The organism is Marinobacter arenosus, from assembly GCF_019264345.1.
In the GTDB taxonomy this organism is placed as follows: Bacteria; Pseudomonadota; Gammaproteobacteria; order Pseudomonadales; family Oleiphilaceae; genus Marinobacter; species Marinobacter arenosus.
In genome coordinates this window covers 1,830,980-1,887,167 of the sequence record NZ_JAHVAO010000001.1, presented here as the reverse complement: position 1 = coordinate 1,887,167, position 56,188 = coordinate 1,830,980, and the positions used below count along the sequence as shown (strand labels likewise).

The 56,188-nt window shown below is 62.2% G+C and carries 53 protein-coding genes and 2 riboswitches (2 of these 55 cut by a window edge); of the genes, 29 read left to right on the top strand and 24 right to left on the bottom strand.

Features of this window, described 5'->3' with window-relative positions; genetic code table 11:
* The 4 genes in view from hisI to ubiE are tightly spaced (at most 34 nt apart) and all read right to left on the bottom strand, a layout consistent with a single transcriptional unit that may run on beyond the window.
* Positions 1–250 carry the 5' portion of a phosphoribosyl-AMP cyclohydrolase gene (gene hisI, locus KXD86_RS08755; RefSeq protein WP_218635648.1) on the bottom strand. 167 nt of this gene lie to the left of the window's left edge, so 250 of the gene's 417 nt are visible here — the first part of the coding sequence; it begins with the start codon at positions 248–250; the stop codon falls past the left edge of the window.
* A 34-nt stretch (positions 251–284) separates the two neighbouring features.
* Entirely contained in the window at positions 285–1,928 is a 1,644-nt protein-coding gene (gene ubiB, locus KXD86_RS08750) for a ubiquinone biosynthesis regulatory protein kinase UbiB (protein WP_218635647.1), read from the bottom strand.
* The gene (locus KXD86_RS08745; RefSeq protein WP_218635646.1) at positions 1,925–2,566 is read right to left on the bottom strand and encodes a ubiquinone biosynthesis accessory factor UbiJ; all 642 of its coding nucleotides are present in this window, start codon (positions 2,564–2,566) and stop codon (positions 1,925–1,927) included. Before KXD86_RS08745 ends, ubiB begins: the two co-directional genes overlap by 4 nt.
* Positions 2,566–3,357 (bottom strand): bifunctional demethylmenaquinone methyltransferase/2-methoxy-6-polyprenyl-1,4-benzoquinol methylase UbiE, encoded by a 792-nt coding sequence (gene ubiE, locus KXD86_RS08740; protein ID WP_218635645.1) that lies wholly within the window; start codon positions 3,355–3,357, stop codon positions 2,566–2,568. Before ubiE ends, KXD86_RS08745 begins: the two co-directional genes overlap by 1 nt.
* A 125-nt stretch (positions 3,358–3,482) precedes the next feature.
* Here ubiE and KXD86_RS08735 point away from each other — a divergent pair, with 125 nt between their 5' ends.
* A complete protein-coding gene (locus tag KXD86_RS08735; RefSeq protein WP_218635644.1) occupies positions 3,483–3,761 on the top strand; it encodes a polyhydroxyalkanoic acid system family protein in 279 nt (92 codons plus the stop codon).
* A gap of 11 nt (positions 3,762–3,772) precedes the next feature.
* Here the strand turns inward: KXD86_RS08735 and KXD86_RS08730 are convergent, their stop codons facing one another.
* Positions 3,773–4,522, bottom strand: a complete 750-nt coding sequence (locus KXD86_RS08730) for a DUF8198 family protein (RefSeq protein ID WP_218635643.1) — start codon at positions 4,520–4,522, stop codon at positions 3,773–3,775.
* Between the two features lie 79 nt (positions 4,523–4,601).
* Entirely contained in the window at positions 4,602–5,525 is a 924-nt protein-coding gene (locus KXD86_RS08725) for an alpha/beta fold hydrolase (protein ID WP_218635642.1), read from the bottom strand.
* Positions 5,526–5,849: 324 nt separating this feature from the next.
* Between KXD86_RS08725 and KXD86_RS08720 the strand changes: the two genes are divergently transcribed.
* The 4 genes from KXD86_RS08720 (at position 5,850) to KXD86_RS08705 (ending at position 12,208) form a co-directional block, all read left to right on the top strand.
* Positions 5,850–7,253: a WS/DGAT domain-containing protein gene (locus KXD86_RS08720; RefSeq protein ID WP_218635641.1), complete on the top strand. Its 1,404-nt coding sequence runs from the start codon at positions 5,850–5,852 to the stop codon at positions 7,251–7,253.
* Positions 7,254–7,425: 172 nt separating this feature from the next.
* Positions 7,426–8,532: a porin gene (locus tag KXD86_RS08715; protein WP_218635640.1), complete on the top strand. Its 1,107-nt coding sequence runs from the start codon at positions 7,426–7,428 to the stop codon at positions 8,530–8,532.
* Positions 8,533–8,787: 255 nt separating this feature from the next.
* On the top strand, positions 8,788–9,957 hold the full coding sequence (nosP, locus tag KXD86_RS08710; RefSeq protein ID WP_376770953.1) for a nitric oxide-sensing protein NosP: 1,170 nt from the start codon (positions 8,788–8,790) through the stop codon (positions 9,955–9,957).
* Complete coding sequence (locus tag KXD86_RS08705; RefSeq protein WP_218636778.1) at positions 9,935–12,208, top strand: hybrid sensor histidine kinase/response regulator; 2,274 nt, start codon at positions 9,935–9,937, stop codon at positions 12,206–12,208. The genes nosP and KXD86_RS08705 overlap by 23 nt, the downstream gene beginning before the upstream one ends.
* Here the strand turns inward: KXD86_RS08705 and KXD86_RS08700 are convergent.
* Positions 12,186–12,863, bottom strand: a complete 678-nt coding sequence (locus KXD86_RS08700; RefSeq protein ID WP_228739507.1) for a response regulator transcription factor — start codon at positions 12,861–12,863, stop codon at positions 12,186–12,188. The two genes, KXD86_RS08705 and KXD86_RS08700, sit on opposite strands and share 23 nt — an antisense overlap.
* A 265-nt stretch (positions 12,864–13,128) precedes the next feature.
* Here KXD86_RS08700 and KXD86_RS08695 point away from each other — a divergent pair, with 265 nt between their 5' ends.
* Genes KXD86_RS08695 through KXD86_RS08685 form a run of 3 tightly spaced genes read left to right on the top strand, consistent with a single transcriptional unit; the run spans position 13,129 to position 15,573 of the window.
* Positions 13,129–14,121, top strand: a complete 993-nt coding sequence (locus KXD86_RS08695; protein ID WP_218635637.1) for an ABC transporter substrate-binding protein — start codon at positions 13,129–13,131, stop codon at positions 14,119–14,121.
* Entirely contained in the window at positions 14,118–14,909 is a 792-nt protein-coding gene (locus KXD86_RS08690) for an ABC transporter permease (protein WP_228739354.1), read from the top strand. Before KXD86_RS08695 ends, KXD86_RS08690 begins: the two co-directional genes overlap by 4 nt.
* Positions 14,902–15,573, top strand: coding sequence for an ABC transporter ATP-binding protein (locus tag KXD86_RS08685; RefSeq protein ID WP_218635636.1), 672 nt, complete (start codon positions 14,902–14,904; stop codon positions 15,571–15,573). Before KXD86_RS08690 ends, KXD86_RS08685 begins: the two co-directional genes overlap by 8 nt.
* A gap of 28 nt (positions 15,574–15,601) precedes the next feature.
* Here KXD86_RS08685 and pedC read toward each other — a convergent pair whose 3' ends face one another.
* From pedC to pedA1, 4 genes are read right to left on the bottom strand one after another with little or no spacing between them, the layout of a single operon-like run.
* The gene (pedC, locus tag KXD86_RS08680; protein WP_218635635.1) at positions 15,602–16,405 is read right to left on the bottom strand and encodes a lanthanide ABC transporter permease protein PedC; all 804 of its coding nucleotides are present in this window, start codon (positions 16,403–16,405) and stop codon (positions 15,602–15,604) included.
* Entirely contained in the window at positions 16,402–17,127 is a 726-nt protein-coding gene (gene pedB, locus KXD86_RS08675) for a lanthanide ABC transporter ATP-binding protein PedB/LutE (RefSeq protein ID WP_218635634.1), read from the bottom strand. The genes pedC and pedB overlap by 4 nt, the downstream gene beginning before the upstream one ends.
* Positions 17,124–18,098, bottom strand: coding sequence for a YVTN family beta-propeller repeat protein (locus KXD86_RS08670; protein WP_218635633.1), 975 nt, complete (start codon positions 18,096–18,098; stop codon positions 17,124–17,126). Before KXD86_RS08670 ends, pedB begins: the two co-directional genes overlap by 4 nt.
* 34 nt (positions 18,099–18,132) lie before the next feature.
* Entirely contained in the window at positions 18,133–19,269 is a 1,137-nt protein-coding gene (gene pedA1 / locus KXD86_RS08665) for a lanthanide ABC transporter ABC transporter substrate-binding protein PedA1 (RefSeq protein WP_512699705.1), read from the bottom strand.
* A 301-nt stretch (positions 19,270–19,570) separates the two neighbouring features.
* On the opposite strand from pedA1, the gene pedF reads away from it, so the two are divergent.
* The 3 genes from pedF to KXD86_RS08650 all read left to right on the top strand — a co-directional run bounded on the left by pedF (position 19,571) and on the right by KXD86_RS08650 (position 23,019).
* Complete coding sequence (gene pedF / locus KXD86_RS08660; protein WP_218635631.1) at positions 19,571–19,999, top strand: cytochrome c-550 PedF; 429 nt, start codon at positions 19,571–19,573, stop codon at positions 19,997–19,999.
* Between the two features lie 75 nt (positions 20,000–20,074).
* On the top strand, positions 20,075–21,043 hold the full coding sequence (locus KXD86_RS08655; protein WP_218635630.1) for a substrate-binding periplasmic protein: 969 nt from the start codon (positions 20,075–20,077) through the stop codon (positions 21,041–21,043).
* Positions 21,044–21,243: 200 nt separating this feature from the next.
* Positions 21,244–23,019, top strand: a complete 1,776-nt coding sequence (locus KXD86_RS08650; protein WP_218635629.1) for a PQQ-dependent methanol/ethanol family dehydrogenase — start codon at positions 21,244–21,246, stop codon at positions 23,017–23,019.
* A 61-nt stretch (positions 23,020–23,080) separates the two neighbouring features.
* Here KXD86_RS08650 and KXD86_RS08645 read toward each other — a convergent pair whose 3' ends face one another.
* From KXD86_RS08645 to KXD86_RS08635, 3 genes are all read right to left on the bottom strand, one after another.
* Positions 23,081–23,866, bottom strand: a complete 786-nt coding sequence (locus tag KXD86_RS08645) for an ABC transporter ATP-binding protein (protein ID WP_218635628.1) — start codon at positions 23,864–23,866, stop codon at positions 23,081–23,083.
* Positions 23,866–24,681 carry an ABC transporter permease gene (locus tag KXD86_RS08640; RefSeq protein WP_218635627.1) on the bottom strand — a complete coding sequence of 272 codons (816 nt, stop codon included), beginning with the start codon at positions 24,679–24,681 and terminating at the stop codon, positions 23,866–23,868. The genes KXD86_RS08645 and KXD86_RS08640 overlap by 1 nt, the downstream gene beginning before the upstream one ends.
* 65 nt (positions 24,682–24,746) lie before the next feature.
* A riboswitch (guanidine-I (ykkC/yxkD leader) is annotated at positions 24,747–24,860 on the bottom strand.
* Between the two features lie 197 nt (positions 24,861–25,057).
* Positions 25,058–26,089 (bottom strand): alpha/beta fold hydrolase, encoded by a 1,032-nt coding sequence (locus KXD86_RS08635; protein ID WP_218635626.1) that lies wholly within the window; start codon positions 26,087–26,089, stop codon positions 25,058–25,060.
* A gap of 159 nt (positions 26,090–26,248) precedes the next feature.
* On the opposite strand from KXD86_RS08635, the gene glnT reads away from it, so the two are divergent.
* Together glnT and KXD86_RS08625 are read left to right on the top strand one after the other, a co-directional pair.
* A complete protein-coding gene (glnT, locus tag KXD86_RS08630) occupies positions 26,249–27,607 on the top strand; it encodes a type III glutamate--ammonia ligase (RefSeq protein ID WP_218635625.1) in 1,359 nt (452 codons plus the stop codon).
* Between the two features lie 202 nt (positions 27,608–27,809).
* On the top strand, positions 27,810–28,679 hold the full coding sequence (locus tag KXD86_RS08625; protein ID WP_218635624.1) for a bile acid:sodium symporter family protein: 870 nt from the start codon (positions 27,810–27,812) through the stop codon (positions 28,677–28,679).
* Here KXD86_RS08625 and KXD86_RS08620 read toward each other — a convergent pair.
* The 5 genes from KXD86_RS08620 to KXD86_RS08600 all read right to left on the bottom strand — a co-directional run bounded on the left by KXD86_RS08620 (position 28,659) and on the right by KXD86_RS08600 (position 35,647).
* Positions 28,659–29,273: a TetR family transcriptional regulator gene (locus KXD86_RS08620; RefSeq protein WP_218635623.1), complete on the bottom strand. Its 615-nt coding sequence runs from the start codon at positions 29,271–29,273 to the stop codon at positions 28,659–28,661. The two genes, KXD86_RS08625 and KXD86_RS08620, sit on opposite strands and share 21 nt — an antisense overlap.
* 221 nt (positions 29,274–29,494) lie before the next feature.
* Positions 29,495–30,562, bottom strand: coding sequence for a putative urea ABC transporter substrate-binding protein (locus tag KXD86_RS08615; RefSeq protein ID WP_218635622.1), 1,068 nt, complete (start codon positions 30,560–30,562; stop codon positions 29,495–29,497).
* A gap of 56 nt (positions 30,563–30,618) precedes the next feature.
* The gene (gene uca / locus KXD86_RS08610; RefSeq protein WP_218635621.1) at positions 30,619–34,272 is read right to left on the bottom strand and encodes an urea carboxylase; all 3,654 of its coding nucleotides are present in this window, start codon (positions 34,270–34,272) and stop codon (positions 30,619–30,621) included.
* On the bottom strand, positions 34,263–34,901 hold the full coding sequence (locus tag KXD86_RS08605) for an urea amidolyase associated protein UAAP2 (RefSeq protein WP_218635620.1): 639 nt from the start codon (positions 34,899–34,901) through the stop codon (positions 34,263–34,265). The genes uca and KXD86_RS08605 overlap by 10 nt, the downstream gene beginning before the upstream one ends.
* A 17-nt stretch (positions 34,902–34,918) precedes the next feature.
* Entirely contained in the window at positions 34,919–35,647 is a 729-nt protein-coding gene (locus tag KXD86_RS08600) for an urea amidolyase associated protein UAAP1 (protein WP_218635619.1), read from the bottom strand.
* 60 nt (positions 35,648–35,707) lie between these two features.
* Positions 35,708–35,822: riboswitch (guanidine-I (ykkC/yxkD leader) on the bottom strand.
* Between the two features lie 333 nt (positions 35,823–36,155).
* Here KXD86_RS08600 and exaC point away from each other — a divergent pair.
* The 12 genes from exaC to KXD86_RS08540 all read left to right on the top strand — a co-directional run bounded on the left by exaC (position 36,156) and on the right by KXD86_RS08540 (position 48,407).
* Entirely contained in the window at positions 36,156–37,676 is a 1,521-nt protein-coding gene (gene exaC / locus KXD86_RS08595; RefSeq protein ID WP_218635618.1) for an acetaldehyde dehydrogenase ExaC, read from the top strand.
* A gap of 336 nt (positions 37,677–38,012) precedes the next feature.
* Positions 38,013–38,084, top strand: a complete 72-nt coding sequence (gene pqqA / locus KXD86_RS08590; protein ID WP_007153157.1) for a pyrroloquinoline quinone precursor peptide PqqA — start codon at positions 38,013–38,015, stop codon at positions 38,082–38,084.
* 55 nt (positions 38,085–38,139) lie between these two features.
* Positions 38,140–39,069: a pyrroloquinoline quinone biosynthesis protein PqqB gene (gene pqqB, locus KXD86_RS08585; RefSeq protein ID WP_218635617.1), complete on the top strand. Its 930-nt coding sequence runs from the start codon at positions 38,140–38,142 to the stop codon at positions 39,067–39,069.
* Positions 39,066–39,821, top strand: a complete 756-nt coding sequence (gene pqqC, locus KXD86_RS08580; protein ID WP_218635616.1) for a pyrroloquinoline-quinone synthase PqqC — start codon at positions 39,066–39,068, stop codon at positions 39,819–39,821. Before pqqB ends, pqqC begins: the two co-directional genes overlap by 4 nt.
* Positions 39,821–40,096 (top strand): pyrroloquinoline quinone biosynthesis peptide chaperone PqqD, encoded by a 276-nt coding sequence (pqqD, locus tag KXD86_RS08575; RefSeq protein WP_218635615.1) that lies wholly within the window; start codon positions 39,821–39,823, stop codon positions 40,094–40,096. The genes pqqC and pqqD overlap by 1 nt, the downstream gene beginning before the upstream one ends.
* A complete protein-coding gene (gene pqqE / locus KXD86_RS08570) occupies positions 40,093–41,241 on the top strand; it encodes a pyrroloquinoline quinone biosynthesis protein PqqE (protein WP_218635614.1) in 1,149 nt (382 codons plus the stop codon). Before pqqD ends, pqqE begins: the two co-directional genes overlap by 4 nt.
* Positions 41,207–43,129, top strand: a complete 1,923-nt coding sequence (locus tag KXD86_RS08565) for a S9 family peptidase (RefSeq protein WP_218635613.1) — start codon at positions 41,207–41,209, stop codon at positions 43,127–43,129. The genes pqqE and KXD86_RS08565 overlap by 35 nt, the downstream gene beginning before the upstream one ends.
* Before the next feature lie 43 nt (positions 43,130–43,172).
* Complete coding sequence (gene ercA / locus KXD86_RS08560; protein WP_218635612.1) at positions 43,173–44,336, top strand: alcohol dehydrogenase-like regulatory protein ErcA; 1,164 nt, start codon at positions 43,173–43,175, stop codon at positions 44,334–44,336.
* Complete coding sequence (locus KXD86_RS08555; RefSeq protein WP_218635611.1) at positions 44,320–46,074, top strand: PAS domain-containing hybrid sensor histidine kinase/response regulator; 1,755 nt, start codon at positions 44,320–44,322, stop codon at positions 46,072–46,074. The genes ercA and KXD86_RS08555 overlap by 17 nt, the downstream gene beginning before the upstream one ends.
* A 69-nt stretch (positions 46,075–46,143) precedes the next feature.
* The gene (locus tag KXD86_RS08550) at positions 46,144–46,425 is read left to right on the top strand and encodes a hypothetical protein (RefSeq protein ID WP_218635610.1); all 282 of its coding nucleotides are present in this window, start codon (positions 46,144–46,146) and stop codon (positions 46,423–46,425) included.
* Between the two features lie 66 nt (positions 46,426–46,491).
* Positions 46,492–47,868 (top strand): class II fumarate hydratase, encoded by a 1,377-nt coding sequence (locus KXD86_RS08545; protein ID WP_218635609.1) that lies wholly within the window; start codon positions 46,492–46,494, stop codon positions 47,866–47,868.
* A 56-nt stretch (positions 47,869–47,924) separates the two neighbouring features.
* Positions 47,925–48,407, top strand: a complete 483-nt coding sequence (locus KXD86_RS08540; RefSeq protein WP_218635608.1) for a CDP-archaeol synthase — start codon at positions 47,925–47,927, stop codon at positions 48,405–48,407.
* Positions 48,408–48,418: 11 nt separating this feature from the next.
* Here KXD86_RS08540 and KXD86_RS08535 read toward each other — a convergent pair whose 3' ends face one another.
* Positions 48,419–49,393, bottom strand: a complete 975-nt coding sequence (locus KXD86_RS08535) for a metallophosphoesterase (protein ID WP_218635607.1) — start codon at positions 49,391–49,393, stop codon at positions 48,419–48,421.
* Between the two features lie 219 nt (positions 49,394–49,612).
* On the opposite strand from KXD86_RS08535, the gene msrA reads away from it, so the two are divergent.
* Both msrA and msrB read left to right on the top strand, forming a co-directional pair.
* Positions 49,613–50,269, top strand: coding sequence for a peptide-methionine (S)-S-oxide reductase MsrA (msrA, locus tag KXD86_RS08530; protein ID WP_218636776.1), 657 nt, complete (start codon positions 49,613–49,615; stop codon positions 50,267–50,269).
* 11 nt (positions 50,270–50,280) lie between these two features.
* Positions 50,281–50,706, top strand: a complete 426-nt coding sequence (gene msrB, locus KXD86_RS08525) for a peptide-methionine (R)-S-oxide reductase MsrB (protein ID WP_218635606.1) — start codon at positions 50,281–50,283, stop codon at positions 50,704–50,706.
* A gap of 26 nt (positions 50,707–50,732) precedes the next feature.
* On the opposite strand, the gene sorU is transcribed toward msrB, so the two are convergent.
* Together sorU and sorT are read right to left on the bottom strand one after the other, a co-directional pair.
* Positions 50,733–51,137 carry a SorU family sulfite dehydrogenase c-type cytochrome subunit gene (gene sorU, locus KXD86_RS08520; protein ID WP_228739353.1) on the bottom strand — a complete coding sequence of 135 codons (405 nt, stop codon included), beginning with the start codon at positions 51,135–51,137 and terminating at the stop codon, positions 50,733–50,735.
* Positions 51,112–52,338 (bottom strand): SorT family sulfite dehydrogenase catalytic subunit, encoded by a 1,227-nt coding sequence (gene sorT / locus KXD86_RS08515; RefSeq protein ID WP_218635605.1) that lies wholly within the window; start codon positions 52,336–52,338, stop codon positions 51,112–51,114. Before sorT ends, sorU begins: the two co-directional genes overlap by 26 nt.
* Before the next feature lie 207 nt (positions 52,339–52,545).
* Between sorT and KXD86_RS08510 the strand changes: the two genes are divergently transcribed.
* Positions 52,546–53,310: a lysophospholipid acyltransferase family protein gene (locus KXD86_RS08510; RefSeq protein ID WP_218635604.1), complete on the top strand. Its 765-nt coding sequence runs from the start codon at positions 52,546–52,548 to the stop codon at positions 53,308–53,310.
* Positions 53,311–53,330: 20 nt separating this feature from the next.
* Here the strand turns inward: KXD86_RS08510 and KXD86_RS08505 are convergent, their stop codons facing one another.
* Positions 53,331–54,314 carry a calcium/sodium antiporter gene (locus tag KXD86_RS08505; RefSeq protein WP_218635603.1) on the bottom strand — a complete coding sequence of 328 codons (984 nt, stop codon included), beginning with the start codon at positions 54,312–54,314 and terminating at the stop codon, positions 53,331–53,333.
* Positions 54,315–54,323: 9 nt separating this feature from the next.
* Positions 54,324–55,574, bottom strand: coding sequence for a sodium:proton antiporter NhaD (nhaD, locus tag KXD86_RS08500; protein ID WP_218635602.1), 1,251 nt, complete (start codon positions 55,572–55,574; stop codon positions 54,324–54,326).
* Positions 55,575–55,903: 329 nt separating this feature from the next.
* On the opposite strand from nhaD, the gene mqo reads away from it, so the two are divergent.
* Positions 55,904–56,188, top strand: partial view of a malate dehydrogenase (quinone) gene (gene mqo / locus KXD86_RS08495; RefSeq protein WP_218635601.1) — the start only. 1,197 nt of this gene lie beyond the right edge of the window; 285 of the gene's 1,482 nt are visible here — the first part of the coding sequence; it begins with the start codon at positions 55,904–55,906; its stop codon lies off the right edge, out of view.

The following is a 56,188-nucleotide window of genomic DNA, read 5'->3' as shown; positions in this document are numbered from 1 at the left end:
GGATGTCCTTCACCACCTGCTGATGGCCGGAGGTTTCACCTTTACGCCAGAGTGTGCCGCGGGAGCGGGACCAGTACACCGCGTGGCCCTCTTCGGCCGTCAGGCGCAGGGACTCCCGGTTCATCCAGGCCATCATCAGGATGTCACCGGTGGCGGCATCCTGGGCAATGGCGGGCACCAGTCCATCGGCGGTCCAGCGGATGGCCTCCAGCCAGTCAGGGTTGTCGACGTTATCGGATGAATCTTTCATTTCTGTGAATCCTGAATGCGTTATCGGTTATCGGTTACCGGCTGCCGCGCAGCACCAGGCCGCCGGCTGCTGCCAGCAGGGCCCAGCTCCACAATGGCACACGCTCGACCCAGGCAAGGGCGTCCGGCTGGGTGCCGATCGCCGCGGCCGTAACCAGAATGATGACCACCAGCCCCCGGCGCCAGCGCCGGTCCGAGCGCACCTGCTGTTCCCGCAGCAGCTCCAGTGTAGCCTGATTCTGTTGCTCGGTGGGGCCGGCCTCGCGCAGTTGCAGCAGCGCGTCGTGCACCAGTTGCGGCATTTCGGGGGATTGTTCCAGCCAGGACGGCAGGTGCGTCTGCAGCGATTTGATCAGGCCGGACGGGCCAATGCGTCTGCGCATCCAGCTTTCCAGGAACGGTTGTGCCGTGCTCCACAGATCCAGTTCCGGGTACAGCTGGCGCCCCAGGCCTTCTACGTTCAGCAGGGTCTTCTGCAGCAGCACGAGTTGTGGCTGCACCTCCATGTTGAAACGGCGAGCCGTCTGGAACAGGCGGAGCAGGAAATGGCCGAAGGAGATGTCCTTCAGGGGTTTCTCGAAAATCGGCTCGCACACGGTACGGATGGCGGCCTCGAATTCGTTCACCCGGGTATCCGGCGGTACCCAGCCGGACTGGATGTGCAACTGGGCGACCTGCCGGTAGTCTCGCCGGAAGAAGGCCAGCAGGTTGCGGGCCAGGTAGCTCTGGTCGTCGGGGGCCAGGGTGCCCACGATGCCGAAGTCGATGGCGATGTACTTCGGATCGGCCGGGTTGGACACATCGACGAAAATATTGCCCGGATGCATGTCGGCGTGGAAAAAGCTGTCCCGGAACACCTGGGTAAAGAAGATCTCGACCCCCTTCTCGGCCAGCACCTTCATGTTGACGCCGGCAGCTTCCAGCGCGGGCACGTCGGCGATGGGGATGCCGTGAATGCGCTCCATGACCAGCACCGACTTGCGGGTGTAGTCCCAGTCGATGAAGGGAATGTAGATCAGGGACGACTCTTCGAAGTTGCGCCGCAGCTGGCTGGCGTTGGCGGCCTCCCGCTGCAGGTCCAGTTCGTCATGAATGGTGGAGTCATAGTCTGCCACCACTTCCACCGGGTGCAGGCGCTTGCCCTCGGACCAGTACCTCTCCAGCAGCCCCGCCATCAGGTACATGAGCGATAGGTCCTGCCGGATGACGCGCTCGATACCCGGACGCAACACCTTCACCACCACCTGCTGACCGTTGCGCAGGGTGGCCGCATGCACTTGGGCAACCGATGCCGAGGCCATGGGGTCCGGTGTGAACTCCTTGAACAACTCGGCCACCGGCGCGCCCAGGGACGATTCAATGATCTCCCGGGCCAGCTGGCTGGAAAAGGGCGGTACCCGGTCCTGCAGGTTTTTCAGCGATTCCGCCATGTCGTCCGGCAGCAGGTCACGCCGGGTCGACAGAATCTGGCCAAACTTGACGAATACCGGCCCGAGTTCCTCAAGAGCCAGTCTCAGCCGGTCCCCCCGGCTCAGCTTGGGTTGGGGGAACAGGTGCCAGGGCGCCAGCAGGAAGAACACCTTGAGCGGGGCGGGCAGTTCCGCCAGGGGCAAGAACGTGTCCAGTCGGTAGCGACAGAATACCCAGGCAATTCGGAACAGGCGTTGCAGGCGGGTCACGGAGTCTCCGGTTCGTCAGGGGTGGCGCGTTCATCAAGTCGGTCTATGCGCGCTTCCAGGCGCTCGGTGCGAAGACTGAGGTCGTCAATGTCCTCAAACGTCGCTTCCAGTTCCCGGCGCCCGGGAAGGCTCCGGCTTTCCTCATGCACATACTCTTCAACGTTGGCGTTCAGGGAGTGGAAAGCCTGGCGGCTCCACTTTACCGCGCCGCGTATACGCTGGCCCAGGAAATGGGCGGGAACATCGCCGATCTGGCGGGCCATGGCCGCTTCCCAGTCCGGGTCGAGCTGGTTCAGGGCCCGCTGTAACTGGTGGGCGAGGGCAGTGTCGCCCGCCACCGTCAGCCGGCCATCGCTGAAGACCCGGTCGTCGCCGGTGGCCAGGGCGGCAAAGGCCACGGGTTTACCGCTGATTGTAAGGGCGGGCTCGTCCGCAGGCTGGCTGCTGACCCGGACCCGGTCGCCGGCGCCATACAGCGCGTACGTCAGCGGCAGGGGCGCGGCCAGGCTGATTTGCACCGGTCCGGCCAACGCCTCCATCAGGGCCCGCCTGCCCGCGGGATCCAGCTCGAGGGCACGATTCAGCGCACCCTCGATGATGGCAGTCACTGCGGCAAGCAGCGTCGGGCCCGGGAACATCAGGGTTTGATTCCCACGTGCAGGGCGACGATGCCGCCGGTCATGTTGTAGTACTTGCAGTTCACCAGGCCGGCGTTTTCCATCATGCCCTTCAGGGTGCCCTGGTCCGGGTGCATGCGAATGGACTCGGCCAGGTACTTGTAGCTTTCGCTGTCGCCGGCGATCAGTTGCCCCATCAGCGGCAGCGCGTTGAACGAATAGCTGTCGTAGACCTTGCTCAGCAATGGGTTGGTAGGCTTTGAAAACTCCAGCACCATCAGTTTCCCGCCCGGTTTCAGGGTTCGGGTCATGTCGCGCAGGGCCTGGTCCTTGTCGGTCACGTTACGCAGGCCAAAGGCGATGGATACGGCGTTGAAGTTGTTGTCCGGGAACGGCAGGTGCTCGGCGTCGGCCTGAACGTACTCAATGTTGCCGGCGTAGCCACGGTCGATCAGCCGCCCGCGCCCCACCTGCAGCATGGACGCGTTGATGTCAGCGAGAACCACCTTGCCCGACGGCCCGACCAGGTCCGAGAACTTCATGGTGAGATCGCCGGTACCGCCGGCGATGTCGAGCACCTGATGGCCGGGGCGGACGCCTGACAGTTCAATGGTGAAGCGCTTCCAGAGCCGGTGGATGCCCATGGACATCAGGTCGTTCATGAGGTCGTACTTGCCGGCCACACTGTGGAACACCTCGGCCACCTGGCTCGCCTTCTGGCTCTTGGGGACATCGCGGAAGCCGAAATGGGTAACGTCATCCTGGCCCTGGGTGGTCTGGGCCGGGTTGGCCGACGGTTGCTGCTCGCTCATGAGAGAAATCCTGTCTGAATCTGAACCCCGTATTCTAACGGCTGGCGGGGTTGCTACAAGGGTGGCGACGAGTTTAATACCGCCCTAAACTATAAAACCGCCATTTTTCGAGAGAAAGCTGATATATGTCTGTTATTGACGTACACCGTCCGCACAGTCTGGACAAGGAACACGCTCGCGAAGCCGCCGAAACCCTGGCGAAGGACCTGTCCGAGCAGTTCGATGTGAACTACCAGTGGGAGGGGGACGTGCTCCGGTTCAAGCGCAGCGGCGTCAAAGGCCAGCTGAACCTCAGCCACGCCGACCTGCACATCCACCTGGAACTGGGCATGATGCTGCGGCCCTTCAAATCCCGGATTGAGCAGGAGATTCATTCCCAGCTGGACCAGATCATCAAGGCCTGACGCCAACCCCGTCAAAGATCGCCCGGCAGCCGAAACGGCTCCGGGTGACCGCTCAGAATGTTAGTCATCACCCGGCGTTCCCGGGTGACCAGCCGCTCAATCAGCAACTCGACGTCGTCCATGTTCCGAAAGGCACTGAAGCCCCGGTGCAGGAAGCTGTGCAGGTCGGTCAGGCCGGCCATTTCTGCCGGTGTTCGGGTCATGGTCAACAGCCAGCCTAGGGTGCGGTTGCGAACGTACCGGTCCAGTTGCAGGCCAACCTCGGCCACCAGACCGATCTGGCGCTCCCGTAACGCCAGTTGTTCGCTGTCGCGAAACGCCTGGCAATAGTCGGCAACCGTCAGTGGGTCCACCGTGCCTTGCCGGTTGTGGAGCCGTTCGGTCAGTTCCAGGTCGAGACGCTGGGTAATCAGGTTCAGTTCGACCAGGCCGGCCAGCGTGGCCAGCAAATGGTCCGGAAGCCACTTCACCATTTTCGGAAACACCCGGTCGATGTTGTCGTCCCGGCGGGTCATGGCCGCTGGCGCGTAGAGATCGGTCAACAGGAATTCCAGGCCCGTGTGATAGCCCGGGTGGTCATACAGGTCCCGATGAGTGGTTTTCAGCCGTTGGGCTTGCCAGTCGGCGATCTTGAAGGTGTGGTCCAGCAACGGATGCGAGGCCTTGTGATGACGGAAATCGTGGTACTCCAGCAGCAGGCTCTGTAGCCGGCGGGCGCTGTCGGACGAGACCTCGGTGGCGACAAGGCGCTCACGGTACATGGTGGTTAGCTCCGTTTAACCTGTGGGGCAGGGCCCATTGAAGGACCGGGTAGTTTAACGGAGGTTGGCTGACAGAACACTAGCCCTGGGCAGTGGCCGGCAGGGTTTCGAAGCCCGGCACCCATTCCTTGCTGTCGAGGGTGATGAAGTGGCTGGGCGCCTCGGTCTCGACAATGCGCATGGTGGTCGGGCTCTGGCGGGCGCTGGCCAGCATGGCGGACCGGTCCAGGATGCGGTCTACCGCCGGGATCAGGAAGGTGCCGTGGCGGATGTTGTCGTACACGCTGGTGTCCGTGCGGGCCATCCAGTCCATGATGTTTTCGATGTTGCGGACGATGGTCAGGTGGTCCTTGGTCGCCGAGAACAGTTTGCTGAGCAGCTGTTTCTTGCGCGGGTTCATTTTGCCGAAAAAGGTCTGGCCATACGCCGAGGACGGGGCCGTATTGATCAGGCGAATCAGCCAGGGCCACATGCCGTGACTGACCGGCTCCAGCAGGGTGGTCACCAGGGCATGGAGTTTCGCCTGGGGCAGCACCGGCGCTTCCAGCACCACTTCAACGTCTTCGTACAGTTCCGGCCACTGTTTCATGGCCTCGAGAATGACCGCACCCCCGCGGGAATGACCGTGGACCCGGACATTCCGGGTGCTGGGCAGGTTCGACAGTGCCTGGTTCAGGATGCAGGCGTCGTACTCGATGGTGCCTTCCAGATGTTTGATCGGCACTTCCCAGTGCGGGGTTTCCGGAGTCACTCCGTTGACCGGGATGTGGTAATTGCTGCAGGTGAGCAGGATCAGTTCGGTGGTGGGGCCTTCGTAGGCCTGGGTGAAGTAGCAGTGGTTTTCCAGGAAGCCATGCACGCCGACCACGGTCTGTTCCGCCTTGCCGCTGTGATTGCGGACCGAAACGGCGCCTTTGCCCACGCGGTAGACCCGTCCGGAGAACATCTCCGAATAGGCGTTCTCAATGGGCTTGATCAGTTTGCGAACGTGGCTCGCTTTCATGTTGGCTCTCCTAACCAGCGCTGCAATGGCCTGTTGTTGATGTTGGAACCTGCTGGTAACCCTGTTGTACCCCGAACCGGTCTGGCATTTATTGGCGCTGGCAACCTTATATACGCTGCTCCAGGGCCAATCGATGACCGTTTACGGCTGGTACCAACCATTGCATCAAGGCTTACTCGGAGTATAGATCTGAACGGTTGTTCACCGGTAACTTTTTGTAATGCTGTGCACGAGCACCTTATATGGAGACGATGCGGGTTGTCTGGCACAATGCGGAGTTCGGTTTTTACGTATCTTCACCATCCACCCCGGGGACGTTCAGGTTTGAATCACGAGCAATCGCATCTCCTGCTGCCTGCGGATTCAGCCTGGCTGGCCCTGGAAAGACCCGAAAACCCAATGACCATCACGGTCATGCTGCGGGTTGAGGGACTGACTGCGCCCCGCTTCCGTGAGTTTCTGCGAGTGTACTGGATGGCCTGGGAGCGGTTTCGGTTCCTGCCCGTGAAGCGGGCGCCGGCCTGGTGGTGGGAGCCGGACCCGGTGTTCGATATCAAGCATCATCTGGATGTGGTGATGGATCGCTTCAGTCAGGACGAGTTGCAGGACTGGGTCTCGGCGCGACTGAATCAGCCCCTGGCCCTCTACCGCCCGCTCTGGAAATTCTGGTTGGCGCCCAATGCCGAGGGCGGCGCGGCCTTGCTGCTGCGCATGCACCACTGTTACGCCGACGGCCTGTCCCTGCTGGGCATCTTCGAACGGCTCTGCCCACCCTCGCCGCAGCAGCATCCCGCCCTCTACGGCGCCGAGGAAACCGCCGAGCTGTTGCGCTGGACCGCCGCCGCGAAGGTTTGGTTGGAGCGGCTGGTGGCCAGTGAGGTGGGGCCGGAAGGTGCGATTGGAGAGCCTGCGCCCGGCCCGGACGGCCAGGGCCAGTCGACCGGGTGGTGGCTGGAACGTGCTGCCCAGAAAAGCGTCAAGCTGGTGCACGAAGTCAGTGAATTCCTGGCGGAGCCGGAAGACAGCCCCTCCAACCTCAAACGCCCGCTCCTGGGACGACGGGTGTGCCGGTGGTCCCGGCCGGTGGCGCTGGATCGCTTCCGGTCGGTGGCCAAGACCACCAACGTGACCATCAACGACGTGTTGCTCAGTTGTGTCGCTGCCGCCGTGCGTGACCGGCTCGGGATCCCCGGTGACGATCTGGACGAAACCGTGTTGCACGCGGCGGTCCCGGTGGACATTCGCGCCCGTCTTCCCGAGGAGCTGCAGCCGGAGCCCGGCACGCTGGGCAACTACTTCGGAACCGTGTTTGTGCCACTGCCGGTGGATGGTGAAAGCCCGCTTGAGCGCCTTTATCGCATCAAGCATGAAACCCGTCGGCTGAAAAAGAGCTGGCAGCCGGGCATTGCCTGGGGGCTGGCGGCGACCGCCTCAGCCATTCCCGAGCCCTGGCGGCAGCCGGTGGCGGACGTGTTCTACCGCAAGGCCAGTGCGGTGGTTTCGAATGTGCCGGGTACCCCCGAGGCCCGATACATCGCGGGTTGCCGCATCGCCGAGCAGATGTTCTGGGTGCCCCAGGCCGGGGATATTGGCCTGGGCGTCAGCATCGTCAGCTACGCCGGCCAGGTCCAGTTCGGTGTGGTGGCGGACGAGGCCATCCTCGTCGACCCCGCCGATTTTCTGGCCGACTGTCTGCAGGAACTGCAACGCTTCCCGGACGGGTCGTAATCCCAAAGTTCTGTTTCTGAGGCCTCCCAATTGAGCAGAAAACCTGCTCCCTTGGCGCATTTCCCCTCACGTTCTCTTCCCCGACCATGGAATTCAGGCGACAGACCACGCCTGGGGCTGCCGGATATCCCGGTACCCCGATCCCAGATTTCCAAAAACAACCGGGGGAAGTATGAACAACAATAATCTCAGAAAGTCAGGCCTCGCGATTGCGATGGCCGCGACCATGGGGGCCAGCGCTGGAGCCCACGCGGCAGTTGAAGTCTACAACCAGGACGGCACGTCTTTTTCCGTGGACGGCTACTTCAACGCCTTCTACGTGAACCGTGATGACAAGCTGGCGGACACCCGCAACTCCGACGTCAAGATGGGGTTCCTGCCCAACACCATTGGCTTTACTTTCAGCAAGGAAGTCGGTGACCTGACCATGGGCGGCCGTTCCTCGTTCTGGTCGACCATCAACGACAGCCTGCAATCGCCCACCGACACCGCGATCGATGTTCGTCAGTTGTACGCAACGGTCGACGGCTCATTCGGGCAGGTCCTGATCGGTAAGGATTTCGGCCTGTACGCGCGCTCCAACATTTTCCTCGACGAGATCCTGATGGGCTTTGGGTCGCCGGGGGCGCCGACCGGCGTCTCCTTCGGCAACATCCGCACCGGCTATCCTTACCCGAACCCTTCGGCGCAGATCACTTACCGGACGCCGGACATGGGGGGGCTGAAAGTCGCCGCGGGCATCTTCGAACCGGCCAACACCACGCCGGGACCCCAGTCCGAACAATCCGCGCCGCGACTTGAAGCCGAAGTCACCTACAACGCCGACCTCGGTGGTGTGGCGCTGACCGGTTGGGTCAATGGCCGTTCCCAGAAGTCCGAGAACGCGACCACCTCTGTCGATTCGACCGGGCTGGGCTACGGTGTTCGTGCCGCCATCGCCGGCTTCTCCCTGACCGCCTCCGGCTTCACGTCCGAGGGCGATGTGCCGGTGCTGATCGCCGATACCGCTGCGCCGCTGGCGGAAGAGGATGCCGACGGCTATCTCCTTCAGGGTTCGTACACGCTGGGTGCCAACCGGTTCGTACTGTCCTATGGCGAAACCGACTCCGACCAGGCAGATTTCGAGACCGAGAACACCTCCGTGGCGGTATTCCACGACGTGAACAGCAACTTCAAACTGGTGGCCGAATACAACATGTTCGAGCAGACCACCAAGTCGACAGGTGCTGACGCGGCGGAGATCGATACCATCGCGCTGGGGGCGGTCGTTACCTTCTGAACCAGAGTGTAACGAGGGTTGAAGGCCGATGCCGGGGGGAGGTAGTACCCGGCATCGGTGGCCCTGACTAGGACTAAAGTGCCGGTTTGCCGGGAGGGAAACCGGCCGCGCCACCGGGCATTGATTCAGGAGGTATGTTAATCAATGGCTTATGATCACTTTGGCGCACCGATTAAAAGCACTGAAGTCGCATTGGCTGGCTGCGCGGATGCCGTAGAATCGGAGAGAATTCACCCATTTCCGAAGCCGGCCTTTATGAAACCAGCGACGACACTGCCCGCCGTGCGGGTGGCCAGTTCCAGTGTCCGGGACCCGATGCTGGCGGCCACCAACCTCGCCAGTCAGCTCAATCACGAGCACCTTGGCTGTGTCCTCTTCTTCTGTTCCGCGGAGTACGATCTCGGCCGCCTGGGTATTGCGCTTGAGCACGAGTTTCGGCATGTCCGCGTGTGTGGTTGTACGTCGGCCGGCGAGATTACCCCGGAGGGCTATGGCCGGGGCTGCATCACCGCCATCGGTTTCGACCGTCGCTACTTTGCCATTGACTGTGCCCTGATCCGGGAGCTGGACCAGTTTACCCTGCAGGATGCCCAGGGCGTGATCGACGGGCTGCTGGCCACCTGCCGGGATGCGAAGCTGGCACCGATCAAGGGCAATACCTTCGCCATTACCCTGCTCGACGGCCTGTCGAGCCGGGAAGAGCTGGTGCTGGCTACACTCAATGCGGCGCTGGGAACCATCCCTCAGTTCGGGGGCTCTGCCGGTGATGACGAGCGCCTGGCCAATACCCACGTGTTCTACGAGGGCCAGTTCCACAACGGTGCGGCGACCGTGCTGCTGGTCAACACGCCACTGGATTTCCGCGTGTTCTCAACCCACCACATGGTGGAGCGCAGCCAGAAGCTGGTGGTGACCGACGCCTGTGCCGAGAGCCGCACGGTGTTTGAGCTGAATGCCGAGCCGGCGGCCGAGGCCTATGCCCGGGCGGTCGGTGTCGAGGTCGATGATCTGGACCGCAAGGTGTTTGCCCTTCGCCCCATGGGCGTCAAGATCGGCGGGCACTACTTCGTGCGATCCATTCAGCGGGTGAATCCGGACAGGAGCCTGACGTTCTATTGTGCCGTCGAGACCGGCATCGTGATGACTGCGATGGAGCCGGAGTCCCTGCTGGACAGCGTGCGCACCCAGATCGAAGCCTCTGAACGCGTGGTGGGGCCGCCCCTGGTGACCATTGGTTGTGATTGTTTCCTGCGTCGCCTGGAAGCCGAGCTGACCGGAGAAGTGGACGCGGTCTCGGAATTCCTCCGCCACCACAAGGTCATCGGCTTCAACACCTACGGCGAGCAGTTTGACGGCATGCACATCAACCAGACATTTACGGGGGTTGTCATTGGCGAACCTGATGCCCATTCCGGACCCCGCTGAGGGCCCGCCAGAGGCGCTCAAGGACGACCGCATCGCGGCCCTGGAAGCAGAGAACGAGCGCCTGCGGAAGATTCGGGATGCCCTGATCGAGCGGGTGGAGTCCGGTTCGGCCCACAAGCCCGAGCCCTACGCCGCGTTCGAGCACTCGGTGGTGCTGGCGGAGCAGGTGCGTGAACGCACCGATGCCCTGAACCAGGCCATGGAAGAACTCAAAGGCAGCAACAAGGCGCTCAGCCGGGCCCGGGAAGAGGCGGAAACCACCCGCCAGCGCCTGAGCGATGCCATTGAAAGCATCGCTGACGGCTTTGTGCTGTTCGATCACCAACACCGGCTGATCCAGAGCAACAGCCGGTTTCGAAGTTACTGGCGCCACGCCGGCCTGGAACCGCCCGTTGCCGGCACGTCGATCGTCGAGGTGAAGGCCCAGGCGCTGAGCTCGGGCCTGATCCAGGAGGAACACAGCCATCCGGACTCCGAAGGCGTGGTTTTCCTGCTGGCCAACGACCGCTGGGTTCAGATGACCGAACGCCCCACCCGGGAAGGCGGGCTGGTGGTGCTCTACTCCGACATCACCGACGTCAAGAACAGCGAGATGGCGCGCCGGATCAAGGCGCTCGAGGAAAGCGAACGTTGGATTCGCGTGGTGACCGACCACGTCCCGGCATTGATTGCGTACGTCGGCGCCGACATGACGGTGCAGTTCTGCAACAAGGTCTACGAGTCCTGGTACGGGCGTAACGGGGAATCGCCGCTGGGCAAACGGCTGGATGAGGTCCACGCCCCGGATCTTTACCGACGGTTGCTGCCACAGGTCTACCAGGCCCTGGACGGGCAAAGCATCACCTTTGAATTCGAGGAGACCGGCGAACAGGGCGAGGTCCGTTACATGCTTCGTTCCTACGTGCCCAATCATGACGCCGACAACGTCATCACCGGCTTTTTCGTGTTGATTCGTGACATCACCGACCGGCGCAAGACGGCGCTGGCGTTGGAGCAGGCCTACGACCACCTGGAGCGCCGGGTAAAGGAGCGCACGGCGGCACTGACAGGCCTGAACAACCAGTTGCGCCAGGAAATCGGCGAGCGGGCGGCGGTGGAAGCCCGGTTGCGGGACGCCAAGCTGGAGGCGGAGCGGGCCAACCTGTCCAAGACCAAGTTCCTGGCGGCGGTCAGTCACGACCTTTTGCAACCACTCAACGCCGCGCGGCTGTTCACCAGTGCACTGCTGGAGCAGTCCTTCGGGCCCAAGGCGGAAAGCCTGGTGCGCTCGGTGAGCACCTCACTCGACGACGTCGAGAACCTGCTGGGCACCCTGGTGGACATTTCCAAGCTGGATGCCGGCGTGATCAAGCCGGATGTCACCGCCTTCGACCTGCGGGATTTGCTCAATAACATTGCCCGGGAGTTCCGCCAGATGGCGGTCGCCGAAGGCCTGAAACTGGATTTTGTGCCGTCATCGGCGGTGGTGGAGTCGGATTCCCAGCTGCTGGCCCGGATTCTGCGCAACTTCCTGACCAACGCCATTCGATACACCGGCTCCGGGCGCATCCTTCTGGGCTGCCGTCGCCGTGGTGATCATGTTCTGTTGCAGGTCTGGGATACCGGCCCCGGGATTCCCGAAGACAAGCTCACGGAGATCTTCCAGGAGTTCAAGCGCATTCGACCGTCCGGGTCCCAGGCGGACAAGGGGCTGGGGCTCGGACTGGCCATTGTCGATAAAATCTCCCGGATGCTGGGCCATGAGGTTCGGGTGTCGTCGGTTGAAGGGCGGGGATCGGTGTTCAGCGTCCGGGTTCCGCTGGGCCGGCTACTGCCCCGGCGCCCCTCCGGCGATGACAGCCTTATCGCCGTGCCGGACACCGGTCTGGGCGGCGCCCGTATCTGGGTGATCGACAACGATCATGCAATCTGCGAGGGCATGCAGACCCTGCTTGAAAATTGGGATTGCCAGGTGATCACGGCGGTGTCGCTGGCGGACCTTGAGCGTCAGCTCGACCCGGCCACCAGTCCCGTGGATCTGATCCTGGCGGATTATCACCTGGATAATGAAGAGACAGGGGTCGACGTGGTGGCGAGCATCAACGGGCGTCGGGCCCGCCCTGCGCCGGTGATCATGATCACCGCCAACTACACCAACGAGTTGAAACAGCACATTCGCGGGCTGGGTCACCTACTGATGAACAAACCGGTGAAGCCGCTCAAGCTCCGCAGCACCCTGAATCATCTCATCAGCGCTTCAGGTACTGGCTGAAATCCACATCGCTGGCGGACAGGATGGCCTGGACCCGGTTGTGCACGCCCAGTTTCCGCAGTATCGCCGAGACATGGGCTTTGACGGTGGTTTCGGCAATGTTGAGGTTGTAGGCAATCTGCTTGTTGGATTCACCCTTGGACATGCGCTCCAGCACCAGGAGTTGGCGTCGCGTCAGGGAATTCAGCAGCTCCGGTGAAATCGGGTTGTCGTCGTTGCGGTGGCGGCGGCTGCTGCTTTCCTTGCCGGTCCGGATGATGTCCGACGGCAGGTACACGTTGCCGTTGAGAATCTGCTGGATGGCCTCAGTCATCTGGGCCCGGGGCGACGATTTGGTGATAAAACCCACCGCGCCATAGGTAATGGCCTGCAACACCACCTGTTTGTCTTCCTCCGCCGAGACGATCACCACCGGAATGGTGGGTGCCTCGTTGCGCAGCGTGATCAGGCCGTTCAGGCCGTGCATGCCCGGCATGTTCAAATCCAGCAGGATCAGGTCCAGGTCATCGTTCTCCCGGGTGATGGCCAGGGCGCTGTCGAGATCGTCGGTCTCGACGATCTCACTGCCGGCGAATCCGGACGCAATGACACTGCTGATGGCTTCGCGAAAGAGAGGGTGGTCGTCGGCAATCAGGATCTTATAGGCCGGATCCATAACTACATCTACCTGTTTGTTGTCATTATCGAGGTGTGTTTCCGACTCATGATAGCGGGTTTCGGATGAGAGTGCGGCATCGGGCTCGTTCAGCATGGCGGCCTCCAGTGCGTAGGGGACGGCGTGGTCTCGCCTGACCTCTGGTTATTATTGTGATGGTTTCATTACACGCGATACCGGCCGCCGGGTGAATGCGACCATCGCACCAAAAAACAGGCACCAAAGTACTATTCTTGCCCGGCGACGGGGTTCGTATCGTGGAGGGATGAACCGATACCAACAAAAATACAGGTTGTGCAGGCTCTCGATTGGCGCCCTGCTGATTCTGTTCCTGTCGTGGCAACCGTTGGTCGTTGCCGATCAGGGCGACGGCTTGCCAACGGTGTCTGTGAGTGTGCTGCAGTTTGGCACCGCGCACTGGGAGCTGAGCCACGTCGCCGACCGGCAACTGGATCGCCGCAATGGCTTCAGCCTGGTGATTCGGCCCGTGGCCAATCTGCCCGCGTCGCACCTCGCCGTGACCAGTGGCACGGTCAACGGTGCGGTCGCGGATCTGCTCTGGGCGCAGTCGCGGTATCAGGCGGGCAGTGCCTTCCGGTACGTGCCCTTCTCGTCCAGTATCGGCGACATCGTTGTGGGCGAGGCGTCGCCGGTCAGAACCGTCAGCGACCTTGCGGGCTTGCGCATCGGGGTGGCCGGCGGCCCCGATAGCAAGGGCTGGATTCTGCTGCAGCGGGTGGCGGAACAACGGGGCATCGATCTGAGTGCGGTGGCCGAGGTGCAATACGCCGCACCACCGCTGCTCAGTCAGGCACTCCGGCGCGGACAGGTGGATGCCATCGTCACCTACTGGCATTTCGCCGCCCGGCTGAAAGGCGAGGGTGGCTGGCGCTCCGCGTTCGGCATGGCGGATCTGCTCACCGCAATGGACCTGGCCGACGATCTGCCCGTTCTGGGGTACGTCTTCCCCGACGCCTGGGCCCGGGAGAACCCTCAGTTGGTCGACAGTTTCGCCCGGTCCATTGCCGATGCGAAATCCGAACTGGCGCAACAGCCCATCTATTGGCAACGCGTACGTCCGATGATGCGAACCGCCGACAAGGGGGTGTTTGAGGCGTTGCGCGAGGGTTTCATTGCCGGAACCCCTCAGCCTCTGACCGCACAACGAATCGCCGATCTGCGTGAGCTGCTGGTGCTGACCGGGGTGGAGCCGAAGGCACTGATGCCGGAGTCCCTGTTTTACCGGGGCGGGCCATGAGCTCCGGGGCCCGATCCCTGCGTCGTGGCCGGCCTCCGGTGTGGAGCTACTGGGTGGTCTTGCCGGCGATTCTGATTGTATGGGCCTTGTTGGCCGGGCTGATCCAGTCGCCCCTGTTGCCGACGCCGGTCGAGGTGCTGGACACCCTTGTCCGGGAGGCGGGCTCCGGAGAGCTGTGGCACCACCTTGGCGCGACCCTTCGGCGAGTCCTGTTTGCGTTCGTGTTGGCCATGACCTTGGGCACCCTGATTGGTATCGCCATGGGACGCTCTGCGATGACCAACGCCCTGTTCGACCCCCTGCTGGTGCTGCTTCTGAACCTGCCTGCGCTGGTCACCATCATCCTGATGTACGTCTGGTTCGGACTGGTGGAAGTGGCGGCGGTGATGGCGGTGGTGATCAATAAGGTGCCCAACGTTGCGGTTACCGTGCGAGAGGGCGCCCGCAGTCTCGATTACCGGCTGGAGGAGATGGCCACCGTCTACCGGTTCTCCCGCTGGCAGCGGTTCCGGGAAGTGTGGGTGCCCCAGCTGTTCCCTTACCTGATGGCAGCGACCCGCGGGGGGCTGGCGCTGATCTGGAAGATTGTCCTGGTGGTCGAGCTGCTCGGTCGGTCAAGCGGTGTCGGGTTCCAGCTCCACATGGCTTTCCAGGTCTTCGATGTGGCGGCGATCCTCGCCTACAGCCTGGCGTTCATCGCCGTGGTCCAGCTCATCGAGCTGGGCATCCTGCAGCCGTTGGAGCGGCGTTCCAGCCGATGGCGCCAGCCGGAGGCCGCCCATGCTTGAACTCCGGATTGCGGGTCGCGATTTCGGCCAACCGGTGCTCGGCGAAATCTTCGCCACGGTAGAGCGCGGTGACCGGATCTGTCTGCTGGGTCCGTCCGGTATCGGCAAGACAACCCTGTTGAATGCGATCTCCGGTCTCGATCAATCCGTTCCCAATGAGGCCGTCCTCGGGCGTGACAAGGTGCGGGTGGGCTACCTGTTCCAGGAGCACCGCCTGTTGCCCTGGCGGACCCTGAGCGCCAATCTCCGGCTGGTTGGCGCCAGCAGTCAGCAGGCCGACGACCTGCTGGGCCAGGTTGGCCTGGCCGGGTACGGTCATTACCTTCCTGACCAGCTGTCCCTGGGCATGGCCAGACGGGCGGCCCTGGCCAGGTGCCTGGCCGTCGAGCCGGATCTGCTGTTGCTGGATGAGCCGTTTGCCTCGCTGGACCCGGTGATGGCGGGGGAACTGAAAAAACGGATAGCCGGGATTCTGGATGCCCACCCCGACATGGCGATGATTTGCGTGACCCACGACGGTGCCGATGCGGAGATCCTGGCCAATCGGCTGTGGTACCTGGATGGCGCGCCGGCACGACTGCAATGGGACGACGCCGTGAGCGAGCCCAGATCGATAGAAGAATTACTGGGCAAACTGCGCGATCTGGATTTAGCGGGTTCCTAACGGCTACCCCATCGCCCACTTGCTCCGTTCACGCGGGCTTGGTCCCAAGAATTCGGGTTCGCTGGGGCCGAAACCCGGCCGTCGCCAACAAGGCCAGCACCACGGTGATCGCAGCGGTGATGCCGTAGGCCATCGGGTTCCACTCCAGATACAGCGAAAACCGGATTGCCTCCACCGCATGGGTGAATGGGTTGAACTGGCAGATCCAGTACAACCAGGGGCTGGCCTCGTTCATCCGCCACAGGGGGTACAGCGCCGACGACATGAAAAACATCGGGAAGATGACGAAGTTCATCACCCCGGCAAAGTTCTCCAACTGCTTGATCCAGGTGGCAATCAGCAATCCCAGGGCGCCGAGCATCAGGCTGGTCAGCACCAGCGCGGGCAGGACTGCCAGGTAGCCCCAGAGTGGTGGCTCCACGTCCACCAACAGGGCCAGGACCAGGAACACATACACCTGGCCCACCGACACCACGCCCATGGCCAGCAGCTTGGTCACCAGCAGGAAGGTTCGGGGCAGGGGGCTCATCAGCAGCACCCGCATGCTGCCCAGCTCGCGGTCGTACACCATCGAGAGCGCACCCTGCATGCTGTTGAACAGGATGATCATGCCGCACAGCCCGGGGGCGATGTAGGTCTCGTAGGTAATGTAGGTGTCGTAGGGCGGAATGATGGAAATGCCCAGCACCGCCCGGAAGCCGGCGGCAAACACCACCAGCCACAAGAGCGGACGCACCAGGGCACTGGCAAAGCGGGTCCGCTGTTGCCAGAACCGCAGCCATTCCCGGGTCTGGATGCCGACAAAACAATGCCAATACTGGGCCGGGCTCATGGTGCTGCTCCTGTCAGTGCTTCAAAGGTTTCGGCCAGGTCCCGGGCGCCCTCGGCCTCGCAGATCGCACGGCCGGAACCATTGGCCAGCAACTGGCCCTGGTGCAGGATCAACACGTGGTCATCCGGCCGCACCTCTTCAATCAGGTGGGTTGCCCAGAGCACGGTCAGGCCGTCTTCCTCGCACAGCGTCCGGACATGGTCATTCAGGGCCCGCCGGCTGGCAACGTCCAGGCCAACGGTGGGTTCGTCCAGCAGGAGCAGCGACGGCTGGTGGAGCAGGGCGCGGGCAATTTCCACCCGGCGCCGGTGGCCGCCGTTGAGCTTGCGCACCGGTTCGTCCGCCCGGTCCAGCAAGCCGAAACGTTCCAGCTCGCGGTCACCACGGGCACGGGCCTGCTGTCGGGACAGGCCGTGCAGGGCGCCGTGGTACATCAGGTTTTGCCGCACCGTCAGGTCCAGATCCAGGGCATTCTGCTGGAACACCACGCCGATCCTGCGCATGGCCTCCGATGGTTGCCGTTTCAGGGACTGCCCGGCCATCAGGACGTCTCCCTGCTGCAGCGCCAGCAGCCGGGTCAGCAAACCAAACAGTGTCGACTTACCCGCGCCGTTGGGGCCCAGCAGGGCATGGAAGTGACCGGGGGTCAGGGCAAAGCTGACCTCCTTGAGGACCGGCTTGTCACCGTAGCGGAAGCTGAGGTTGCGGGCTTCTATGGTCATGTCGTCGGATCGATTACCACACCCCAGGGGTAGCGGCCTACCTTGATGGATTTGATGACTTTCAAGTCGTCCACGTCGATGACCGAGACATCGCCGGAGACCCCATTAGTGGTATAGAGGTGTTTCTCGTCTTTATCCAGATCCAGCTGCCAGACCCGGGCGCCGACCAGCAGGTAATCCAGCACCTCATAGGTTTTGGCGTCGACCACCGCCACGTGATTGGAGGGGCCCAGGGCCACGAACGCGTATTTGCCATCGGAGGTCAGCTCGATACCCACCGGTTGCACCCGATCCTGGTTGACCCCGGGCACCTTGAAGGTCATCTCGTGGATCGGTTCCAGCGTGTCGACATCGATGATGTGCACCGTGCCGCCAATTTCGGCGGAGGCCCAGGCGATCTTGCTGTCCTTGCTGAATTCCACGTGTCGAGGGCGCTGGCCCACCACAATGTTTTTCTCGATCTTGAACGTTTCGGTATTGATCCAGTGCAGCATGCTGGTGGTTTCGCTGGTGTTGACGGCCCATCGGCCGTCGGGGCTGACCGCCATGCCTTCGGGCTCGATGCCCACGTCGATTTGCGCCAGCACCTCCTTGCTGGTGACGTCCACCACGGTCACGATGGCGTCGTCCTCGTTGGAGATGTACAGGTGCTTGTTGTTGGGGTGCAGGGCGAACTGCTCCGGGTCTTCGCCCGAAGGCAGGGTGTCGATGATCGTGCGCGTGGCCAGGTCCAGCACCTGTACGGTGTCGTCGTCACTGGCACAGATATACAGCCGGGTGTGATCCTTTGAGAGCAGTATGCCCCGCGGGCGTGCCCCGACATCAATGGTCTGCACCACCTCCCGGGTGTCGGTGTCGATGATGGAAATGGTGTCGTCTTTTTCGTTCGACACGTAGGCCAGGCTTGCCAGCGATGGTGCCGACAGACCGATCAGGGCGGCCAGTGCGGTGTGTTTGAGCAGTGCTTTCATTGGTGCTCCTTGGTCTCGGGACTCGGTATGACGGTCAGTTGTTGATGCGGCATTTGCTCTCGGGTTTGTCGAAGCCGAGGGTGTCCATGTCCGTATTGGGGTGCAGGTAACCCTCGAACGGCGCCCGAGCGACCAGCCCCCGGGGGTGAACCAGCGGGATGGGCTGGCGCAGTTGGCCATTCCAGTCGCGATAGGTCAGCTTCCGGCCCTTGAAGGCGGCGAGCTGGAAGCGGTCGCTGAACAGGAAGTCGCGGATGGCCCCGGGGTCCGCTGCTCCGAGCTCGGTGACGGCCGTGCCAATGGAGCGCACGGCGGCCCACGCCGCGTAGTCCTCCCCGTTCATCTCGCGCCCGGCCAGATCCCGGAACCGGTTCTGCAACTGGGCCGCGCCCCAGCTTTCGACGACGCGATGCCAGGCCACCGGCGACATGCCCTGGGTGCCCACCACCGGGCGCGGAAGCCAGGTGTTGAACGGCACGTATTCGCCAAAATCCCCGCGGACGTCGGCGACCACCACCGCATCGTAGTCATCCGCCTGGGTAAACAGCGGCAGTTCCTTCGAGGCGGTCCGCCGGAGGTCGGCGTCGAAGGTCCATGGCTTGTCTTCCACGATGTCCAGACCAAAACGCCGGGCGGACCGGCGGAAGGCGCTGGCCCAGGCAACATCGGCCTCCGTCGGGCCGGTGATCAGGAACAGCTTGTTCCAGCGCCGCTGGTTCAGCCATTGGCCAAGGGCATCGGTGAGCATGGCATGGCTGGGGATGGTGTGAACGAGGTTGGCCGGACAGTCTGCCGTCCGCAGTGGATCGTCTTCGGCACCGGCGTTGAACACGAGGGTCCGTGCGCCGGCCCTGGCCATGAATGTCCGGACCGTGCTCGCCGGCACGTTCACCACAAACAGTTCAATGCCGCTTTGCTGCAGGCTGTCGAACGCCGCGACGGCGGCCGCTTCCGAGTCGGTTGCCTGGCTCTTCAGGGCGTAGGTGTGGCCCAGAAATTTGCCCGTGGTGCTGTTGTCCGCCAACGCCAGTTCGGCCCCCCTGAGCCCCGCATCGTCGGGTTCCGGGGCCACGTTGGACAGGACCGGGCCCTGATCCGGAATCCACTGGACGTAGCCGATGGCGACGTCAACGGGCTGCGCGGCCAGTGACGCGGCGGACAGGCTGAACATGGCCCCCACCGCGACGCTCCGCAAGTACCTGCGGTCCATAGGCGCTCCTGATTCTTGTTGTCTTTCCCTTGAGCTTAGAGAACGCGGACCGGGGCGGAAATATTCAGAAAGTCGCAATCCGGCAGTACTAAAGGATGAGAAAGCTCACCACAGACCTCCCACCTACTACCAAGGAACTACGCCAAATCCTCCAAAGTGGCATTCGGATTGGCGAGCGGGATTCTTAGACTGAAAGTCAGAAAGCTGGCACCTGACAAATCCAACAGCCAGTGCACGGGGAATCAACACAGAGGAAGCAGCAATGGCAATGTCCTTTTCACTCAAAACCCTGATCACGACGGCCCTGCTCGGCGCGGCCGGCCTGGTCGTGGCCCATGGCAATGTCACTCCCCAAGAGGTTGACACCGGAAACCTGCCGACCCTGGGTGAGGAAGTCCTGGCCCAGAACCCGTTCCGCGAAGGCAATCAGCACGGCGACATGAACGCCCAGGCGGTGGCGATCGGCGAGAGCGCCTACGCCGGCAACTGCGCCGGTTGTCACGGTATCCGTGCCATGTCCGGCGGCCTGACCCCGGACCTGCGGGAGCTGACCGAGTGGGACGACGAGTATTACATCACCCGGGTGCGGAACGGCACCGACCGGGGTATGCCGTCCTGGAAGAAGACGCTGGACCAGAACGCCATGTGGGCCATCAAGACCTACGTGGAGTCTCTGCCCAAGCCTGAGTGAGCGGTCGGCTCAGGTGATCTGATGGTCTGTTTCCGGGCCGGCCATGTGCCGGCCTGATGGCGTTGAGGAAAAACAATGAAAGCACTGTCTGGCGTTATCACCCTGCTTCTGGTCTTCCAGTTGGTCTTCGCCCAGGAAGTGGACGACGGGGACCCTCTGCTCAACCGTCCGGCCGACCGGACCTATGACAAAATCATCGAATCCGGCTACCTCAAGGTCGGCGTCTATGAGAATTTTCCGCCCTATTCCTACCAGGTCAACGGTGAACCTCGCGGGATCGACGTCGAAATCGGCCAGCGCATTGCCCGTGAACTGGGTGTGGCATTCCGGGTCCACTGGATCGTGCCGGACGAGAACCTGGGTGACGACCTGCGCAACAACGTCTGGAAAGGCCATTACCTGGCCAAGCGCCGGCTCGCCGACGTGATGATGCGTGTGCCCTACGACAAGGAATACGCCTACATGCAGGACTCCACCGGAGAGTACATCAATGAGCAGGTGGTGCTGTTCGGACCCTACCAGCAGGAGACCTGGCAGATTGCCTTCAACCCGGAAAAACTGGAGTCGGTGTCGACGGTCGCGGTGTTCCAGTACCACCCGATCGGAGTCGAGATCGACACCCTACCGGACTTCTACCTGACCTCCGGGCTGCAGGGACGCATGCGCGAACAGGTGCGCCACTATCCCAATGTCAGGACGGCCTTCGACGCCATGCGGGCGGGAGAGGTCAGTGCCGTTATGGGCATGCGGGCGGAGATCGACCATGAGCTGGCCAAGCCCGAGAACGCCGCGTTCCAGCTGGCCGGCAACGGCTTCCCGGGCCTTGGCAAGCAGGTGTGGGATGTCGGCATGGCCATCAAACATACCCATCGTCAGTTGGGCTACGCCCTCGAGGAAATCATCGGCAACCTGGTCAAGACCGGTGAACTGGATGGGGTATTCGCCAACCTGGAACTGCAGTACAGCGTGCCCCAGTACTACCGGGAGTTTCTCAGCGAGGAAGCCATCGCCAGGGCTGAGGGCAGCCCTCAAGCCCCCCAGTGACCGCCCCAGAGAATGTTGCACGCCGAAGCCCGCGCCCCGTCGCGGGCTTTCTTTTGGGAAGTAGTACTACCAAGTGATGAGAAAACCAGTGCCGGCGAGTAATTGTTGGTTTTTCCATCAAAGCGAAGAATCAGTGCAGAGGCGGGAAATTATCCCGGTTCACCGAAAAACCGAAAACAAGAGAATTGGAGAGCGCAACCATGAGATCGAACAAGTTCGGGATTCGCATTGCTGCCAGCGCACTGGCACTGGCGGTGTCGTACGGGGCCCAGGCGGTCACCGACGAAGACATCATGAACGATGCCAATACCCCTGAAGACATTGTCAGCTATGGCATGGGCACCCAGGGGCAGCGGTTCAGCACCCTGGATGACCTGAATGCCAGCAACATCCAGTACCTGCAGCCGGTCTGGGCCTTCTCCTTCGGCAGTGAAAAGATGCGCGGTCAGGAATCCCAGCCGATGATCAAGGATGGGGTGATGTATGTGACCGCCTCCTATTCCCGCGTGTACGCCATTGACGCCAGGACTGGCGAAGAAATCTGGCAGTACGACGCGCGTCTGCCCGACGGCATCATGCCCTGCTGTGACGTGGTCAACCGGGGTGTCGCACTGTACGACGACAAGGTGATTTTCGGTACCCTCGACGCCAAGCTGGTGGCCCTCAACAAGGACACCGGCAAGCCGATGTGGATCAAGAAGGTCGCTGACTACCAGGCCGGCTACGCCATCACCGCTGCGCCGCTGGTGGTCAAGGGCAAGCTGATCACCGGTGTCTCCGGTGGTGAATTCGGTATTGTCGGCAAGGTCGAAGCCTACGACGCCAACACCGGCGAGAAGCTCTGGACCCGCCCAACGGTCGAGGGCCACATGGGGTTCGTCTACAAGGACGGCAAGGCCATCGAGAACGGTATTTCCGGTGGTGAAGCCGGACGCACCTGGCCCGGCGATATGTGGAAGAACGGCGGCGCCGCGACCTGGCTGGGCGGTACCTACGATCCGGATACCGATTCCCTGTTCTTCGGCACCGGCAACCCGGCCCCGTGGAACTCGCACCTGCGTCCCGGGGACAACCTGTTCTCATCGTCCCGCGTGGCCATTGACCCCAACGATGGCAGCATCAAGTGGCACTTCCAGACCACGCCCCACGACGGTTGGGATTACGATGGCGTCAACGAACTGATCTCCTTCGATTACGAGGAAAACGGCAAGACCGTCAAGGCGGCTGCGACGGCCGACCGTAATGGTTTCATGTACGTCCTGAATCGCGAGAACGGCGACTTCATCCGGGGCTTCCCGTTCGTCGATAAGATCACCTGGGCCAAGGGGCTGGATCCCAAGACCGGTCGTCCGATCTTTACCGACGATGGCCGTCCGGGTGACCCCAATGCCACCGATGGCACCAAGGGTAACCCGGTCGTCGCCCAGCCGGCCTTCCTGGGTGGCAAGAACTGGATGCCCATGGCGTACAGCCAGAACACCGGCCTGTTCTACGTGCCGTCCAACGAGTGGTCCATGGACATCTGGAACGAGCCGGTTTCCTACAAGAAAGGCGCGGCCTTCCTGGGTGCTGGCTTCACCATCAAGCCGGCGAACGACGATTACATCGGCGTGCTGCGCGCGATGGATCCGAAAACCGGCAAGGAAGTGTGGCGTCACGAGAATACCGCGCCTCTGTGGGGTGGTGTGATGACGACGGCCGGTGACCTGGTGTTCACCGGTACCCCCGAGGGCTACCTGAAGGCGTTCGACGCCAAGACCGGCGAAGAGCTCTACAAGTTCAACACCGGCTCCGGCGTGGTGGGTACCCCTGTCACCTGGGAGATGGACGGCGAGCAGTACGTCTCCGTGGCCTCCGGCTGGGGTGGTGCGGTTCCACTCTGGGGGGGTGAAGTGGCCAAGGTGGTGAAGGAGTTCAACCAGGGCGGTATGGTCTGGACCTTCAAACTGCCGAAGGATCGGGTTGCCAGCAACTGATCCCGGCCAGGAAAGAACAAGGTCGCCCTCGGGCGACCTTTTTTGTGCCTGACCGCTGCCCTCAGGCAGCCTGGTGCCGAGCGGTCTCCGCCACCGATTGATGGATGTCGTCCAGCAGCTTGCGATCGGTCCGCCCGATGGGCAGGTCGTAGGTGATGGTGGCCCCGAAGGCCTGTGGGTCGTGCGGGTCATTGCGGACCTTGTCGAACACCAGCAATCGGGTGCCCAGATAGAAGCCTTCCTGGAGATCGTGGGTCACCATGAAGATGGTGGTGCCGGTTTCCTGCCAGAGTTTCAGCAGCAGGTCGTGCATGTCACCGCGAATGCCGGGATCGAGGGCGCCAAAGGGTTCGTCCAGCAACAGCACCCGTGGGCGCATGATCAGGGACTGGGCGATGGCCAGCCGTTGCTGCATGCCGCCCGACAGTTCGTGGGGCCATTTGTGAGCAGACGGGGTCAGGCCCACTGACTCCAGCATGGCATCCACGCGCTCCAATGCTTCCCGTCGGGCGGTGCCGAACAGTTTGCCGAGCCAGGGTTTCTGTTCCAGTTCCAGGCCCATCAGCACGTTCTGGCGGACCGTCAGGTGTGGGAACACCGAGTAACGCTGGAACACGATGCCCCGGTTGCGGTCCGGTTCGGCCGGAAACGCCTCACCTTCCAGCAACAGCTCACCACGGCTGGCGGTTTCCTGGCCCAGCAGCATCTTCAAAAAGGTGGATTTACCACAGCCGGAGGCGCCTACCAGCGTGCAGAACTCGCCCTGTTTGACGTTCAGGTTCAGGTTTTCCAGGACCACCTGGTCACCGTATTCCTTCCACAGTTTGTTGACGGTGATGAAGCTCATCAGTGGCCTCCTGCGTTGTACCACGGGAACAACCTGCGGTTGGCGAGGCGCAGGCACTGGTCGATGACGATGGCGAGAATGGTGATCCAGATGACGTAGGGCAGGATCACATCCATGGCCAGGTAGCGGCGGACCAGGAAGATCCGGTAACCGAGGCCTTCGGTGGAGGCGATGGCCTCGGCGGCAATAAGGAACAGCCAGGCCGGTCCCAGGCTCAGACGCACGGCATCGATCAGCCGGGGCAACACCTGGGGCAGGGCCATCCGGGTGATGACCTGCCAGGAATTCGCCCCCAGGGTCTGGATCTTGATCAGCTGTTCGCCGGGCAGCTCGCGCACCCGCTGGGCGACATCGCGCATCATGATCGGGGCGGTGCCGATGACGATCAGCATGACCTTGGACAGTTCGCCGAGGCCGAACACGATAAAGAGGATGGGCAGGATGGCCAGTGGCGGCACCATGGACAGGGCCGACACCAGGGGCGCGAGGTTGGCCCGAACCAGCGGCAGCACGCCATTGAGAAGCCCGACGAACAGCGCCAGCAGGGCGGCAATGCCAACCCCCATGCCCAGGCGGGCCAGGCTGGCGGTGGTGTCCTGCCACATCAGGATATCGCCGCTGCGACGGTCTTCCTGGAACGCCATACGGTCGACCGCAGCCGTCATCTGTTCCAGGCCGGGCAGCAGTTTGTCATTCGGGTTGTCTGCCAGTCGCTCCTGGGAGGCAAGGCCGTAGACCAGCATGATGAGCAGGAAGGGTAACAGCCCCAGTAGGGTGGCAGAGACCCGCCCGGGGCGGCGGTTGATCAATCGCATAAGGCTTCTCCTCGGGTCACACAACACGGCATGGTCATCGCAGATCGGCAATCGCGTGCGAGTCTGTCTCCCGGGCTTTTGTCCCGCCGTGTAACCTCCCAGAGGTCGGTAACTCTCGGACCAGCCACCCGGGCTGGTGGTGTATCCCTGCCCGGATCGGAACCCTAGTCACCCATTGTTGTCCGTTGTCTTGGCCGCACCGTCTGCGGTGTTCTGTGAATGGCTGCTGTGCACGGATAAGGGTTTGGTAAACCGTCACTGCTTTCGTTGCAGACTGCGTGCCAAGCCTCCAGGAACCGCATCATCCGGAGCCCTCCGCAAACGGGCCGATCCAAACAGGGCACCAATACGGGGCGCTGAGAGTGGCTGTGCACCGTTACCGCTCCCGTCGGGCCAGCAGGGCCTCGGCCATCGACAGGATCTGGTGATCGCTTGCCGCTTCCCGGCCCGGGCCGCCGGCGATATGCCCCCAGTCGGACGTCAGAGGCCGCACGCTTGCGCCGGGCATGCCCCGGGCGTCGGTTGCCGCGTCTTCAGCGGTGAAATAGAGGTCGGTGGTCGAGGGCATCAGGCAGGCGGGCATGGTGATGGCTGACAGCGCGGCGGCGTAGTCGCCGGTAAAAACCGGGTTGTCGGCGATGTTGCCCCGTTGCCAGGTGTCCAGAACCGTGAGCAGGTTGTTGGCGTCCTGGCTCAGGTGGTCCTGTTCCCAGCATTGCAGCAGGTGTTCAATGGATTCAAAGCCGGCCTCTCGCCATTGTTCGTGACGAAAGAACGCCTGGGAGTACGCCCAGCCGGCGTATACCCGGGCAAAGGCCCGGAGCCCTCGAACCGGCGGTGTCCGGTAGTGACCGTTCTGGAAGTCCCGGTCACAGGTCAGGGCCGCTTTCACGCCTTCCAGGAAGACGCGGTTGTGAGGGTGGCACCGGGCCGTACAGCAGGTGGCGAGAACCGCCCCGACCCGGTCTGGGAACAGGCTGCCCCACTGCAGTGCCTGCATGCCGCCCATGGACCAGCCCATCACCAGGGCCAGTCGGGCGCCGCCGAATACCTCGTCAACCAGCCGTTTCTGAAGCTGTACGTTGTCGAACAGGCTGACCCGGGGAAACCGGTGCCCAGCCTGTGCCCCGAAGGTGTTGGCGGGGGACGAGGATTCGCCGGCCCCGAGCAGCGATGGAATGACGATGCAGTACTGGTCCGGATCCAGGGGGCTGTCGGCACCGAACCAGGGGTGATTGCCGGCGGCCGCACCACCGTAGTACGTGGGTAAGAGGATCAGGTTGTCTTTTGGTGCGTTCAGTTCCCCGATCTGGTGGTAGTGCAGTCTGGCCGAGAACAGGGTCTCGCCGCTCGAAAGGGCAAGGTCGCCTGCTTCGAAGTCTTCGATAATCCACTGTTTTTCGGACATTTGTGCCTCGTCTGAAAACCCCTGGCAGGGCAGGGGTCGTTGCCCCTTGTGTCTTTTACATACATGCTGGCATGTAAGTTGAATGGTGGGTTCCAAGAAAGAAACGTGCCAGAAATCCATTGATCGGCCCGGCAAGCCCGGGCCACGCGAGGAATCACCATGACCGACCTGACCGACACCAAGGCCCTGCAGCAATCGCTGGCCGAAACGGGTGTGAAATACGCCATTGCCAGCTACGTGGACATCCACGGGGTGAGCAAGGGCAAGTTTGTACCCATCGCCCATCTGGGGCAGATGATGGAAGGCTCCGAGCTTTACACCGGCGCCGCGCTCGATGGCGTGCCCCAGGACATCTCCGACGATGAAGTGGCCGCCATGCCGGATGCCGCTGGCGTCGCAGTATGCCCCTGGAACCGCCAACTGGCCTGGTTTCCCGGAAACCTGTACCTGAATGGCGAACCGTTCGAGGCCTGCTCCCGCAACGTCTTCCGGCGTCAGCTGAGTGCCGCCGAGGAGATGGGCTACCAGTTCAACCTGGGAATAGAAACCGAGTTTTTCCTGTTTCGGGATACCGAGGACGGTGGCTTTGCCCCCCTCAGCGACCGCGACAACCTGGGCAAGCCCTGTTACGACCCCCGCACCCTGATGGACAATCTGCCGATCATGGACGAACTGGTGGATGCCATGAACGAGCTGGGATGGGATGTCTATTCGTTCGACCATGAGGACGCCAACGGCCAGTTCGAAACCGACTTCAAGTACGCCGACGGCCTGACCATGGCGGACCGCCTGGTGTTCTTCCGGATGATGGCCAACGAAATTGCCCGCAAGCACGGCGCGTTCGCCAGTTTCATGCCCAAACCTTTCGCGGACCGGACCGGCAGCGGCGCCCACTACAATATGTCCCTGGCCGACCTCAAAACCGGCGAGAACCTGTTTGAGCCCCAGGGCGACGATCTCCACAACTGCGGCATCAGCAAGATCGCCTACCACTTCATTGCTGGTGTGCTGAAGCACGGCGCCGCCATCAGTGCGGTGATTGCCCCGACCGTGAACAGCTATAAGCGCCTGGTGCGTCAGGGCAGTATGTCGGGTTCCACCTGGGCGCCGGTGTTCATGTGCTACGGCTCCAACAACCGCACCAACATGATCCGGATTCCAAGCATGGGCGGGCGGATCGAATGTCGGGCAGCGGATATCGCCTGCAACCCCTACCTGGGCGGCGCCCTGATTCTGGCCGCCGGCCTGGAGGGCATTCGCGAGGGACTGGATGCGGGCGAGCCTCATCACGAGAATATGTACAACTACAGCGATGCGGATATTGCCGAGCAGGGCATTGAGTACCTGCCCCGCAACCTGGGGGAGGCCGTCGCGGCGTTCGAGGCGGACCCGTTGGCCAAGGAGGTGTTCGGTGAGGCGCTGTTCAACAGCTTCATCGAGTACAAGCAGGGCGAGTGGGAAAGCTACCAGAACCACGTGTCTTCCTGGGAGCTGGAGCGCTACCTGAAGATGTTCTGACACTCACCCGCCGGGCAATGGGGACGAATGCGGTCGTCCCCAGCAGAATCTCCGGCACAACACTGTCAAATTGTTTACATTCTGACTCAGTTCTTTCGACTAGACTGTCGCGCGAATGCCAGTGGGCATGATATTCATCAAGTTGCCTCGCCATTTTGCCCGGGCCTGGTCTCAATCAACAATAATAACGAGGAGTCACACCGTGGAGTCCAGTCCGCTGATCTCGATCGGCCTGCCAGTCTCGCTTTTCATCATCATGGTTGGCATCGGCCTGACCCTGACGCTCCGGGATTTTGGCCAGGTTACCCGGAACCCCCGAAGCATTGTCGTGGGCACGGTTGCCCAGATTGTTGTAATGCCCCTGGTGGCCTTCGCCATTGCCGGCACGTTGGGGCTGGCGCCGGCGCTCGCGGTCGGCCTGGTGATCATTGCCGCCTGCCCCGGTGGCACCACCTCCAACCTCTTTGTGCTGCTGGCCCGGGGCCACATTGCCCTGTCCATCCTGCTGACCGTCTCGGCCAGTCTGATCACCATCGTGACCCTGCCGTTTTTCACCAATTACGCCCTGCAGATGTACTTCGGTGAGGCTGCCAACATTTCCCTGCCGGTGGGCAAGACCATCGCCATGCTGGTGGTCATCGTGTTGCTGCCGGTGTCCATTGGCATGTTCATCCGCACCCGGGCCCCGGCCAAGGCGCAAAAAGCCGAAGGCATCGTCAGCATTTTCGGCGGCATTGTGCTGCTGTTGCTGATCGTCGCCCTGCTGTGGGGTTCCCGGGAGCGGTTGCCCGAGCTGCTCTCCCAGGCGGGGCCGGCGGCCTTCCTGCTCAACCTGATCGGTGTCGCCATTGGGCTTGGTGCCAGTCGCCTGGCGGGCCTGTCCCAGCGGGAATCCCTGGCGATCGCCGTGGAGTTGGGTATCAAGAACGGCACCATTGCGCTGATGGTGGCTCTGACCCTGCTCGAGTCCAGCGAAATGTCGATCCCGGCGGTGGTCTACAGCGTGTTGATGTACGGCTTTGGCTGCATCCTGATCGCCATGGGGCGCAGGCTAGTGCCCGCTCCCCAGTAACCGCCAGAACTGGCGCTGGAAGAACGGCGCCTGCTGCTTCAGCGAGAACAGCCGGGGGGAGAACAGCCAGGTCTGGGTGATGCCCATCAGATAGGTGTAGCCCAACAGCCCGAGGTCTTCCGGCGCTTCCTCCGATGTTATCCGCCCGTCCTTCTGAGCTCGCTCCACGAGAGCCTGAAACAGGGCAATGATCGATCGGGTCAACTGCCGTTCCCGTTTCAGGGTCCGGTTCATGGCCTCCGTCAGCTCGGTCTTGTTCAGCAGGATCTCGAACGACTGCCGGTACTTCCGGTCATTGGCGAGCAAGCCCAGCCAGCGTTCAATGAAGTGATTCAAGCCATCGATTGGGGTGTCGTTCATGGCCCGGCATTCGGCGACCAGGGCCTCCAGCGGTTCCTGGGAGTAGGCCAGCACCGCCTCGTACAGATCGTCCTTGGTCTGGAAGTGCCAGTAGATCGGCCCCCGACTGCAGCCGGCTTCCTTCGCAATTCGACTGAGCGTGGTCAGCGAATACCCGTCCCGGCTGAAGAGCGTTAACGCTGCGTCAAGCACTGTCTGTCGGGTTTTCTCGGCGTCTTCCTTGGTACGGCGCATCGGTTTCGAAAACTCTGTGACAACTGTGAGCTCTGAAGGTTGGTGCGGGGTCCCCTTTACGAAACTGTGCGCAGCCATGGATGGCGGAGCTCAAGCGTCACATGGACGTGCCGCAAGGAGCGTGTTTCGTAAAGGGGACCCCGCACCAACCCTCCCCAGGGAATGAAAAAGGGCACGAATATCGTGCCCTTCGGTGGTTGATCAGGCAAGTCCGTATGAGCTTAGAGCCCGCCGTCCGCCGCCATCTCCATGTAGTCATCGTTGAAGCGCAGCTTCACGTTGCCCTCGTCACCCATGACCGAACCGTCCGGGAACTCGATGCCGACGAAGTCCGGGCTCATCGCGCCCTGACCCAGCAGGCCCTTGTCGAAGGAAAACTGGCGAACGCTGTCCATCGCCTCGTGGGCTTCCTCGCTGTTGATGAAGTCCACCGACATCTGTGGCTCCCAGAACATCTTCATGCCAGCCAGCTGGGCTTCATAACCGGCCTGATCGGTACCGGAGAGTTCGCCCAGGAACGCGCGGGCTTCCTGACCTTCTTTGCTGTCGGACGACAGAATGCTCATGGTTTCATACCAGGCGCCAACCAGCGCCTTGCCCAGCTTGGGGTTGTCGGCCAGGGTCTCGGTGTTCACCAGGGTCAGATCCTTGATGTGGCCCGGGATCTCGCTGGAATCGAACAGCTTGGTCGCACCGGGGTAGGCTTCCACTTCCGCCAGTAGCGGGTTCCACGTCGCCACGTGGCGAACGTCGTCGGTCTGGAACGCAGAAACCAGATCGGCGTCAGAAATGTTCACCACGCTGATGTCGCGCTCTTCCAGGCCTACGGTGTTCAGAGCCCGGACCAGCAGGTAGTGGGATACGGACAGCTCCACCAGGTGCACGGTTTCGCCTTCCAGCTCGGCGATGGTCTTGGCGTCCTTGGACACCAGGCCGTCATTGCCGTTGGAGTAATCACCCACTATCAGCGCGGTGGTGTCGACACCCGAGGCGGCGGGAATGGAGAGCCCGTCCATGCTGGTGGCCACCACACCGTCGAACTGGCCGGCGGTGAATTGGTTGATGGATTCGATGTAGTCGTTGACCTGCACAATATCGACATCGATGTCGTACTTGTCGGCCCACTTCTTCATGATTCCGTAGTCCTCGGCATACTGCCAGGGCACCCAGCCGGCGTAGATGGTCCAGGCGATGCTGAAGGAGTCCTTCTCCTGGGCGAGTGCGCCCAACGACAGGGAGGCCGTTACCAGACCGGCTGCAACACGTTTGCTGAAGTCACGCTTTTTCATGGTTACTCTCCTGGGGCTTTGCCCGTTTTTGAAGGTTTGGTGTTCTGCGGTTGTTATCATTCGCGCTGTTGGCATTCATTCCGTGTTTCCTCAACGATCACCACCGGGGTACCCGGGGCGACCGACTGGCCGGCTTCCCGGCGCACCTCCACCACCCGGCCACTGACCGGGCTCAGCAGTTCGATTTCCATTTTCATGGACTCGATGATCGCCACGGGCCGCTGGGCTTCGATGGTGTCACCGGCCTGCACCAGGCACTCCCACAGGTTGCCGGCTACGTGGCTTTCCACCGCGTGCTGGCCGGCCGGGAGGTTGGCGATGTCGTCCTCTCCGGTGTCTTCCAGCGGCGCTTCGGCACTGAAGTTGATCTGGCCGGACTCGATCCAGCGTTGCAGTTCCTCATCGAAGGCCTGTTGGCGCCGGCTGGTGAAGTCACGGACGTCGTCGTGGTTGTCTGCGAGGAACTGTTCATAGTCCCTGAGGTTGAAGCGGGTCTCCTCGACCCGGATCGGGTAATCGCCGTTGGGAAAGTCGCGCCGGATCCGTTGCAGTTCGGCGGCGCTGACTTCGTAAAAGCGCACTTGGTCGAAGAACCGGAGCAGCCACGGCTTGCCCTCTTCGAAGAATTCGGTGGTGCGATAGCGGTTCCACATCTGCAGGGTGCGCCCCACGAACTGGTAGCCCCCGGGGCCCTCCATCCCATAGATGCACAGGTAGGCGCCGCCGATGCCGACGGAGTTCTCCGCGGTCCAGGTCCGGGCCGGGTTGTACTTGGTGGTGACCAGCCGATGTCGGGGATCCAGTGGCGTCGCCACCGGCGCGCCGAGGTAGACGTCGCCCAGTCCCATCACCAGGTAGCTGGCCTCAAACAGGGTTTTCTTGACCTGCTCGATGCTCTCCAGGCCATTGATGCGCCGGATGAATTCCAGGTTGCTGGGGCACCAGGGGGCGTCCTTGCGTACCGACTGCATGTATTTGGCAATGGCGGTGTGGCAGGCCTCGTCGTCCCAGGACAGGGGCAGGTGCACAATGCGGGCGGGAACGTCCCATTCCGGCTGCTGCTCCAGTTCCTTTTCGGCGCCGATCAGCAGGTCCAGCAAGGTGTGCTGGTCCAGCTTGCGGCTGTCGTAATGCACCTGCAGGGAGCGAATGCCCGGCGTCAGCTCCAGAATGGCCGGATGATTGCGGTCCCGGAGCCAGAGCATCAGCGCGTGGGCCCGGAAGCGCAGGCGGATATCCAGTTCCATGGGGCCGTATTCAACCAGCACGTAGTTGTCGCCAGCGGCGCGATAGACCACGCCGGTTTCGTGCTGGTCGGTGCTCAGTGCCGCCAAAACCGGCGTCTCTGGCCGGGTGGGCGTCATGTTCAGGGCGGCTGGGGAGGCGGCGGAGAGCCCGGCCACGGAGTCGTCCTGGGCACGGCGCAGGTCCACCGCCTGGTCCTGGCTGACCGGCACAAACCGGACCTTGTCGCCGGCCTTGAGCTGACCCAGTTTCCAGAGATCCGCGCTGATGACCGTGACCGGACAGACGAATCCGCCGAGGCTGGGCCCGTCCGGGCCGAGGATCACCGGCATGTCCCCGGTGAAATCCACGGTGCCCACCGCGTAGGCGTTGTCATGGATGTTGGACGGGTGCATGCCGGCTTCGCCACCGTCACTGCGGGCCCATTCGGGTTTCGGTCCGATCAGGCGCACGCCGGTGCGGCTGGAGTTGTAGTGAATCTCCCAGTCGCTGTCGAAAAAAGTGTCGATGTCCCGCTCGGTAAAATAGTCCGGCGCGCCATGGGGACCGTAGGTCACGTGCAATTGCCAGGTCTTGCCGATGGCCGGTTTCAGGTCCGTCGGCACGGTGGCCGCGGCGACCGGTTCGGCGTCCGGCAGGGTGAGCACATCGCCGGCGCGCAGGGCCCGGCCGCAATGGCCGCCGAACTGGCCCAGGGTGAAGGTACTGCAGGAGGTCAGATATTCCGGGCAGGTCAGCCCGCCCCGGAACAGGACATAGGCCCGGGCGCCGTCCGCGGTGGTGGCGCCCAGTTTCAGGGTGGCGCCTGCAGGCACATCGACGACCTGCCAGAACCCAACCGGTTCATCGTTCAGGCTGGCGCTGAGTTCGGCGCCGGTCAGGACAATCTGGGTCGGTCGGTTAAAGACCAGGGTCGGGCCCTTGAGGGTGATTTCCAGACCGGGGACGCCCTCATCGTTACCCAGCAGCCGGTTGCCGAGCCGGAACGAATAGCTGTCGAACGGGCCGGAGGGTGGCACGCCGACTTCCCAGTAACCGATCCGGCCCGGGTAATCCTGGACGGTCGTCAGGGTGCCGCCGTTGACGACGTCGACGGTGGCGGGGCGGTAATCGAATTCATTGAGGGTGCGGGTGAACAGGCGGCCCTCGATGAAGCGCGGGTCGTCCAGGACCTGGCGTACGTAGTTGAGGTTGGTTTCGATGCCGTACAGCTGGCTGTCGTCCAGTGCGCTGATCAGGTGCTGGCGGGCGGTTTCACGATCCCGGTCATGGACAATCACCTTGGCCAGCATCGGGTCGAACAGGGGCGATACCTCCGTACCCGGTTGTATCCAGTGGTCGATCCGCAGGCTGTCGTCGTCAGGCCACCGGACGTTGGTCAGCAGGCCGGCGCTGGGCTGGAAGTCCTTGTTGGGGTCCTCGGCGTAGAGTCGCACCTGTATGGCGTGGCCATCCGGTGTCAACGTGCTGGCCAGTTTCGTCAGGTCGGGCAGGGTGCCCATACCCAGTTGCACCATCCAGCGGACGATATCGACCCCATAGACCTGCTCCGTGACCCCGTGCTCCACCTGCAAGCGGGTGTTGACCTCGAGGAAGTAGAACTCGGCGGTGTCCGGGTCATAGATGAATTCCACGGTGCCGGCGCTGCGATAGGCGATGCGCTCGCCCAGCTGGCGGGCGGTGGTGTGCATGCGCTCACGAACGGTATCGGTCAGCCCCGGCGCCGGGGCTTCTTCAATCACCTTCTGGTTGCGGCGCTGGGCCGAGCAATCGCGCTCGCCCAGGGCAACGACCCGGCCCTCGCCGTCACCGAACAGCTGCACCTCAATGTGGCGGGCGTGTTCGACGAATTTCTCCAGGAACACGCCGCTGTTGCTGAAATTGTTCTGGCTCAGACGCTGGACCGATTCGAAACTGTTGCGCAGGTCCTCTGCGCCGTAACAGCGGGACATGCCGATACCGCCACCACCGGCGGTGCTCTTGAGCATCACCGGGTAGCCAATCTGCTCGGCAGCGGCCAGGGCGGCGTCCAGGTCCGAGAGCAAGTCGGTACCGGGCAGCAGCGGCACACCAGCCGCTTCCGCCAGGGCACGGGCGGTGTGTTTCAGGCCGAATTGTTCCATCTGTTCGGGGGTGGGGCCCAGGAACACCACGCCCCCGGCCTCACAGCGGCGGGCGAACTCGGCGTTTTCGCTGAGAAAGCCATAACCCGGATGGATGGCGCCGGCACCGCTCGCCGCCAGGACCTCAAACAGTTTGTCCTGATCCAGATAGGTGGCTGCCGCAGACCCGTCCCCCAATGGCCAGGCCTCATCGGCCTGACGCACATGGAGCGAGTCGGCATCGGCCTCGGCGTACACCGCAACCGAGGTCATGCCCATCTCGCGCAGGGTCCGGATGATCCGGCAGGCAATGGCGCCCCGGTTGGCAATCAGCACCTTGTCGACCTGTCGGTTCAGCTCCATACCAGCACCTCGATCGGTGTCGGGTTGTAGGCGTTGCAAGGGTTGTTCAGCTGCGGGCAGTTGGAAATCATCACCAGCACATCCATTTCAGCCCGCAGCTCGACGTATTTGCCGGCGTCGGAGATGCCGTCGGCAAAGGTCAGCCCGCCGTCGGCGGTGACCGGCACGTTCATGAAGAAGTTGATGTTGTGGGTAATGTCCCGCTTGGTCATGCCCAGCTCGTCGTGCTCGGTGACCGCCACCAGCCAGCTGTCGCGGCAGGCGTGCATGCATTTCTTTTCCAGGGCATAGCGGGTGGTGTTGCTTTCGGCGGCACAGGCGCCGCCAAGGGTGTCGTGACGGCCGCACGTGTCGGCCGTGATTTCCAGCATCACGTTGTTTTCCGAGGACATCAGCTTCGAGCCCGCGGTCAGGTAGACGTTGCCCTGCTCGCGAATGGTGTCCACCGCACTGTAACGTTCGGTCGGGTTGTGGGCGTTGTAGAACAGGGTGTCGGCAGCCTGGTTGCCTTCCAGGTCCAGGATGCGGACGGTCTCCCCGGTCTTGACCACTTTCAGGAAATACTCACCCGCCGGGACGATCTCGCGGAATTGGGCAGTCTCGGGATGCAGTTCGCTCTCTTTAATCATGTCCGGCCTCCTCGCGATCAGGGCTGCATCAGGTGATACAGGGCGGTGTTGGCGAAGGCGCGGGTGGCCTCCGGCGACGAAATCTTGCAGGGATCGGCATCGGTCACCGGCGCGGCCCTGAAGAGCTGGTAACGCAGGGGATGGCTGGGGTACTCGGCGGCGGTGTTGAGCGGGTGCGGGCAGGTGTGCAGCACCACAATGGTGTCCATCTCGAACCGCAGGTCCACGGTAGCGCCGGCGTGGGAATGATCGCGGACGTACGCCATATTGCCGTCGTCGTCGGTTTTGACCTTGCTGAACCAGTTCAGGTTGGCGGTGAGGTCCTTCTTGCCCAGACCGTATTTGGCCAGTTCGTTCAGGAAGCTGGAAAACCCGTTGCGGTGGTAGTGGTTGTGGGCGTCCTGATAGGTTTTCCGGCCCCAGCGCTGCGCCACCAGGTCGGCGTTGCAGGTACCGCTGACGGTATCGTGCCAGCCCAAATCGTCACGAATGATGGAGGCAAAAACCCGGCCCATGTCGGATAACAGGACATGGCCCCGGGTCAGCAGGAAGGTGTGCTGGTTCTTCAGGGTGTCCGGCATGTTGTACCGCTCGAGCGGGTTCTCGGGGTTGTACATCAACATGCCGACATTGGCACCGCCGGTTTCGTCGATCAGGCGCAGCACGTGGCCGCGGCGCATGATGAAGGACCAGTGGGATCCGCCGGGAATCAGATCGTCGTAGAGGGGGGTTGCGGTGTGCAACATAACCTTTTCCTCATGGCTGGGTGTGTTTCAAAAACACGAGAGGCGTCAGTAACTGAACGATCCTCCCGGGCTTTTGTCCCGCCGTGTAGCCTTGGAAAAGGCCGTCAACTCTCGGACCAGTCGCCTGCGGTCCCCGTTCGGGGAAGGGCAGGCCGGAACCCTAGTTGACCATTTGTCAGATTGTCGCGCTTTGATTGTGGTTTCAGTAACCGACTTCTCGCTGCGTGATGAAGACATTGCAGTGTCTGTGCCAATCTCCCAACTGTCTGTTTTTGCGTGATTTCATTGCGGCTCGCCGGATTTGCGTGCGTCCTGCCGGGGCGCCCGCACCCTTGCGGTGCACGCCGGAGAGCGGGACAGCCCGGCCGTGGATTCCGGCAACTACTACCAAGGGAGGAGTTTTTCGCCCCCATCGAATCATTCACCTTCCCCGGGTTGGGGTCTACATTGAATGAGTAAGCGCGACAGGCCGCGTTGCCAGCGACAAACACAACAAGAGGTCGAGACCATGATCTACGCACAACCAGGAAAGGATGGCTCCGTCGTTTCTTTCAAATCCCGTTATGAGAACTACATCGGTGGCGAGTGGGTTGCCCCGGTGAAGGGTCAGTACTTCGAGAACATCACCCCGGTGACCGGTGATGTGATCTGTGAGATTCCCCGCTCCACCGCCGAAGACATCGAAGTGGCGCTGGATGCCGCCCACAAGGCTGCACCGGCCTGGGGCAAAACATCGGTCCAGGAGCGCTCCAACATTCTCCTGAAAATTGCAGACCGCATTGAAGCGAACCTGGAGAAACTGGCGGTCGCGGAAACCTGGGACAACGGCAAGGCGGTCCGTGAAACCCTGAATGCGGACATTCCGCTGGCGGCCGATCACTTCCGCTATTTCGCCGGCTGCCTGCGGGCGCAGGAAGGCCATCTGGGCGAGATCGACGCCAACACCGTGGCGTACCATTTCCACGAGCCCCTGGGCGTGGTGGGCCAGATCATTCCCTGGAACTTCCCATTGTTGATGGCGGCCTGGAAGCTGGGCCCGTGCCTGGCGGCCGGTAACTGCACCGTGCTCAAGCCGGCCGAGCAGACCCCTGCCAGCATCCTGGTGCTGATGGAAATCATCGGCGACCTGTTGCCGCCGGGTGTGCTGAACATCGTCAACGGCTACGGCATCGAAGCCGGTCAGGCCCTGGCGACCAGCAAGCGCATTGCCAAGATTGCCTTCACCGGCTCCACCCCGGTTGGCTCCCACATCCTCAAGTGCGCGGCCGAGAACATCATTCCGTCGACCGTGGAATTGGGTGGCAAGTCCCCCAACATCTACTTCTCCGACGTGATGAAGGCCGAGCCCGAGTTCATCGACAAGTGCGTCGAAGGCCTGGTGCTGGCGTTCTTCAACCAGGGTGAGGTCTGCACCTGCCCGTCCCGCGCGCTGGTACAGGAAGACATGTTTGAGGAGTTCATGCAGAAGGTGGTCGAGCGCACCAAGGCCATCAAACGTGGCAACCCGCTGGACACCGACGTCCAGGTGGGCGCCCAGGCGTCCAAGGAACAGTTCGACAAGATCATGTCCTACCTGGCCATTGGTAAGGAAGAGGGCGCCGTGGTGCTGACCGGTGGCGACCGGGAAGACCTGGGCGAGGAGTTCAATGACGGTTTCTACATCCAGCCGACCCTGTTCAAGGGCGACAACAAGATGCGTGTGTTCCAGGAAGAAATCTTCGGACCGGTGGTCGGTGTGACCACCTTCAAGACCGAGGAAGAAGCCCTGGCCATCGCCAACGACACCGAGTTTGGTCTGGGTGCCGGCGTCTGGACCCGCGATACCAACCGGGCCTACCGCATGGGGCGTGCCATCCAGGCCGGACGGGTCTGGATGAACTGTTACCACGCCTACCCGGCGCACGCGGCCTTCGGTGGCTACAAAAAGTCCGGCGTTGGCCGTGAGACCCACAAGATGGCGCTCGAGCACTACCAGCAGACCAAGAACATGCTGGTGAGCTACGACACCAACCCACTGGGTTTCTTCTGATCGATCACTGAGGTAACGGGTCCTGCCACACGGGCCCGTGGGTGAGTCAGCACAGTGGATGTGCACCTTCCTGTCCCCGGCGTCTGGCCGGGGACACTTCCGCGGAAGTTTTGGGTTTTCTGTCACTCTCTTTTGGCCCGTCCCAGGGCCTTTTTTGTGGCCGTGAATCCGGTGCGGGCGGACACGCCGGGATGCGCCTTTTGAACCCCGGAAAACAGTGCCAAAGTAGCATATGGAGGTGGATACCACGCCGCTACGATGGTTAGTGAGTTATCGGCTAGACTGATAATGCAGCATCAACGCCTAACAACGACGACAAGACAAGAGGTGAGCATTATGTGGACCAAACCAGCCTACGAAGATCTGCGCATTGGGTTCGAAGTCACCATGTACTTCGCCAACCGCTGAGAAGACCGGACGGCCAGCACTTCGCGCTGGCCGTTTTCGTTTCGGAGTTTCCTGCATGCAGATTCATGTCCTCGGTTCCGCCGCCGGCGGTGGTTTTCCCCAGTGGAATTGCAATTGCGCCAATTGCGCCGGATTCCGCAGCGGCACCCTGAACGCCAAGGCCAGAACCCAGTCTTCCATTGCCGTCAGTGAGGACGGCGAACACTGGATTCTGTTCAATGCCTCGCCGGATATCCGGGCCCAACTGGCGTCGTTCGATGCCATGCAGCCGGCCCGGGCCCTGCGCGACACCGGCATTGACGCCATCCTGCTGATGGACAGCCAGGTGGATCACACCACCGGCCTGCTGTCGTTGCGGGAGGGGCTGCCGATCGACGTCTGGTGTACCGCCCAGGTGCACGAGGATCTGAGCGGCGGTTTCCCATTGTTCCGCATGCTGGAACACTGGAACGGCGGGTTGAACTGGCAGCCGATCGAAGCGACCGAGCAGGTGCCGTTTACCATTCCCTGTGCCCCGTCGATCCGGCTGACGGCCATTCCCCTGCTCAGCAACGCGCCACCGTATTCACCGCGCCGGGACAACCCGCATCCCGGCGACAACATCGGCGTGTTTCTCGAAGACATCTGCACCGGTCAGACGGTGCTCTACGCGCCTGGCCTTGGCGAACCGGACCAGCGCATTCTGGACTGGATGAAGCGGGCCGATGTCTTGCTGGTGGACGGAACCGTCTGGCACGACGACGAGATGATTCGCCAGGAAGTCGGCACCAAGACCGGTCAGGCCATGGGACACCTGGCGCAGTTTGGGCCGGGCGGGATGATTGAGGTTCTCGATAGCATGCCGGCCGAGCGCAAGATCCTGATACACATCAACAACACCAACCCGATCCTGGACGAGGATTCGTCCGAACGTGCCGAGCTGTTACGACACGGTATTGACGTCGCCTGGGACGGAATGCACATCGATTTGTCGGGGCAGCCATGAACGCCATCGCCACGACGGCCATGAACCGTCAGGATTTCGAACAGGCCCTGCGCGACAAAGGGCGTTTCTACCACATCCACCACCCTTACCATAAGGCCATGTATGGCGGGCAGTGCACACCTGAGCAGATCCGCGGCTGGGTGGCGAACCGGTACTACTACCAGATCAACATCCCCCGGAAAGACGCCGCGATCATGGCCAATTGCCCAGATGCGACTGTGCGCCGGATGTGGCTGCAACGGATCCTGGATCATGACGGGCATGAGGGAGACGAGGGCGGTATCGAAGCCTGGCTGTGCCTGGCGGAGGCGGTGGGACTGACCCGGGAGGAAGTGACGGATCAGCGCCACGTGCTGCCCGGCGTCCGGTTCGCGGTGGACGCCTACCTGAATTTTGCCCGCCGGGCGACCTGGCAGGAAGCGGCCTGCTCGTCGCTGACCGAGCTGTTCGCGCCGGAAATCCACCAGTCGCGCCTGGACAGCTGGCCCCAGCATTATCCCTGGATCGAGGAAACCGGCTACAGCTATTTCCGCAAGCGTCTGTCCGAGGCCCGGCGCGATGTCGAGCACGGGCTCACGATCACGCTGGATCATTTCACGTCGCAGGCCGATCAGGCCCGGGCCCTGGACATACTTCAATTCAAGCTGGATATCCTATGGTCTATGTTGGATGCGCTGACTATGGCTTACATGCATCAAACGCCGCCGTACCACACAGTCACCGATCAACAAGTGTGGCACCGGGGGCTGTGATGGATGACGTGATGGCCCGGACCCCGAAATTTCGCCGGGGCTTCCGCTTCCAGTGGGAGCCGGCCCAGGAGTCCTATGTGCTGCTGTATCCGGAGGGCATGGTCAAACTCAATGGCAGCGCCGGCGCCATCCTCAATGAGGTGAACGGCGAGCGCAGGGTGGCCGATATCGTGGCGTCACTGGAACAGAAGTTTCCGGAAGCCGGCGCCCTGGCTCAGGACGTGACCGAGTTCCTGCAGGATGCCCAACAGCAACACTGGATTGACCTGACATGACCACCGCCCCATCCGACCAGTCCGCCGCTTCCGTTGGCCCGCCACTCTGGCTGCTGGCGGAGTTGACCTATCGCTGTCCGCTGCAATGTCCCTACTGTTCCAATCCGCTCGACTTTGCCCAGACCGAGCAGGAGCTGAGCACCGAGCAGTGGGTCAGCGTGCTGCGTCAGGGGCGCGCCATGGGCGCGGCCCAGCTGGGCTTTTCCGGTGGCGAACCGCTGGTGCGACCGGATTTGCCCGAGTTGATCGCCGAGGCCCGGCACCTTGGGTACTACACCAATCTGATCACCTCCGGACTGGGTTTGAATGAGGCCAAGGTGGCGGCTTTTGCCGACGCCGGGCTGGATCATATCCAGGTCAGTTTCCAGGCCTCCGATCCGGAGCTGAACAACGCGGTTGCCGGCTCGCGCAAGGCGTTCGACCAGAAGCTGGCGATGGCGCGGGCGGTGAAGGAAGCCGGTTACCCGATGGTGCTGAACTTCGTGATCCACCGCCACAACATTCACCAGATGACCGACATCATCGATCTGTGTGACCGGCTGGGCGCGGACTATGTCGAGCTGGCCACCTGCCAGTATTACGGCTGGGCGTTCGAGAACCGGGAGGGCCTGATGCCGTCCCGGTCGCAGCTGGAAAAGGCCGAGGCGGAAGTGAACGCTTACCGTCGCCGGTTGGAGGCGGATGGATCGGCCATGAAACTGATCTTCGTGACGCCCGACTATTACGAAGAACGCCCGAAAGCCTGCATGAATGGCTGGGGCAGCCTGTTCCTGACGGTAGCCCCGGATGGCACCGCACTGCCGTGCCACAGCGCCCGGTTGCTGCCCATCGAATTCCCCAACGTGCGGGACACCGAATTGCGAACCATCTGGTACGACAGCCCCGGTTTCAATCACTACCGGGGCGACAGCTGGATGCCGGAGCCCTGCCGCTCCTGCGACGAGAAAGGCAAAGACTTCGGCGGTTGTCGCTGCCAGGCCTACCTGCTGACCGGAAACGCCGACAACGCCGACCCGGTCTGTAGCAAGTCACCCCATCACGATCGGATTCTTGCGGCCAGGAGAGCCGCGGATCACGCCACGGCCGGCATCGAGGAGTTAACCTTCCGAAATGCGAACAATTCACGGCTATTCTTTCGGGGCTGAATGCGCCGAATCCGCTGACGCCTTCGCCACCGCGAACAACACGCAACCGCCCCTCAGTGCCTGGCAAGCCGCCGCTGCACTCACACAGCGGGGTGAACTCGTGGTCTCCGACTCGGGCGTTTTCTGGCTGGAGTTCGATCCGGCCCTCGGTGGTGCCGTGATTGTGGGCCTGGCGGACCGAGGCATCACCCGGCCCGCCGGCACCCTGCAGGTGCGCAGCCGGGTCAATGGCTATGGTGGCGGCGCCCTGTGTGCCGGGGCCGGTTGCCTGTACGCGGTATCGGAACAGCAGCAGGTGGTGCGCGTTGATCTCGATGACGGCAGTCAACGGGTCCTGTCGACGACTGAATCCGGAGCCTTTGGTGGTCTGGTGGCCGATACCCGTCGCTCGCGGGTGCTGGCCGTGCGGGAGGGCGATGCCTGCCAGCAGTTGGTCGCCATAGACGACGCGGGGCAGCTGTCGATTCTTCACCAGGGGCAGGATTTCTACAGCGCTCCGGCGCTGTCACCGGATGGCCGCACACTGGCCTGGGTTAGCTGGCAACTGCCGGACATGCCCTGGATTCAGTCGATACTCTGGACCGCGGAGATCAACGACGACGGCTCCCTCTACAACACCCGGGCCTGGGCACCACCGGTGGAGGCCAGCGTTCAACAGCCGGTGTTTTACGGCGAGGATTTGTGGCTGTTCTCGGATCATGAGGGCTGGTGGCAGCCCTACCGGTTCCTGAGTCACGGCGAGGTGGGCGTCTGGTCGTCCACGGATGCGCCCGCCCTGGATCATGCCAATGCGCCCTGGCAGCTGGGTGAACGACACCATTGCGGTTTGCCCGGGGGAGGCTGGGCGCGGGTCCGTTATCGGCAGGGCGTCGCCGAGCTGTGGCTGCAGCGGCTGGCAACGGAAACGCCGGAGCGGCGAGCCTGTCAGTACACCGATTTTCGCTGCGTTCAAAGTGTCGACGATCACGTTTATTGCGTTGCCCGGTCCGATGTCACGCTGGATGCCGTGCTGAAGATTTCCGCAACGACCGGTGAGCTCCAGATTGTGGCCGGCGGCGAGGTGCCCTGGGACACCTGGCCGGTGGTGCGTCCGCAGAATGTCGTCGTTCCGGCGGATAGCGGTGGGCGACTGCCCGTTCAGGGATTCCTGTACCGCCCCGAGCCGATGGCCGATGAGCGGCCGCCGCTGATACTGATCGCCCACGGGGGGCCGACATCGGCCGCTTATCCGGTGTTCAATCCCCAGATTCAGTTCTGGTGCCAGCGGGGGTTTGCGGTGGCGGAAATCAACTACCGGGGCAGTACCGGGTTTGGCCGCGCCTTCCGGATGGCCCTCGCCGGTCGCTGGGGGGAGGCCGATGTCGAGGATATGGGGCGTGCGGCCAACCATCTGGCGCACCTCGGTCTGGTAGACGGCGATCGGGTCTTTATTCAGGGCCGCAGTTCCGGCGGCTACACCGCGCTCATGGCGCTGGTGCTCAGCGACCGGTTCGCCGGTGGTGCCAGCCTGTACGGAGTGACCGACCCGTTGCGGCTGCGGGCCGCGACCCACCGGTTCGAATCCGGTTACCTGGACTGGTTGCTGGGCTCGCCCGAGGCTTTCCCGGAGCGCTGGCAGGATCGCACTCCCCTGAACCGCGCCGCCAGCATCACCGCCCCGGTGGTGTTCTTCCAGGGCGGACTGGACCGGGTGGTGGTGCCCGAACAGACCCGCGCCATGGTCGGAGCGATCCGGGCCATGGGCGGAGCGCCGGAGCTGCACTGGTTCGACGGCGAGGGGCACGGCTTTCGCCAGCAGAGCAGCCAGGCCGGCACCATGGATTGGCTCTGCAGTTTTTACCGGAGACATAGCGGAAATGCCGATGTCCGGGCCGATAACTTGAGTTAAACTCTCGGGTATTCCTATAACAACAAACGATCGAGAGCGCCCGATGAGTCACGACATATCTGCTCTGCGCAAGTTCGTTTCCCCGGAAATCGTTTTCGGTGCCGGGTCACGAAAATCCGTTGCCAACTTCGCCAGTAACTTTGGCGCCAGACACGTGTTGCTGGTGTCCGATCCCGGGGTGGCGGCCGCCGGTTGGGTCCAGGGAATTGTCACCCTGCTGACCGACGCCGGCATCCGCACCACCGTGTTTACCGGCGTGTCACCCAACCCCAAGGTCGCCGAGGTGATGGAGGGCGCCGAACTCTACAAGTCCAGTGAGTGCGACGTGATTGTCGCCATTGGCGGCGGCAGCCCGATGGATTGCGCCAAGGGGATTGGCATCGTCGCCACCCACGGCCGGAATATCCTCGAGTTCGAGGGCGTGGACACCATCTCCAACCCGTCACCGCCATTGATCCTGATTCCGACCACGGCCGGGACCTCCGCCGACGTGTCCCAGTTCGCGATCATTTCCGACCCCGATCGCCGGTTCAAGTTTTCCATCATCAGCAAGGCGGTGGTGCCGGACGTGTCCCTGATCGATCCGGAAGTGACCGAAACCATGGATACCTACCTCACCGCCTGCACCGGTGTCGATGCCCTGGTGCATGCGATCGAGGCGTTTGTGTCGACCGGCAGCGGGCCGTTGACGGACACCCACGCCCTGGAGGCGATCCGCCTGATCAACCGCAACCTGGAACCGCTGATCAGCAACACGTCCGATCCGTTCCTGCGGGAACAGATCATGCTCGCGTCCATGCAGGCAGGGCTGGCTTTCTCCAACGCCATTCTCGGTGCGGTGCATGCCATGTCACACAGCCTCGGCGGCTATCTGGATCTGCCCCACGGTCTGTGCAACGCGCTCTTGCTGGAGCATGTGGTGGCGTATAACTACAGCTCCGCCGAAGACCGGTTCCGCCGGGTGGCGGAGGCCATGGATATCGATACCCGGGGCATGGGCCGGGCGGACATCAAGCGGCGCCTGATGCAGCGCATCATTGAGCTGAAGAAGCGGGTGGGGCTCGAAACGAGCTTGGCGAAACTCGGTGTCTCGGTTTCGGACATACCCTATCTGTCGGGCTTTGCCCTGCAGGATCCCTGCATTCTAACCAATCCCCGCAAATCGTCGTTGCGGGATGTTCAGGTTGTCTATGAAGAAGCCCTCTGACGATCAGGATAATGGCTACGGAATTGGCGATCTGCTCGGGCTGGGAAGCCAGTCCGTACGCAAGAACTATTACCCGGCGCTTCAGGACCGGATCGATGAGCTGGAGCAGGAGCGAAACCGATACAAGTGGCTGTTTGAGAACGCCCTGCACGGCATCTTCCGGGCCAACCTCCGCGGTGGTTTCCTCGACTGTAACCCGGCCATGGCCCGCATCTGCGGGTACCCGAACGCCGACGAGCTGAAGCAGCGGGTGATCCGGCTGCGGGAACAGCTGTTCTGCAGCTCCGCGGAGTTTGATGCCGTTCGCCAGGAACTGCTCGATGAGGGCCGTTTGAGCGCACGGGAAACGCGGCTCAGGCGGGCGGATCAGACCCCGGTGCAGGTGGCGCTGACCCTGTTGCGCCGGCCCGACCTGGGGCCGGAAGTGGTCGAGGCCTTCGTCGCAGATATTACCGATCGGGTCCAGGCGCGGCAGAAGCTGGAGCAGCTGAATCTCGATCTTGAACGGCGGGTCGAGGAGCGCACGGAGGCCCTGCAGAATGCCAATGTGGGCCTGCGGTACCAGATCGAGGAACGGGAAAAGGTCGAACGCGAACTGGTACTCGCCATGGAGGCAGCCCGGGAGGCCAATCGCAGCAAAGACAAATACCTGGCCGCGGCCAGTCATGACCTGCTGCAGCCGCTGAATGCCGCCCGGTTGATGATCTCCGCGTTGCAGGATAGCCGACTGCCACAACAGGAAAGCCGGATGGTGCACCAGGTGCATCGGGCCCTGGAAGGCGCCGAGGACCTGCTGGCGGACCTGCTGGACATTTCCAAGCTGGACCAGCAGGCGATGCAGCCGGACCTCGTGATCACCGATCTGGAGGCCCTGCTTAAGGGGTTGGGCGAGGAGTTTGACGCGGTTGCCACCAACGCTGGCCTGGATTTCCGGGTCCACGCCCGGGCGGCGCTGGTCAGAACCGATCAGCGCATGCTGACTCGCATTGTGCGCAACCTGTTGAGCAATGCTTTTCGCTACACCCGCAGCGGCGGTGTCCTGTTGGGACTCCGTCGCCGTGGCGAGCAGTTCCGGATTGAAATCTGGGACACCGGTGTTGGTATCGAGGCCGGTAAATTGCGGGATATCTTCACCGAGTTCCACCAGTTGTTGCCGCAGGGCACCGGCGGTCGTCAGGGCGTCGGGCTGGGGTTGGCCATCGTCGAACGGATGGTTCGGGTGCTGGGCTATGACATCGACGTGGCGTCACGACCGGGACAAGGCTCCCGGTTTATGGTCAGCCTGCCGGTGGAGCATGTCCTTCAACGCCAGTCGGTGGCGCAACCCCAAAGCCTTCAGGCTTTCGACGGCGGTTTTAACGGCGCCCGGATCCTGGTGATCGACAACGAGCCGGCTGTGCTTGAGAGCATGCAGCTCTTACTGGAACAGTGGAACTGTGCGGTGCTGGCGGCCCCCAGTGAAGCCGGTGCGCTGGCGCTTCTGGAGCGTCTTGGCACGGACGCTGCGCCAGCGGTGATTCTGGCCGACTATCACCTGGACGATGAGTTGACCGGTTGCGAAGCGATCCATGCCGTGCGCCGCAGACTGGGGCGCGACATTCCCGCGGCCGTGATTACCGCCGACCGGAGTGACGATACCCGGCGCCTGATGCGTGCCCAGTATCTGCCGATTCTGAACAAGCCGGTCAAGCCGAACCGTCTGCGGGCCCTGCTGACCAGTCTGCTCTCAACCACTTGAAACGGTGGGGCGGGGAACGACTACACTCATGGAAGGATGATCCGTTGTTCAACAACAGGGGGAGCAACCATGAGTGCCCAGGAATCCGGACTGACTAACCATGAAGTGACCATCTGCCTTGCTGGCGGTGCCGTTCTCGGGCCGTTCAACGCCACCTGGACCAAGAACGAGGGCGGAGACGTCAGGGAACTTGTGCGGGAATACGATGCCTTTCTTCAGGGGGAAAAACAGCACCGGTTCAAATTTCACCTGCACGACACCTACACCAACACGGTGCATACCCTGATTGTGAATTTTGAGCAGGTCACGGGCATTTGTGATCATGTCCGGCTCCGATCGAATTCCGGCTGATACAAAATAGCCGGAGTGCCGTAGACGCTGACAATCCCGTGTGTAAATGGATAGACAGGAGGGAATATGAGCGAGTATCGAACCGAACGGGACAGTCTTGGTGACGTCCATGTGCCGGCCGACGCGCTATGGGGAGCCCAGACCCAGCGGGCGGTGGAGAACTTTCCGGTCAGTGGCCAGCCACTGCCTCAGGCCTTTATTGTGGCCGTCGCTTACATCAAATGGGCCGCAGCAGAGGCGAACGCCAGCCTTGGTCTGCTGGAGAACGACCTTCGGGACGCCATCGTGTCCGCCTGCGAGGCACTGGTGCAGGGTGAGTTTTCGGATCAGTTTCCGGTCGACCGGTACCAGACCGGCTCTGGCACCAGTACCAACATGAACGCCAATGAAGTGATTGCGGCGATTGCCCGAAAGCAGGGGGTGGAAGTGCATCCCAACGATCACGTCAACATGAGCCAGAGCTCCAACGACGTGATTCCGACGGCCATTCATGTCAGCGCCGTCATGGCGGTGAAGCAGAAGCTGATTCCGGCACTGACTCATCTGCGCGGGATGATTTACGAACGCGAGGCGGAGTTTTCGGAGCAGGTCAAAACCGGCCGGACCCATCTGATGGATGCCATGCCCGTTACGCTGGGGCAGGAGCTTCGGACCTGGCGGGAGCAGTTGCTGGCCGCGGAAAAGCGGGTTGAGGCCGCCGCGGACGAGCTCTTGTCGGTACCCCAGGGCGGCACGGCTGTCGGCACCGGGGTCAATGCGGCGCCGGAATTCGCGGAGCAGTTCATCAAGTTCCTGAAAGCCAACACCGGCCACGGTTTCCGCTCGCTGGACCACAAGTTCCTGGGGCAGAGTGCCATCGATGCGCCGGTGGCGCTGTCGTCCCAGTTGCGGGGCACGGCCATTGTGCTGACCAAGATCGCCAACGATCTGCGCTGGATGAACAGCGGCCCGATTCACGGCCTCTCCGAGATCAGCCTGCCGGCGTTGCAGCCCGGCAGCAGCATCATGCCGGGCAAGGTAAACCCGGTGATTCCGGAGTCGGTTGCTATGGTCGGTGCGCAGGTTATGGGGCTCGACAGCGCGGTCGCGATTGCCGGTCAGTCCGGGAACTTTCAGCTCAATGTCATGCTGCCACTGGTGGCCGGCAACCTGCTGGACATGACGGACCTGCTCAGCAACTCAGCCAACATGCTGGCGGACAAGGCCATCCGGGACTTCAGCGTCAATTCCGACAACCTGGATGCCGGTGTGGGGCGCAACCCGGTTCTGGTGACTGCGCTGAACCCGGAGATTGGTTACAGCCTGGCCGCTGACATTGCCAAAGAGGCGTATCGAACCGGTCGCCCGGTGATCGATGTGGCCGAGGAGCGCAGCGGGCTCAGTCGCACGCGACTGGAACAGTTGATGGATCCCTTGAAGTTGACGCGCGGCGGTATCGCCTGAATCCGGGGCGCCGCTGATGGATTGGTGAGGATCAGGCCGAGAAGGAGTTCGAGTACTTGCTGATATCACTGGAGTTGTTTGTGATGCTGGTGCTCGCCAATGGCGTACCGGTGGTTGTGGCCCGTATCCTCAAGCGGCACTGGGCAGCACCCATTGATGGTGGCCGCCGGTGGCGGGACGGTCGCCCGATCCTGGGTACCAGCAAAACCTGGCGCGGCCTGATCTCCGGTTCCCTGAGTTGCGCCCTGTTTTCCCTGTGGGCCGGCCTTGGTTTTGCCTTCGGTCTGCTGTTTGGCCTGCTGGGCCTGGTGGGCGACCTTATCAGCAGCTTCACCAAGCGCCGGCTCGGGCTGGACTCGAGCGCACGGGCCCTGGGTCTGGATCAGATTCCGGAGTCGGCGCTGCCGATGGCATTGGCGGCGATCTGGCTGCCCGTCAGCTGGTGGAGCGCGTTGTTGATCGTGGCTCTGTTCACCGTCTCGAACATACTGTTTTCGCCCCTGCTATACCGGCTGGGCATCCGCCGCCACCCGCACTGAGCCGCAAGGGCTTATTGGGGACCGCGGGTGAGGGTGTGAATGGTCACTTCCGGTGGGCAGTTGAGGCGGACATTGACCACCGATGTGCCCGAGCCCGGTGAGGTGTAGCCCTGCATGCCATTGGCCTGCCAGTAGCCCCGGCCCAGGTGGCGCGGGCAGTCGGAATCCAGGGTCACGGGAATACCGCCGGGCAGGCAGATCTGTCCGCCATGGGTGTGGCCGCACAGGAAGATGTCATAGCCCGCATGAGCCGCTTCCCGCCAGATTTCCGGGGTGTGACTGAGAAGGATACTGGTGCCATTGGCGGGGATGTCGTCCCCGGCCCGGTGCAGGTTGTGTACCTTGTAGAAATGCGCGTCGTCCACGCCCGCCAGATAGATCTTTGCGCCGTTGTGTTCAATGGGCATCATCTCGTTCATCAGCAACGAGTACCCCATGTCTTCCAGGCCGGGTACCATGCGCACGCTGTCGTGATTGCCCAGCACGGCGTAAGCCTTGCCACGAATGGCGTCGCGCAATCGCGCCATGCCCTCGAGGGCATCGTCCACCGGCCCCCAGGTCAGGCGCCGATAGTCGCCGGTTAGCACACAGAGGTCGTAGTCCAGTGGTTCGATCTGGCGAATCACGGCCTCGAGGTTGGCCTCATCCATGTCCACGTGCAAGTCGGTCAGGTGCAGGATCCGGAAGCCCTCGAAGGCCGTCGGCAATCCGGGTAAGCGAAACCGGTTGTAGTTGGTGTCCAGCCGGCGGCTGTTGGCCTGGCCCCGACCAAAGAGGCCCACAAGCTTCAGGCAGAAGCGGATGAAACGCGGTGCGTTGGTGACGTTCTCGAGATGAAAGGATCGCCCGCTCTGACCGAAGACCAGGGCCTCGGCTTCGCGTTCGATGCCCAGCCGTTGCCGGGCGTGAACCGGTCCCAGCCGAAGGCTCAGCCGGTATTCCAGGAGCTCATCCTGATTTTTGGGTGTTCGAGCCCTTGCCGTCATGTCTCTGTCCTTGATATGCCGAACGGGCGATTGTCGAATCGCATAGTGGCAAACCCTGTCTGTCAGTATGGTTGCCCTACCGGGGTATGCAACCGGACCGGAGCAATGTTCATGTTTCTGCCAACGGCACTGAGCCATTGGCAAAACGACACCGTAACAGCCACAATCTGGAAGGTTGAACGTGCCAACCCACTGCATCTTTCTTTAGTCGAGGACATCATGGTGACATCGTGCGATATTCCCGGGCTCAACGTGCCCCGAAGCCGTTTCCCCGATCCGGAGCAGGATCTGCCGCAGACCGGCACTGAAGCCCGTCTTGTGCTCGCTGGCGGCTGCTTCTGGTGCGTCGAGGCGGTGTTTCTCGCCATGGACGGTGTCAACAACGTGGAATCGGGCTATGCCGGAGGCAGCGCCGAAACCGCCAATTATGAAGCCGTCTGCACCGGGACAACCGGCCACGCCGAAGTCGTGGATATCCACTACGACCCGTCGAAGGTCAGTTTCGGAGCGTTGCTGAAAGTATTCTTCTCCGTGGCACACGACCCGACCCAACTGAACCGGCAAGGCAACGACCGGGGAACCCAGTACCGTTCGGCCGTCTTTTATGAAACGCCGGACCAGAAACAGGTTGCCGAAGCCTACATCCAGCAGCTCAATGCGGCCGGGGTTTATCCCGCGCCCATAGTAACAACGCTGGAGCCGCTGGAAGCGTTCCATCCAGCTGAGGCCTACCACCAGAATTTTGCGGCGCGAAATCCCTACCAGCCATACATCATGGCGGTGGCTGCCCCGAAAATGGAAAAACTGGTGGACAACTACGGCGATCGTCTGAAACCGGAGTACGTTGATCACGACTCCGACAACAACACGGCCTGATGAGGTAAACAATGAGTGTTTCTGCTGCAGGTTACGACCTGACACCGCTGAGCAAAGGGCAAATCGATGAGCTCGCGGCGGACCTGACCCCGGAAGAGCGCGAAGTCTTGCTGGACCATGGCACCGAGCACCCCTTCTGCGGAACCCTGCTGGACAACAAGTTGTCCGGCGCCTACCACTGCCGCCTGTGCGACCTGCCGCTGTTCAGCTCGGACTCCAAGTTCGATTCCGGCACCGGTTGGCCAAGTTTTTTCCAGCCTTTCGATCCGGAGCACATCCGGTACCTGGAAGACAGCAGCCTGGGCATGGTTCGCACGGAGATCCGATGCCCCCGGTGCGACAGCCACCTCGGGCATGTGTTCCCGGATGGTCCCCCGCCGACAGGGCAGCGGTACTGTCTGAACTCCATTGCCATGGTGTTTAAGGAAAACGGCTGACCGGAACGGGGCGGAAGCCCCGTTTTTCAGGGCTCGCCCCCGGTTACCGAGGCCACGTAATGGGCCACCGCGGTGATCTGGGCCTCGGAGAGCGACTCACCGAAGGCCGGCATGATGCCAACCCCGCCTTTCACCGCGTTCCTGACCTGGGTGGCGGAAGGCGCCAGCTCATCCAGATTTGGGCCAATCTCCCCGGCGGATCCGGCGTCCGACAGGGTATGGCAGACGGTGCAAGCCGGCTGGGCTTCCTCGATAAAGACCTTCCTGCCCTGCTCGGCGAGTTCATCCGCAACCGCGTTGGTCATCAGTAGAAGGCAGGCAAGGCTGACGACTGAATGCTTGATCATGGGGATCGTCCAGGGATGGGCGGGAGCGGGCAGCTCTGGCGACCGCCCCCGGTTCGTTTCAGCCAACGGCAACGGTGACGCCATGGTCGCTCCAGCCGTTGTGACCATAGCCCCGCTCATTGTCCATGCGTCCTTCCGGCTGGCTGTTGCCCTCCGTGTCGGTCGCCTTGCTGACGATCCGGTATTCGCCGGCGGGCAGGTCCGCGGCCAGCACAAACGGACGCCAGGCGAAGGGCCCAAGGTCCGGCCCGAGGAAACGGGCCTGCTTCCAGGCTTTGCCGCCATCGACCGAGACCTCGACTTTTTCCAGGGGGACGGTGCCTCCCAGCGCCACGCCGTAAATCATGGTGCGACCAGCGCGAGCGGTTTCCAGTGGTGAGGTCACCCAGGATTTGACGTTCATCTCCCACATCGACGGTTGGTCCGGGGAACCTTTTTCCCCAACGTCTCGGATGCGGTAGCTGGACGCCTGAATTTTCACGTCGGTCTGGTTTTCCGTGAAGGCCACCTGTTTGACGTATTTGACGTTGTTGACGCCGTAGTACCCCGGCACCACCATCCGCAGCGGGCCGCCATGGGTGAGAGGCAGGGGCTCGTCATTCATTTCCCAGGCCAGCAGAGCATTGTCCAGGGCTCGGGTCGGCACTGAACGCTCCACGGTGACCTGTTTCGGATCCAGCCCATCGGGCAATTCCTCGCCCCCCGTACTGGTGATGTATTTCACGCCATCGGCCACACCGCCGAGCGTTGCCACGACATCCTTCAGGGGAACCCCCGTCCACATCACGCAGCCGGCCGCCCCCACAGACCACTGGGTCCCGCCTGCGCCATGGGGGAAGAAGGCGCGACCGTTACCGGAACATTGCAGCACCGAGGCCACGGTTGTGACGCCAATCTCCTTCAGGTCACCGATGGTCATCGTCTTCGGGTTCTTCACGCCCTCAATCCGGACTTCCCAGGCATCCCGATCCGCGACGATGGAGTCGGGCGGGGCCGGCAGGTTGTTGCGGACGAACAGCCGGTCGCTCGGGGTCAACACGCCCTGGCCAATGGCACCCCGGCGGGTTTCCATGGTGTTCGTGCTGTGGATAATCAGGGCGTTCTGCTCCTTCCAGGCTGCGAAGTCGGGCAGGGTCTTGGGTTCCTCCGCCTTCGCCAGCGGCACAAATCCCAGCAGGCTGACGGCCGCCATGGCACCGGCGCTTCCCAGCAGAATCTGGCGGCGTCCCTCGTTGATCAGTCCGGGGTCGTTCGCGCCCCGGTGAATGGTCATTCCCTGTTTCATGTTCCGTCTCCCTCGATCTTGTTATCTGACGGTTGCCTCTTCGCTGGATCTGTGTGCTCAGCAAAGCATATGTTTATTACTTATAGTATTCGGTTAATTAATGATCAATTCGTGGGCGGTTATTCAGCGCCGACGGGAATCGCTATAATCCGCCGCTGGCCCTAAGGTCATGAAAAACGAAGGCAACTCTGGAACGGTGTGGGACTGATGATTCGATTGAAAATGAACCCGTTGACGGAATCGGCCACGCTGCTCCGGCGCGCCGGGGTGGTACTGGGATCGGTGGGGTTAACGGCCCTGTATTCGCTGCTGATCCTGTTGAGGGCGCTGTTTGGCCGGCTCAATCGACCGATTGTGGACCAGTACTGTCGGGAATGGTCGGCGGCCCTGCTGCGGCTGGTGCGAGCCAGCCTTGCCGTCCGGGGCGCGGTCCCGGATTTCGGCGACGGGCGCCGTTACATCATCATGTGCACCCACGCCAGTCACTACGACATCCCGGTTACGTTCGTGTCGCTGCCCGGCTCCATCAGAATGCTGGCGAAGAAAGAACTGTTCAGTATCCCGTTTCTGGGCCAGGCCATGCGGGCGGGGGAATTTCCCTCCGTGGACCGGTCCAATCGCCAGCGGGCCGTGGAAGACCTCAACCGGGCTCGTGCCATGATGGAGAGCGGCATTGTGTTGTGGGCGGCCCCGGAAGGGACCCGGTCCCCGGACGGAAAGCTGCTGCCGTTCAAGAAAGGCTGCTTTCACCTTGCCCTGGATACCGAAGCGGTGATCGTGCCCGTGGCCATTCGGGGCATTCACCGGGTGTTGCCGGCACGAACCTGGCAGATCAACCTGGGCCAGCCGGTGGATGTCCGCGTCGGCCCGCCGCTGGATACGGCCGGCAAGACCAAGGCGGATCTCGACGACGTCATGGCCGAGGTGCGGGGCAGACTTGAGGCGCTACTGGGCAACGGCGAGGCTGAATAACAGCCCGCCGCTGACGGCATTCATGCCGCGGACGCCGAGACCACGGTGGACAGCAGGTAGCCGGTGTAGGCCAGGTAGATGAGCAGGAGGACGGAGCCGTCCACACGGCTGACGAGCCGCCGCCAGCCCGTCAGGCCAGAGCCCATCAGCAGCAGTCCCACGGTCAGCGCCAACATCAGGGTCCAGTCCCGGTAGAGGACCTCGGGGTCGACCTTCAGGGGTTCGATGGTCGCCGCCAGGCCGACCACGGCCAGGGTGTTGAATATGCCGGAGCCGAGGATGTTGCCCAGGATCAAGTCGTGTTCGTTCTTCTTCACCGCAGCGAGGGCCGAGGCCAGTTCCGGCAGCGAGGTGCCGATGGCCACGATGGTCAGTCCAATGATCAGGTCGCTGACGCCCAGCGCCTGGGCGATGGTGACGGCGCCCCAGACCAGGAGGCGGGAACTGACAATCAGCAGAATCAGCCCGACCACCAGCCAGATAACCGCCGCTTTCAGAGGCATGGGGTGAGCGATCACTTCGGCGTCGGCTTCGCCGGCCAGAGGGTCGTCCTTGCCGCGCAGCCCCTGGAAAATGGACCAGCCCATGACGGCGGCAAAGACGGCCAGCAATACCCAGCCATCGAGCCGTGAGAGTTCGCCGTCAATCAACTGGGCGCCGGCGATCAGGGTCAGTACCACCAGCAGCGGCAGTTCCTTGCGAATCACCTGTGAGTGCACGGCAATGGGCGCGATGACCGCCGTCAGGCCGACGATCAGCGCAATGTTGGTGATGTTCGAACCGTAGCCATTCCCCAGGGCGAGGCCAGGGTTGCCATCGGCCGCTGCCATGGCGGAGACCGCCAGTTCTGGAGCGGAGGTGCCAAAACCGATGATCACCATGCCGATCAGCAGCGCGGGCATGCCCAGGTGCTTGGCCGTGGCGGCAGCGCCCTCGACGAATTTATCGGCACTCCAGACCAGCAGTATCAGTCCGGCAATGATTGCGCCAATCGCCATTAACATAGAAACACCTCAGTTGATGAAACGTCCAAGCATGTACACACCCGCATAGCCCAGGGTGTAGGCCACCAGGAGGTGGGCAAGATACCGCATGTAGGCACCAAAGGTCAGCCCCGGGATCTTGCTCATCGCCACAATGCCCGCGGCGGAACCGATCACGAGCAGGGATCCACCCACGCCCACGGCGTAGGTCAGTCCCATCCATTCGCCCGGACTCATATCGATGCCGGCCTTGAGCAGGGCGGCGGTCAGCGGCACGTTATCGATGACCGCCGAGAAGATGCCCATGAGGTAGTTGGCGTACAGCGGGGGCAGCACATCGTAGATGGCAACGAGCGAATCCAGGGCGTGAATTTCCTTGAGCATGCCCACCAGAAGCAGGATCCCGAGGAAAAACAGCAACGTCTCGAACTCGATGATACGGATGTATTCGAGAATCGGGTCCAGGTCGGAGTCATCGCTCATGAACCGGGACACCAGGAACATGATCGACAGCCCGAACAGGAAGGTCAGCACCGGTGGAACACCAAACAGCGCGTTACCCGAAATGGTCCCCAGGATTGTCAACAAAAACAGCCCGCTGATAACGGCGTCCACTGGCCGGATTTCAGTCTTTGTGGAACGCAGGGTGACCGTACCTGTCAGACCCCGGGACAGGAATACCGCAAGCACGAACACCGTAATGGAGGCGGGAATGGCGAGGGTCAGCAAGGTCAGTATTTCCACCTTGTCCGCGAGGAAAATCATCAGGGTGGTCACGTCGCCGGTGATCAGGGAGACGCCCCCTGAGTTCACGGCGAAGACGACCAGGGTGACGAACTGAAGACGCTTTTTGAGTTCCAGATCCAGCGACAGAATCAGCGAACATGAGACTAACGTAGCGGTGATATTGTCTGCCAAAGACGAGAAAATAAAACAGAAAAGGCCGGTTAGAAACAGCAGTCTCCGTTCGCTTACCTGTTTCGGCATGATCAGGTAAATCAGGTTTTCGATCATTCCCTTCTTGTTCAGGTAAGCGACGAATGTCATGGCCGCGACCAGGAACAACCAAAGACCCGCTATCTCGGCAATGCTCTCGGACAGGCCGGTCGAGATAGCCGCGGTTTCGCCCTCATTTTCGCTGGCAAGAAACAGAAGAATCCAGCTCAGGGTGCCAAAGAACAGCGTCACCTTGGCTTTATTGACGTGAATGAGTTCTTCGAAAATAACGCCAAGCAGCGCCAGAACAGCAAGTGCGATCAGAACAGCTTCTAGGGCAGACATTGGGGAAATCCCGTCCAGAGTGCAGTTTGGAGGCCGTGCGTGCGGCCCGGGAAAAGTTTGTGGGGCGGGATTTTAGACCTTTGACCCGAAGCAAACCACTGTTCGTAGTTGATCCATGAGGTGGCGCGACGAAGCGGATCGCCGTCTGCAAAGTGAATCGATTGACATTCGCAATTTATTATTTCGGCGAAAATCGGGATAATTGCGCCCACATTCAGACCGGAAGCGAACGGCAGCGCCTTTTACCTTGCGTTTGACCGGCTTCCGACAGGCTCTCCTGCTGATCGTGGGAGGGTGCACAGGCTCAATACTAGCTAAGGTATAGACCAATGGCCGTTAGACAGGCAGACGTAGTGCTGGTCGGCGGGGGCGTCATGAGCGCCACCCTCGGCATGATGCTCAGGCAGCTCGATCCGTCCCTGGACATCGTCATGGTGGAGCGTCTCGACCACGTTGCCCATGAAAGCACCGACGGATGGAACAACGCAGGTACCGGCCACGCCGGCTACTGTGAGCTCAATTACACGCCGGAGACCGAAGATGGTGACGTCACCATTGACCGGGCACTCCAGATCAACGCCCAGTTCGAAGTATCGCTCCAGTTCTGGTCGTAC

Coding starts and splice junctions, on each gene's coding strand:
- KXD86_RS08745 (WP_218635646.1), bottom strand. CDS start 2,566: ATGTTCCCGGGCCCGACGCTGCTTGCCGCAGTGACTGCCATCATCGAG.
- ubiE (WP_218635645.1), bottom strand. CDS start 3,357: ATGAGCGAGCAGCAACCGTCGGCCAACCCGGCCCAGACCACCCAGGGC.
- KXD86_RS08735 (WP_218635644.1), top strand. CDS start 3,483: ATGTCTGTTATTGACGTACACCGTCCGCACAGTCTGGACAAGGAACAC.
- KXD86_RS08730 (WP_218635643.1), bottom strand. CDS start 4,522: ATGTACCGTGAGCGCCTTGTCGCCACCGAGGTCTCGTCCGACAGCGCC.
- KXD86_RS08725 (WP_218635642.1), bottom strand. CDS start 5,525: ATGAAAGCGAGCCACGTTCGCAAACTGATCAAGCCCATTGAGAACGCC.
- KXD86_RS08715 (WP_218635640.1), top strand. CDS start 7,426: ATGAACAACAATAATCTCAGAAAGTCAGGCCTCGCGATTGCGATGGCC.
- nosP (WP_376770953.1), top strand. CDS start 8,788: ATGAAACCAGCGACGACACTGCCCGCCGTGCGGGTGGCCAGTTCCAGT.
- KXD86_RS08705 (WP_218636778.1), top strand. CDS start 9,935: ATGCCCATTCCGGACCCCGCTGAGGGCCCGCCAGAGGCGCTCAAGGAC.
- KXD86_RS08700 (WP_228739507.1), bottom strand. CDS start 12,863: ATGGATCCGGCCTATAAGATCCTGATTGCCGACGACCACCCTCTCTTT.
- KXD86_RS08695 (WP_218635637.1), top strand. CDS start 13,129: ATGAACCGATACCAACAAAAATACAGGTTGTGCAGGCTCTCGATTGGC.
- KXD86_RS08690 (WP_228739354.1), top strand. CDS start 14,118: ATGAGCTCCGGGGCCCGATCCCTGCGTCGTGGCCGGCCTCCGGTGTGG.
- KXD86_RS08685 (WP_218635636.1), top strand. CDS start 14,902: ATGCTTGAACTCCGGATTGCGGGTCGCGATTTCGGCCAACCGGTGCTC.
- pedC (WP_218635635.1), bottom strand. CDS start 16,405: ATGAGCCCGGCCCAGTATTGGCATTGTTTTGTCGGCATCCAGACCCGG.
- pedB (WP_218635634.1), bottom strand. CDS start 17,127: ATGACCATAGAAGCCCGCAACCTCAGCTTCCGCTACGGTGACAAGCCG.
- KXD86_RS08670 (WP_218635633.1), bottom strand. CDS start 18,098: ATGAAAGCACTGCTCAAACACACCGCACTGGCCGCCCTGATCGGTCTG.
- pedA1 (WP_512699705.1), bottom strand. CDS start 19,269: ATGTTCAGCCTGTCCGCCGCGTCACTGGCCGCGCAGCCCGTTGACGTC.
- pedF (WP_218635631.1), top strand. CDS start 19,571: ATGGCAATGTCCTTTTCACTCAAAACCCTGATCACGACGGCCCTGCTC.
- KXD86_RS08655 (WP_218635630.1), top strand. CDS start 20,075: ATGAAAGCACTGTCTGGCGTTATCACCCTGCTTCTGGTCTTCCAGTTG.
- KXD86_RS08650 (WP_218635629.1), top strand. CDS start 21,244: ATGAGATCGAACAAGTTCGGGATTCGCATTGCTGCCAGCGCACTGGCA.
- KXD86_RS08645 (WP_218635628.1), bottom strand. CDS start 23,866: ATGAGCTTCATCACCGTCAACAAACTGTGGAAGGAATACGGTGACCAG.
- KXD86_RS08640 (WP_218635627.1), bottom strand. CDS start 24,681: ATGCGATTGATCAACCGCCGCCCCGGGCGGGTCTCTGCCACCCTACTG.
- KXD86_RS08635 (WP_218635626.1), bottom strand. CDS start 26,089: ATGTCCGAAAAACAGTGGATTATCGAAGACTTCGAAGCAGGCGACCTT.
- glnT (WP_218635625.1), top strand. CDS start 26,249: ATGACCGACCTGACCGACACCAAGGCCCTGCAGCAATCGCTGGCCGAA.
- KXD86_RS08620 (WP_218635623.1), bottom strand. CDS start 29,273: ATGCGCCGTACCAAGGAAGACGCCGAGAAAACCCGACAGACAGTGCTT.
- KXD86_RS08615 (WP_218635622.1), bottom strand. CDS start 30,562: ATGAAAAAGCGTGACTTCAGCAAACGTGTTGCAGCCGGTCTGGTAACG.
- uca (WP_218635621.1), bottom strand. CDS start 34,272: ATGGAGCTGAACCGACAGGTCGACAAGGTGCTGATTGCCAACCGGGGC.
- KXD86_RS08605 (WP_218635620.1), bottom strand. CDS start 34,901: ATGATTAAAGAGAGCGAACTGCATCCCGAGACTGCCCAATTCCGCGAG.
- KXD86_RS08600 (WP_218635619.1), bottom strand. CDS start 35,647: ATGTTGCACACCGCAACCCCCCTCTACGACGATCTGATTCCCGGCGGA.
- exaC (WP_218635618.1), top strand. CDS start 36,156: ATGATCTACGCACAACCAGGAAAGGATGGCTCCGTCGTTTCTTTCAAA.
- pqqB (WP_218635617.1), top strand. CDS start 38,140: ATGCAGATTCATGTCCTCGGTTCCGCCGCCGGCGGTGGTTTTCCCCAG.
- pqqC (WP_218635616.1), top strand. CDS start 39,066: ATGAACGCCATCGCCACGACGGCCATGAACCGTCAGGATTTCGAACAG.
- pqqD (WP_218635615.1), top strand. CDS start 39,821: ATGGATGACGTGATGGCCCGGACCCCGAAATTTCGCCGGGGCTTCCGC.
- pqqE (WP_218635614.1), top strand. CDS start 40,093: ATGACCACCGCCCCATCCGACCAGTCCGCCGCTTCCGTTGGCCCGCCA.
- KXD86_RS08565 (WP_218635613.1), top strand. CDS start 41,207: ATGCGAACAATTCACGGCTATTCTTTCGGGGCTGAATGCGCCGAATCC.
- ercA (WP_218635612.1), top strand. CDS start 43,173: ATGAGTCACGACATATCTGCTCTGCGCAAGTTCGTTTCCCCGGAAATC.
- KXD86_RS08555 (WP_218635611.1), top strand. CDS start 44,320: ATGAAGAAGCCCTCTGACGATCAGGATAATGGCTACGGAATTGGCGAT.
- KXD86_RS08550 (WP_218635610.1), top strand. CDS start 46,144: ATGAGTGCCCAGGAATCCGGACTGACTAACCATGAAGTGACCATCTGC.
- KXD86_RS08545 (WP_218635609.1), top strand. CDS start 46,492: ATGAGCGAGTATCGAACCGAACGGGACAGTCTTGGTGACGTCCATGTG.
- KXD86_RS08535 (WP_218635607.1), bottom strand. CDS start 49,393: ATGACGGCAAGGGCTCGAACACCCAAAAATCAGGATGAGCTCCTGGAA.
- msrA (WP_218636776.1), top strand. CDS start 49,613: ATGGTGACATCGTGCGATATTCCCGGGCTCAACGTGCCCCGAAGCCGT.
- msrB (WP_218635606.1), top strand. CDS start 50,281: ATGAGTGTTTCTGCTGCAGGTTACGACCTGACACCGCTGAGCAAAGGG.
- sorU (WP_228739353.1), bottom strand. CDS start 51,137: ATGGCGTCACCGTTGCCGTTGGCTGAAACGAACCGGGGGCGGTCGCCA.
- sorT (WP_218635605.1), bottom strand. CDS start 52,338: ATGAAACAGGGAATGACCATTCACCGGGGCGCGAACGACCCCGGACTG.
- KXD86_RS08510 (WP_218635604.1), top strand. CDS start 52,546: ATGATTCGATTGAAAATGAACCCGTTGACGGAATCGGCCACGCTGCTC.
- KXD86_RS08505 (WP_218635603.1), bottom strand. CDS start 54,314: ATGTTAATGGCGATTGGCGCAATCATTGCCGGACTGATACTGCTGGTC.
- nhaD (WP_218635602.1), bottom strand. CDS start 55,574: ATGTCTGCCCTAGAAGCTGTTCTGATCGCACTTGCTGTTCTGGCGCTG.